At 62.0% G+C, this 57671-nt stretch carries 49 protein-coding genes and 1 tRNA gene (1 of these 50 running past the window's edge); 24 read left to right on the forward strand and 26 right to left on the reverse strand.

Annotated elements, in window-relative coordinates:
• The first annotated feature begins 54 nt into the window (after nt 1-54).
• From pyrB to LG30_RS0101610, 3 genes are all read left to right on the forward strand, one after another.
• Nucleotides 55-975 (forward strand): aspartate carbamoyltransferase, encoded by a 921-nt coding sequence (gene pyrB, locus LG30_RS0101600; protein WP_033129046.1) that lies wholly within the window; start codon nt 55-57, stop codon nt 973-975.
• Between the two features lie 16 nt (nt 976-991).
• Nucleotides 992-1456 (forward strand): aspartate carbamoyltransferase regulatory subunit, encoded by a 465-nt coding sequence (gene pyrI / locus LG30_RS0101605; RefSeq protein ID WP_005324452.1) that lies wholly within the window; start codon nt 992-994, stop codon nt 1454-1456.
• 201 nt (nt 1457-1657) lie between these two features.
• A complete protein-coding gene (locus tag LG30_RS0101610) occupies nt 1658-2149 on the forward strand; it encodes an arginine repressor (protein WP_033128966.1) in 492 nt (163 codons plus the stop codon).
• Between the two features lie 195 nt (nt 2150-2344).
• On the opposite strand, the gene LG30_RS0101615 is transcribed toward LG30_RS0101610, so the two are convergent.
• The 4 genes from LG30_RS0101615 to arcA form a co-directional block, all read right to left on the reverse strand.
• On the reverse strand, nt 2345-3751 hold the full coding sequence (locus LG30_RS0101615) for a YfcC family protein (protein ID WP_033128967.1): 1407 nt from the start codon (nt 3749-3751) through the stop codon (nt 2345-2347).
• 121 nt (nt 3752-3872) lie between these two features.
• On the reverse strand, nt 3873-4877 hold the full coding sequence (gene argF / locus LG30_RS0101620; RefSeq protein ID WP_033128968.1) for an ornithine carbamoyltransferase: 1005 nt from the start codon (nt 4875-4877) through the stop codon (nt 3873-3875).
• 71 nt (nt 4878-4948) lie between these two features.
• The gene (gene arcC, locus LG30_RS0101625; RefSeq protein WP_033128969.1) at nt 4949-5875 is read right to left on the reverse strand and encodes a carbamate kinase; all 927 of its coding nucleotides are present in this window, start codon (nt 5873-5875) and stop codon (nt 4949-4951) included.
• A gap of 62 nt (nt 5876-5937) precedes the next feature.
• Nucleotides 5938-7158 (reverse strand): arginine deiminase, encoded by a 1221-nt coding sequence (gene arcA, locus LG30_RS0101630; RefSeq protein WP_033128970.1) that lies wholly within the window; start codon nt 7156-7158, stop codon nt 5938-5940.
• A gap of 747 nt (nt 7159-7905) precedes the next feature.
• Between arcA and LG30_RS22460 the strand changes: the two genes are divergently transcribed.
• Nucleotides 7906-8082 (forward strand): hypothetical protein, encoded by a 177-nt coding sequence (locus LG30_RS22460; RefSeq protein ID WP_193354243.1) that lies wholly within the window; start codon nt 7906-7908, stop codon nt 8080-8082.
• 865 nt (nt 8083-8947) lie between these two features.
• Here the strand turns inward: LG30_RS22460 and LG30_RS0101635 are convergent.
• From LG30_RS0101635 to LG30_RS0101660, 6 genes are all read right to left on the reverse strand, one after another.
• Nucleotides 8948-10681, reverse strand: a complete 1734-nt coding sequence (locus LG30_RS0101635; RefSeq protein WP_033128971.1) for a methyl-accepting chemotaxis protein — start codon at nt 10679-10681, stop codon at nt 8948-8950.
• 58 nt (nt 10682-10739) lie between these two features.
• On the reverse strand, nt 10740-11750 hold the full coding sequence (gene mglC / locus LG30_RS0101640; protein WP_033128972.1) for a galactose/methyl galactoside ABC transporter permease MglC: 1011 nt from the start codon (nt 11748-11750) through the stop codon (nt 10740-10742).
• A 15-nt stretch (nt 11751-11765) separates the two neighbouring features.
• Entirely contained in the window at nt 11766-13286 is a 1521-nt protein-coding gene (gene mglA / locus LG30_RS0101645) for a galactose/methyl galactoside ABC transporter ATP-binding protein MglA (protein ID WP_033128973.1), read from the reverse strand.
• Nucleotides 13287-13340: 54 nt separating this feature from the next.
• On the reverse strand, nt 13341-14327 hold the full coding sequence (gene mglB, locus LG30_RS0101650) for a galactose/glucose ABC transporter substrate-binding protein MglB (protein WP_033128974.1): 987 nt from the start codon (nt 14325-14327) through the stop codon (nt 13341-13343).
• Between the two features lie 224 nt (nt 14328-14551).
• Nucleotides 14552-17593, reverse strand: coding sequence for a beta-galactosidase (locus LG30_RS0101655; protein WP_033128975.1), 3042 nt, complete (start codon nt 17591-17593; stop codon nt 14552-14554).
• A gap of 650 nt (nt 17594-18243) precedes the next feature.
• Nucleotides 18244-19248 carry a substrate-binding domain-containing protein gene (locus LG30_RS0101660; protein ID WP_033128976.1) on the reverse strand — a complete coding sequence of 335 codons (1005 nt, stop codon included), beginning with the start codon at nt 19246-19248 and terminating at the stop codon, nt 18244-18246.
• 215 nt (nt 19249-19463) lie between these two features.
• Here LG30_RS0101660 and galE point away from each other — a divergent pair, with 215 nt between their 5' ends.
• The 6 genes from galE (at nt 19464) to bacA (ending at nt 26094) form a co-directional block, all read left to right on the forward strand.
• Nucleotides 19464-20477 (forward strand): UDP-glucose 4-epimerase GalE, encoded by a 1014-nt coding sequence (gene galE, locus LG30_RS0101665; RefSeq protein WP_033128977.1) that lies wholly within the window; start codon nt 19464-19466, stop codon nt 20475-20477.
• A 232-nt stretch (nt 20478-20709) separates the two neighbouring features.
• Nucleotides 20710-21768 carry a UDP-glucose--hexose-1-phosphate uridylyltransferase gene (locus tag LG30_RS0101670; RefSeq protein WP_081965940.1) on the forward strand — a complete coding sequence of 353 codons (1059 nt, stop codon included), beginning with the start codon at nt 20710-20712 and terminating at the stop codon, nt 21766-21768.
• Nucleotides 21765-22913 carry a galactokinase gene (gene galK / locus LG30_RS0101675; RefSeq protein ID WP_033128979.1) on the forward strand — a complete coding sequence of 383 codons (1149 nt, stop codon included), beginning with the start codon at nt 21765-21767 and terminating at the stop codon, nt 22911-22913. Before LG30_RS0101670 ends, galK begins: the two co-directional genes overlap by 4 nt.
• An 11-nt stretch (nt 22914-22924) precedes the next feature.
• Nucleotides 22925-23896 (forward strand): galactose-1-epimerase, encoded by a 972-nt coding sequence (galM, locus tag LG30_RS0101680; protein WP_033129047.1) that lies wholly within the window; start codon nt 22925-22927, stop codon nt 23894-23896.
• 96 nt (nt 23897-23992) lie between these two features.
• Nucleotides 23993-24988, forward strand: coding sequence for an aldo/keto reductase (locus LG30_RS0101685; protein ID WP_033129048.1), 996 nt, complete (start codon nt 23993-23995; stop codon nt 24986-24988).
• A 290-nt stretch (nt 24989-25278) separates the two neighbouring features.
• Nucleotides 25279-26094: an undecaprenyl-diphosphate phosphatase gene (gene bacA, locus LG30_RS0101690; RefSeq protein WP_033128980.1), complete on the forward strand. Its 816-nt coding sequence runs from the start codon at nt 25279-25281 to the stop codon at nt 26092-26094.
• 65 nt (nt 26095-26159) lie between these two features.
• Here bacA and LG30_RS0101695 read toward each other — a convergent pair whose 3' ends face one another.
• The 3 genes from LG30_RS0101695 to LG30_RS0101705 all read right to left on the reverse strand — a co-directional run bounded on the left by LG30_RS0101695 (nt 26160) and on the right by LG30_RS0101705 (nt 28068).
• Complete coding sequence (locus tag LG30_RS0101695; RefSeq protein ID WP_033128981.1) at nt 26160-26816, reverse strand: ChrR family anti-sigma-E factor; 657 nt, start codon at nt 26814-26816, stop codon at nt 26160-26162.
• On the reverse strand, nt 26809-27378 hold the full coding sequence (locus LG30_RS0101700) for a sigma-70 family RNA polymerase sigma factor (protein ID WP_033128982.1): 570 nt from the start codon (nt 27376-27378) through the stop codon (nt 26809-26811). The genes LG30_RS0101695 and LG30_RS0101700 overlap by 8 nt, the downstream gene beginning before the upstream one ends.
• A gap of 123 nt (nt 27379-27501) precedes the next feature.
• On the reverse strand, nt 27502-28068 hold the full coding sequence (locus tag LG30_RS0101705; RefSeq protein WP_033128983.1) for an LON peptidase substrate-binding domain-containing protein: 567 nt from the start codon (nt 28066-28068) through the stop codon (nt 27502-27504).
• 315 nt (nt 28069-28383) lie between these two features.
• Here LG30_RS0101705 and argS point away from each other — a divergent pair, with 315 nt between their 5' ends.
• From argS to hslU, 4 genes are all read left to right on the forward strand, one after another.
• Nucleotides 28384-30129, forward strand: coding sequence for an arginine--tRNA ligase (gene argS / locus LG30_RS0101710; RefSeq protein ID WP_033128984.1), 1746 nt, complete (start codon nt 28384-28386; stop codon nt 30127-30129).
• A 3-nt stretch (nt 30130-30132) separates the two neighbouring features.
• On the forward strand, nt 30133-30948 hold the full coding sequence (locus tag LG30_RS0101715) for an SPOR domain-containing protein (RefSeq protein ID WP_033128985.1): 816 nt from the start codon (nt 30133-30135) through the stop codon (nt 30946-30948).
• Between the two features lie 189 nt (nt 30949-31137).
• Nucleotides 31138-31686: an ATP-dependent protease subunit HslV gene (gene hslV / locus LG30_RS0101720; RefSeq protein ID WP_033128986.1), complete on the forward strand. Its 549-nt coding sequence runs from the start codon at nt 31138-31140 to the stop codon at nt 31684-31686.
• Between the two features lie 62 nt (nt 31687-31748).
• Nucleotides 31749-33077: an HslU--HslV peptidase ATPase subunit gene (hslU, locus tag LG30_RS0101725; protein ID WP_033128987.1), complete on the forward strand. Its 1329-nt coding sequence runs from the start codon at nt 31749-31751 to the stop codon at nt 33075-33077.
• 67 nt (nt 33078-33144) lie between these two features.
• Here hslU and LG30_RS0101730 read toward each other — a convergent pair whose 3' ends face one another.
• A complete protein-coding gene (locus LG30_RS0101730) occupies nt 33145-34539 on the reverse strand; it encodes an MFS transporter (protein ID WP_420796334.1) in 1395 nt (464 codons plus the stop codon).
• A gap of 179 nt (nt 34540-34718) precedes the next feature.
• Here LG30_RS0101730 and LG30_RS0101735 point away from each other — a divergent pair, with 179 nt between their 5' ends.
• The 7 genes from LG30_RS0101735 (at nt 34719) to rraA (ending at nt 43539) form a co-directional block, all read left to right on the forward strand.
• Nucleotides 34719-35639 carry a LysR family transcriptional regulator gene (locus LG30_RS0101735; protein WP_033128988.1) on the forward strand — a complete coding sequence of 307 codons (921 nt, stop codon included), beginning with the start codon at nt 34719-34721 and terminating at the stop codon, nt 35637-35639.
• A gap of 394 nt (nt 35640-36033) precedes the next feature.
• On the forward strand, nt 36034-38580 hold the full coding sequence (gene nirB, locus LG30_RS0101740) for a nitrite reductase large subunit NirB (protein ID WP_033128989.1): 2547 nt from the start codon (nt 36034-36036) through the stop codon (nt 38578-38580).
• A 97-nt stretch (nt 38581-38677) separates the two neighbouring features.
• Entirely contained in the window at nt 38678-38995 is a 318-nt protein-coding gene (gene nirD, locus LG30_RS0101745) for a nitrite reductase small subunit NirD (RefSeq protein WP_033128990.1), read from the forward strand.
• Between the two features lie 51 nt (nt 38996-39046).
• Entirely contained in the window at nt 39047-39856 is an 810-nt protein-coding gene (gene nirC / locus LG30_RS0101750) for a nitrite transporter NirC (protein ID WP_033128991.1), read from the forward strand.
• A 12-nt stretch (nt 39857-39868) separates the two neighbouring features.
• A complete protein-coding gene (gene cysG / locus LG30_RS0101755) occupies nt 39869-41275 on the forward strand; it encodes a siroheme synthase CysG (protein WP_033128992.1) in 1407 nt (468 codons plus the stop codon).
• A gap of 145 nt (nt 41276-41420) precedes the next feature.
• Nucleotides 41421-42845 carry a magnesium transporter gene (gene mgtE, locus LG30_RS0101760; protein WP_033128993.1) on the forward strand — a complete coding sequence of 475 codons (1425 nt, stop codon included), beginning with the start codon at nt 41421-41423 and terminating at the stop codon, nt 42843-42845.
• Between the two features lie 208 nt (nt 42846-43053).
• Nucleotides 43054-43539 carry a ribonuclease E activity regulator RraA gene (gene rraA, locus LG30_RS0101765; RefSeq protein ID WP_033128994.1) on the forward strand — a complete coding sequence of 162 codons (486 nt, stop codon included), beginning with the start codon at nt 43054-43056 and terminating at the stop codon, nt 43537-43539.
• A gap of 284 nt (nt 43540-43823) precedes the next feature.
• Here rraA and LG30_RS0101770 read toward each other — a convergent pair whose 3' ends face one another.
• The 3 genes from LG30_RS0101770 to LG30_RS0101780 all read right to left on the reverse strand — a co-directional run bounded on the left by LG30_RS0101770 (nt 43824) and on the right by LG30_RS0101780 (nt 46485).
• The gene (locus LG30_RS0101770) at nt 43824-44498 is read right to left on the reverse strand and encodes a 7-cyano-7-deazaguanine/7-aminomethyl-7-deazaguanine transporter (protein WP_033128995.1); all 675 of its coding nucleotides are present in this window, start codon (nt 44496-44498) and stop codon (nt 43824-43826) included.
• Between the two features lie 245 nt (nt 44499-44743).
• Nucleotides 44744-45031: a DUF3630 family protein gene (locus LG30_RS0101775; protein ID WP_033128996.1), complete on the reverse strand. Its 288-nt coding sequence runs from the start codon at nt 45029-45031 to the stop codon at nt 44744-44746.
• 26 nt (nt 45032-45057) lie between these two features.
• On the reverse strand, nt 45058-46485 hold the full coding sequence (locus LG30_RS0101780; protein WP_033128997.1) for a protein adenylyltransferase SelO: 1428 nt from the start codon (nt 46483-46485) through the stop codon (nt 45058-45060).
• Between the two features lie 105 nt (nt 46486-46590).
• Between LG30_RS0101780 and LG30_RS0101785 the strand changes: the two genes are divergently transcribed.
• Complete coding sequence (locus LG30_RS0101785) at nt 46591-46896, forward strand: c-type cytochrome (protein WP_033128998.1); 306 nt, start codon at nt 46591-46593, stop codon at nt 46894-46896.
• A gap of 191 nt (nt 46897-47087) precedes the next feature.
• Here the strand turns inward: LG30_RS0101785 and recQ are convergent, their stop codons facing one another.
• A complete protein-coding gene (gene recQ / locus LG30_RS0101790) occupies nt 47088-48935 on the reverse strand; it encodes an ATP-dependent DNA helicase RecQ (protein WP_033128999.1) in 1848 nt (615 codons plus the stop codon).
• A gap of 133 nt (nt 48936-49068) precedes the next feature.
• Here recQ and LG30_RS0101795 point away from each other — a divergent pair, with 133 nt between their 5' ends.
• Both LG30_RS0101795 and LG30_RS0101800 read left to right on the forward strand, forming a co-directional pair.
• Nucleotides 49069-49533, forward strand: coding sequence for a thioesterase family protein (locus LG30_RS0101795; RefSeq protein ID WP_033129000.1), 465 nt, complete (start codon nt 49069-49071; stop codon nt 49531-49533).
• A 122-nt stretch (nt 49534-49655) separates the two neighbouring features.
• On the forward strand, nt 49656-50183 hold the full coding sequence (locus tag LG30_RS0101800; protein ID WP_033129001.1) for an AbiTii domain-containing protein: 528 nt from the start codon (nt 49656-49658) through the stop codon (nt 50181-50183).
• Between the two features lie 236 nt (nt 50184-50419).
• Here LG30_RS0101800 and LG30_RS0101805 read toward each other — a convergent pair.
• From LG30_RS0101805 to LG30_RS0101840, 8 genes are all read right to left on the reverse strand, one after another.
• A tRNA-Pro gene (locus tag LG30_RS0101805) sits at nt 50420-50496 on the reverse strand.
• A gap of 147 nt (nt 50497-50643) precedes the next feature.
• Nucleotides 50644-51363, reverse strand: a complete 720-nt coding sequence (locus LG30_RS0101810; protein WP_033129002.1) for an MOSC domain-containing protein — start codon at nt 51361-51363, stop codon at nt 50644-50646.
• A gap of 89 nt (nt 51364-51452) precedes the next feature.
• Nucleotides 51453-52295, reverse strand: coding sequence for an ABC transporter permease subunit (locus tag LG30_RS0101815; protein ID WP_033129003.1), 843 nt, complete (start codon nt 52293-52295; stop codon nt 51453-51455).
• A 73-nt stretch (nt 52296-52368) separates the two neighbouring features.
• Nucleotides 52369-53274 (reverse strand): ABC transporter permease subunit, encoded by a 906-nt coding sequence (locus LG30_RS0101820; protein ID WP_033129004.1) that lies wholly within the window; start codon nt 53272-53274, stop codon nt 52369-52371.
• Nucleotides 53271-54425, reverse strand: coding sequence for a polyamine ABC transporter ATP-binding protein (gene potA / locus LG30_RS0101825; RefSeq protein WP_033129005.1), 1155 nt, complete (start codon nt 54423-54425; stop codon nt 53271-53273). Before potA ends, LG30_RS0101820 begins: the two co-directional genes overlap by 4 nt.
• 58 nt (nt 54426-54483) lie before the next feature.
• The gene (locus LG30_RS0101830; protein WP_238566363.1) at nt 54484-55563 is read right to left on the reverse strand and encodes a polyamine ABC transporter substrate-binding protein; all 1080 of its coding nucleotides are present in this window, start codon (nt 55561-55563) and stop codon (nt 54484-54486) included.
• Between the two features lie 119 nt (nt 55564-55682).
• Nucleotides 55683-56780: an extracellular solute-binding protein gene (locus LG30_RS0101835; protein WP_033129007.1), complete on the reverse strand. Its 1098-nt coding sequence runs from the start codon at nt 56778-56780 to the stop codon at nt 55683-55685.
• A 54-nt stretch (nt 56781-56834) separates the two neighbouring features.
• Nucleotides 56835-57671: the 3' portion of an aspartate aminotransferase family protein gene (locus LG30_RS0101840; protein ID WP_033129008.1), read on the reverse strand. Its footprint extends 525 nt past the window's final position; only the last 837 of its 1362 coding nucleotides appear in the window; its start codon lies off the right edge, out of view — the gene reads right to left on this strand; its stop codon occupies nt 56835-56837.

Raw genomic sequence — 57671 nt, forward strand, 5'->3', positions numbered from 1 at the left:
ATTTCAGGACTAGACACCGAAAAACCTTCATTGATGTCAAAGGGAATGCAGACGATGGCCAATCCACTCTATAACAAACACGTCATCTCCATCTCGGATCTGACCCGGTCCGACATGGAACTGGTGGTCGCAACCGCCCAGCGGTTGAAGGCCGAACCCGACACCCGCCTGTTGAAAGACAAGCTGGTCGCCAGCTGTTTCTTCGAAGCCTCCACTCGCACCCGCCTCTCGTTCGAGACCGCGGTTCAGCGCCTTGGCGGCAACATCATCGGCTTCGCCGACGGCGGCAACACCAGCGCCAAAAAGGGTGAGACCCTGGCCGACTCCATCCAGATCATCGGCTCCTACGCCGATGCCGTGGTGATGCGCCACCCGAAGGAGGGCGCCGCCCGCCTCGCCTCCGAGTTCTCCCGGGTACCGGTCATCAACGGCGGTGACGGCTCCAACCAGCATCCGACCCAGACCCTGCTCGACCTCTTCTCCATCCACGAGACCCAGGGCAAGCTGGACGGCCTCAACGTCGCCTTCGTCGGTGACCTCAAGTACGGCCGCACCGTCCACTCCCTGGCCCAGGCCCTGAGCCTGTTCAACTGCCGCTTCTTCTTCATCTCCCCGGAGGCGCTGGCGATGCCGGACTACCTGTGCGAGGAGCTGGAAGAGAAGGGCATCCAGTTCAGCGTCCACGAGACCATGGAAGAGGTGATGCCGGAGCTGGACATCCTCTACATGACCCGGGTTCAGAAAGAGCGCTTCGACGAGACCGAATACAAACACATGGCCGCCAAGTTCGTGCTGGAGCTGGCGACCCTGGAAGGGGCCAAGCCCAGCATGAAGATCCTGCATCCCCTGCCCCGCGTCGACGAGATCGAGGTCGCCGTCGACAAGACCCCCCATGCCTACTACTTCCAGCAGGCGGAAAACGGGGTCTATGCACGCCAGGCGCTGCTGGCACTGGTACTGAACGAAAACGTCTAAGGGAAAGGGGAACATCATGTCCGAGAAGAACCAACTGCAAGTCGAAGCCATCCGTCACGGCTCCGTCATCGACCACGTCCCCGCCGGCCAGGGCATCAAGATCCTCAAGCTGTTCCAGCTGATCGAGACCCAGGAGCGCATCACCGTCGGCTTCAACCTGAAATCCGGCGCCCTGGGCAAGAAGGATCTCATCAAGATCGAGAACACCCGCCTGACCGAGCAGCAGGCCAACCAGCTGGCGCTGTTTGCCCCGACCGCGACCGTCAACATCATCGAAGACTTCGCCGTGGTGAAGAAGCACCAGCTGAAGCTGCCGGAGTTCATCGCCGGGGTGTTCCACTGCCCCAACTCCAACTGCATCTCCCACAACGAGCCGGTGGACAGCTACTTCCGGGTGCGCGAAGTGAAGGGCGCTGTGCGCATGAAGTGCAAGTACTGCGAGAAGTCCTTCACCCAGGACATCGTCAGCGAACGTTACTGATATTCGATTGGGCCCGACAGGGCCCAATTTTGACCCCTGTCACATCACTTATTCCTCCTTTGGTTATAATTTGCCATCTCATAACGGCTATACATCGCTCATCACCTGCCTCACGCCTCACCATTAGAATTTTTTACTGTCAAAGACATGAGTGGCAGATTTAAGAGCGATAGCCATCGGTTATCATCAAAGGACATTTCCGTGGTCAAGACCCTCAGTCGCCCCGTTGAACAAGAGTCCGACTTGGCCCAGCTCGATGCCTGCCGCCAGATCATCGGTCAGCACTGTTACAGCACCCAGGAAGAGATCCGCCGCGAGCTGACGGTGCGGGGTTTTGCCGACATCAGCCAGTCCACCATCTCCCGCCTGCTTCGCCGCCTCGGCGTGGCCAAGGCCCAGAATGCCAACGGCAAGAAGGTCTACACCCTGGTGGACGATCAGCTGGAACCCGCCGGCAGCACCCGCTCCGTACACGACATGGTGCGCGGCGTGGTCCATAACCAGCAGATGGTGCTGGTGCACACCACCCCGGGCGCCGCGACCGTAGTGGCCCGCCTGCTGGATCGCAACGCCGATCCCGAGATCCTGGGAGCCGTGGCCGGCAACGACGTGGTGCTGGTCGCCCCGCGCCACATCAGCCGCACCCGTCAGGCCCACGCCGCCGTGGTGCGCACCCTGGCCCAGGCGCGCTGACCTTTCTCCTTGAATACAAGAGGCGACCTCAGGGTCGCCTTTTTCATCTCAGTACCTTGCTCTTCCTGTCGCACCTTCCCGTTGCCGTCGCGGGCCTGCACAGCAATCCCTGCCCCCTCTCCCACTGGCCGCAACGCCCTTGGCGCAATAAAAAACGGGAGCCAGTGGCTCCCGTTTCATCACAAGGGTAAGGGCTTAGGACAGCAGGGCCCCCAGGCTCAGGCAGACCACGATCAGCACAGTCAGTATGCCGAGCAGCGGCGCCACCCACTTCAGCCAGCGTACATAGGGCACCTTGGCGATGGCCAGGCCACCCATGACCACGGCTGAGGTCGGGGTCACCAGGTTCACCAGGCCGGAGGCGGACTGGTAAGCGGTGACCACCAGCTCGCGACCCACGTTGGCGAAGTCGGCCAGCGGCGCCATGATCGGCATGGTCAGCACTGCCAGACCGGAGGAGGACGGCACCAGGAAGGAGAGCACCACTTCCAGCACGAACATCACGTTGATGAACACCACGGTGGAGAGGCCAGTCACTATGCCTTCCGCACTGTTCAAGATGGTATGGGTGATCATGCCGTTGTCCATCACCACCACGATACCGCGGGCGATACCTATGATGAGGGCCACGCCGAGCAGGTCACGGGCACCGTCGATGAAGTTGGAGGTCAGCTCCTCCTCGCTCATGCGAGAAATCACACCGACTATGATGGCGGCGGCCAGGAAGACGCCGGAGATCTGCGCCATCCACCAGCCGAGCACGGCCACACCGTAGATCATCACGGCGAAGGCGGCGACGAAGATGCCGAGCACGATTTTACGGGTCAGGGTGAACTCCAGCATCTCATCGCTCTTGTTGGCGAGGAAGTGGGCACGGTTCTCTTCCCACTTGTCAGCCACCAGAGATTTGCTGGGGTCGTTGCGCACCATCTTGGCGTAACGCATCACATAAGCCACGCACAGCAGCCAGCCGGCCACCAGCATGGCGACCCGCAGCCAGATACCGTCGGTGAAGGAGATGCCGGCGGCGTTGGCGGCGATCACGGTGGCGAACGGGTTGATGGTGGAGCCCAGAGTACCGATACCGGCGCCGAGCAGCACGGTCGCGGCGGCGACCACGGGGTCGAAGCGGGCGGCCATCATCACCGGCACCAGCAGGGTGTAGAACGGCAGCGACTCTTCGGCCATGCCATAGATGGTGCCCCCTGCGGCGAACAGCGCCATCAGGATCGGGATCATCCACTCCTCGCGGCCACGCAGCCGATCGGTGACGCGCTCGATACCGGCATCGATGGCGCCGGTCTTGGTCACTATGCCAAGGAAGCCACCGATGATCAGGATGAAGAGGGAGACGTCGATGGCGCCTGCCTCATAGGTGTCGTGGTTGTAGAGACCATCGATGGGTGCCAGCAGCACGTCGACTATGCCTTGGGGATTGGCCTCTACCAGCTTGTAGGTGCCTGCCACCGGCACTTCTTTGCCGAGGGCTTCATTCATTACCATGTCGTATTTGCCGGCCGGCACTATCCAGCTCAGGGCGGCCACCAGGGCGATCAGCACAAACAATATCGTGTAGGCTGACGGGAACTTGAATTTGGTCATGGTCCAGCTTCCTTCTGTGGTGCGGTATCCATGTATCTGCGGGTCGTAGGGTTAGAGGTGTTATGCCGCCGTCACATGGTCGAAAAGCCGGGGGTCACCCCCCGGCACCACTACTGCGACCTTAGTCGCCCAGCGTAGCAACCATCACTGCCTTGATGGTGTGCATCCGGTTTTCGGCCTCGTCGAAGACAATGCTGTGCTCGGATTCGAACACGTCCTCAGTCACTTCCAGACCCTTCATGCCATATTTCTCGGCCACTTCCTTGCCCATGGTGGTCTCATCGTTGTGGAACGCCGGCAGGCAGTGCATGAATTTCACATCCGGGTTCTTGGTGGCGTTGATGACGTCCATGTTGATCTGATAGGGAGTCATCAGTTTCACCCGTTGATCCCAGGCTTCTTTCGCTTCACCCATGGAAACCCAGACGTCGGTGTAGAGGAAGTCAGTCCCCAGCACACCCTCTTTCACATCTTCGGTCAGGGTGATGCGGGCGCCGGTCTCTTCGGCGATCAGGCGGCACTGGGCGACCAGCTCTTCTTCCGGCCAGAAGGCCTTGGGCGCAACCAGGCGGATGTCCATGCCCATCTTGGCGGCACCGACCATCAGGGAGTTGCCCATGTTGTTGCGAGCATCACCCAGGTAGGCGAACTTGATTTGATCCAGACGCTTGCCCTTGCCGTGCTCCAGCATGGTCATGAAGTCGGCCAGGATCTGGGTCGGGTGGAACTCGTTGGTCAGGCCGTTCCAGACCGGGACACCGGCGTGGGCACCCAGCTCTTCGACGATCTCCTGGCCATAGCCACGGTATTCGATGCCGTCATACATGCGGCCCAGTACACGAGAGGTGTCCTTCATGGACTCCTTGTGACCGATCTGGGAACCGCTTGGGCCAAGGTAGGAAACCTGGGCGCCCTGGTCGAAGGCCGCCACTTCAAAGGCACAACGGGTGCGGGTGGAGGTCTTCTCGAAGATCAGGGCAATGTTCTTGCCGGTGAGGTGCTTGCGCTCATAGCCACCGTATTTGGCTTTCTTCAGGTCGATGGCAAGGTCGATCATGAATTGGATTTCGCGTGGGGTGAAGTCCAGCAGTTTCAGGAAGTTACGGTTACGCAGATTAAAGGCCATGATGAGTTCTCTCTATTAATTTGTTCAAACCAAATTGGGCAGTGTTGTTAACTACGCAGTTATTCAACGACTCAGACATTCACGGTATGGGTGGCAACGATATTGGTGCCGGCTTCGCCTCTGAGGATGGCCAGACCATCTTCCAGGGAACCGATCCCGACCATGCCGCCGGTTGCCTTGACGAATTCGCAGGAGGCTTCGACCTTGGGCCCCATGGAGCCGGCATCGAACTTGACGCCAGCCAGTTCGGCCGGGCTGGTGACCCGCAGCGGGTGCTGGGTCGGCTTGCCCCAATCCAGGTAGACGGCATCGGCATCGGTCAGGATCAACAGGGCATCGGCCTTGATCTGTCTGGCCAGGTAGGCGGCGGACATGTCCTTGTCGATGACGGCTTCGATGCCGGTCAGGCACTGGCCATCCCAAGTCACAGGAATGCCACCACCACCGGTACAGATGATGAGGTGTCCCTGGGCGATCAGGGTTTCGATGGCATCGCCTTCGACGATGCGCTGGGGCAGCGGGGACGGCACCACGCGGCGGAAGAACTTGCCATCAGCCTTGACCACCCAGTGCTTCTCTTCGGCCAGGATGCGGGCTTCCGCTTCCTCATAGACGGGGCCGATAAACTTGGTCGGATTGGCGAAGGCCGGATCCTTGGGGTCGACCTGCACCTGGGTCAGCAGCGCTGTGACGTTGCGGCTCGGCATCAGGTTTTTCAGCTCCTGGATCAGCATGTAGCCGATCATGCCCTGGGACTCCGCGCCCAGCACATCCAGGGGATAGGGGGAAACCTTGGTGTAGGCGCTGTTTTGCAGGGCCAGCAGGCCGACTTGCGGGCCGTTGCCGTGCACCAGCACCACGTTGTACTCCTCGGCGATCCGGGCGATGGTCTTGGCGGCAGTGGCGATGTTCTTGCGCTGGATGTCGGCTTCGAGGGGTTCGCCACGACGGAGCAGGGCATTGCCACCCAGGGCGACGACGACAGTTGGTTTTTTCATGAGTGTTACTCTCGAGTCTTGGTGTGTGTGGCGCCAGCCTCTGCCGGCGCCACGCCGTCTTGTCAGATGCCGTCACGTTCCATCGGGCAGCTCATGCAGCGGGCGCCGCCGCGACCACGTCCCAGCTCTTCACCCGGGATGGGCAGCACTGTGATGCCGGCCTTGTCGTATTTCTCGTTGGTGTAGGTGTTGCGCTCGTAACCCACGACCACGCCAGGACGCACGGTCAGCACGTTGTTGGCATCGTTCCACTGCTCGCGCTCGGCTTCGAAGCTGTCGCCACCTGTGGTGATGAGCTTGAGCTGATCCACACCCAGCGCCTTCTCGATGGCGGTCACGAAGTAACCCTCTTCCTTGATGTTCATGCCACTGGCACCGCCCGGGGTCAGGCTCCAGCAGTTCACATCCTTGCGGATGACTTCCGGATAGACGGAGAAGGTGTCTATGTCCATGTGGGTCATGACGGTGTCGAGGTGCATGCAGCTGCGGTGTTTCGGCAGTTGCATGGCGATGACCTGCTTGGCCTGGCCGTGTTTGAACAGGCTGCGCGCCAGGTGTTCGACCCCTTGGGGGGTGGTGCGCTCGGACATGCCGATGAGCACGGCGCCGCGGCCGATGACCAGCACGTCACCGCCTTCGATGGTGGAGTTGTCGTAGTCACGATCCTCGTCACCGAAGTACTTGATGAAGTCCTGACCGGCAAACTGCGGGTGCCAGCGGTAGATGGCCTTCACATGGTTGGTCTCGCGGCGACGGGCGGCCTTGGCCATGGGGTTGATGGAGACGCCACCGTAGACCCAGCAGGAGGTGTCACGGGTAAAGAGGTGGTTGGGCAGCGGCTCTATGATGAAGTCGGTCGGGGCGTGCATGCCGACCACCATGTTGACGCCACTGTAGGGCATCTCGGAGTAGGTCAGACCGCCGGAGAGGATGCGGGCCAGCTCGCGGTGCGGCATATCCGCCAGGAAGCAGCGCACGTCATTGGCAAGAGAAGAGCCGAGGCGATAATCGGAGACCTGATGTTGCAGCAGCCAGGCTTTGGCTTCCGGCACATCCAGGGTTTCGGCCAGCAGGTTGGTCAGCAGGAAGACTTCGACATTCTGATCGCGCAGCACTTGAGCGAATTTGTCATGCTCCTGACCGGCGCGTTCAACCGACAAGACGTCATCGAACAGCAGGTCCTGGCAGTTGGAAGGCGTCAGACGCTTCAGGCTGAGGTTGGGGCGGTGCAACATGACACGGCGCAATTGGCCAACTTCAGAACCTACATAAAATTTGCTCATGATTATATTCCGTCTAGCAGTGGTCCCTGCGAGTGATTGAATAGATTCCTTCTATTCATGCTCGTGGCTAAGGCGGGATATTCTTTATGTAGGGTACTCGGCTTGTGTTCTATCCTGCCCTTGCCTTTCGTGACAGAGGTTAGGCCTGCGAATCACCTAAAACTTAGACATTGATCACATTCACTCAGAACTGAATAAAACCAGGAGTTAATTTTTGATGGAGCTTACATAAATGATATTTCCTCATTAAACACCACAGCATGAACATTCATAAAACCACCTTTTTATTTCAATTTGAGACCGATTTCATTCACAAAAAATATCTACAAAGGGATAATCAAAATATTGAATTACCAATAAAATCATAAAGATAAAAAACAAGATCAGTTGAATTGAATTTTATATGCAGATGTATGAATTTATCCCCGATAGAGTCTCATCAACTCGCCACATAAATAGTCATAATGAGTGCCCAGCCTGAATAATCTGTTTTTTGTCCCAGATCATGGCACCCGGGCCAGGCCGCACCAACAGGCCCTCGGATGACAGGGCTCATCTCATGTCTCTTATATGGATATGCATTCTGAACGCATCCTGTCGGTGATTTTTTCAGCAAGGTCATCCCGCCCTGTTTTTAAACTTTTTTCATTAGTTGAATTTATTTCACTCCCTTGCGTAGCGCGGCGGCTCGGCTTAACTCAAAACGTGATCCATGTCACACCGAGTCCTATCACCAAGGAGATAACCATGAAGGTAAAATCGCTGTTTCTGCTCGTCGCCCTGGTTTTGCCCGCCACTCCCACGTTGGTCAGTGCCCAGGGAGCCCCCGCCATGCCGCTGGTGGTGTGCCATGTTGGCCAGGCCTCCCAGATGCAGGTTCCCGAATATGTGTGCCAATGGCAGGGTGGCAGCCAGCACTACTAATGGTGAAGCTCAAGGGAGGCAGCTCCTCTTGGCTTGCCTCTCTCCTCATTATCAAACAGCTAGCCCGGCATCCTGGCGCTCAACCCGAACCACCTCGGTGAGTAGGCAATAAATCGCAGGCGATGATCTGGCGCTCTCCCCCTCTGATGACGCAGCCAGTCGGTTGCCCCCCCCACCAACGATGGCGGGTATTTCGCTAGCCCACCTCCAACCGTATGGAACAGGTCCTTATGGCGGCCTCAGGGATGATGGTGCGCACTCATACGCCACCCCTGATCCGGTGAACGTCGCCAGCCCTTGTTAACTTTCTGAACCTCAGTTAAACGGCGTGTAAGACATTCGCCATTCATGGCGTAAGCCAAGCACCTGTAAATCTCTCGCCATAGTCGGAAGACAAGATCGAAAAACCTGCGCAATTAAAATACAAGATAATGATTTATAACAATAAAATGTCATTATCATTTCTCGGGAAACCAGTTATATAAAAACGTTTTTCCAGGTGCCATTGTCGTCCCCGCCGAAATCCTTATAGTTACTCCTGCACGGACGCAGTAGAAGTCGGTCAGGAAGACTGGCTGCCAGGGTTGGGCAAATGGACTCACCACAGGATGTGGTAAAGGACACCTCCCAGGACGGAGAAAGTGCGACGGGAATGGATGACTCGTCAGGCCAAGATGGCTAAAGGACACCCCAAAGGATTGGGAAGGGGAAACCTAAAGGAAGAGGTATAGTCAGGGATTGCAGGGAGCAACTTCGTTCAAGGACATGAGCGATAAGACTATCGGGGGCGACGCAAGTCGCCCCCATCTTTTTTGGCCGCGTGTTACGTCGGCCACTCTGTCAGACACAACGATATCAGCCGCCACTACTCCAGCCGGAAGTGCCCCACTATCTCCCTCAGCCTTTCATAGGTGTGCTGCATCGAGGTTGAGCTGTCTGCCGTCCGCTCCCCATTGCCCTTGAGCTGGGTGATCACCTCGGCAATCGCGCTCATGTTGCGGTTGATCTCCTCGGCGACGGCGCTCTGCTCCTCGGCCGCCGTGGCGATGTGGCTGATGAGGTCGTTGATCTCCACCACCTCCCCCGCCATCAGATCCAGGGACGCATTCACCTTGTTGGTATTCTCCGCCGCGTCCTGGCAGCTCTGCCGGGTGTTGCCCATGGCGACCACCACGGTCTGGGTGCCCCGCTGCAACCGGATCAGCATGGTCTGGATCTCGGCGGTGCTCTGCTGGGTGCGTCCTGCCAGAGAGCGCACCTCATCGGCTACCACGGCAAAGCCTCTCCCCTGTTCCCCAGCTCGGGCGGCCTCGATCGCCGCGTTCAGTGCCAGCAGATTGGTCTGCTCGGCGATGCTGCCGATGACCCCGAGAATGGAGCCTATCTGCTGCACGTCCTGCTGCATGGCGGCGATGGAGTTTGCCGTGGTCTCCACCTCGGCCACCAGTGCGGTCACGCTGGCCATGGCCTGATCGACCACTAGCCGCGACTGGCTGGCCAACTGCTGACTCTGGCCGGTCAGCTCGGCCGTGCTGGCCGCACTCTCCGATACCGATACGGCGGTGCGGCTCATCTCGTTGATGGCGGTGACCACCTGCTCCGTCTCACGCACATGCTCTGCCAGCAACCCCTGCGCCGAACCGGTTTGCCTGGCCAGACCCGAGATCCCCTCATTGAGCTGCCCGCTGGCCTCCCTCACCTCCCCCATCATCTCCTGCAGCCGCTCGATGAAACGGTTGATGCCGGTCGAGATCTGGCCGAGATCGTCCTTGCTGGTCACCGTCAGGCGGCGGGTCAGATCGCCGCTGCCCTGTGACAGCTCCTGCACCAGATCCCGCAAGGAGAGAATGGGTCTATAGGCCAGGTTGAGCGCCACCATGGAGATCAGCAGCACCAGCGCCGCCACCCCGAGCAGGGCCAGGGTGATCTTGCCGTTGAGCGCCTGGGTCATGGCCTGGATATGGTCGAGATCCACGTAACCGGTCAGGGTCCACTGGCTGCCCCGGATATCCAGCTGGTTGGGGCGAGTCTCGCTCTCTCCCTTGGGCTTGCTGCTATAAAGCACCTTGCCCTGGCTGTCGCTCAGGGAGAAGTAGCGCCCCTCTCCACTCACCCTCTCAAGCAACTGCTTGAATTCGCTCATGTCGAGATAGTAAAGGTAGGCGGAATCGGCCCCCCGCGGCACCAGGATAGAGATGACTGGCTTGCCATCCTGCTGCTCCAGCGAGCTGACGGTGATCTGGTTGTTGGCGGCCGGGATCAGTTTGCGCAGTGCCTCGACCCTGGCCGCATCGTCGATGACCCCGTTCACGTCGAACGCCATGTCGCCGATCAGCTTGACGATGTTCTGAAAGCCGGTCTCTTGCAGCGCCTTCTTGACGCTGGTCACCCCGAGGTTGAGGTTGGCGGCCAGCAGCACTTTCTGATTGATGTCCCCAGCCAGCTTCTCTTTGACCAGGGTGATCTGCTCGTTGATGTTCTGGGTGGCCTGGGTGCGGATGTAACCGCTGATGAAGTGATTCACGCTGAGCCAGGCGGTGCCGATGGTGACCAGGATGGCGAGCAGCAAGAGGACGTTGATCTTGACTTTGAATGGCATGGATTGGGTCCCTCCAAATAGAGAGGGCCGGAATGTTTCCGGCCCTCTCTGGTAACGCTTACTTCTTCTTGGCGTACTTCATGGAGTCCAGTGCGACCGCCAAAATGATGATGCCGCCCTTGATGATGAACTGCCAGTAAGGGCTAACGCCGATGTAGGTCAGACCGTAGTTGATCAGGGTGAAGATGAGCACCCCCGTGATGACACCGGCCACCGTGCCCACACCACCGGCGAAGGAGACGCCGCCGACCACGCAGGCCGCGATGGCATCGAGCTCATACATGAAGCCGAGGTTGTTGGTGGCACTGCCGACCCGGCCTGCCTCCAGCATGCCGCCGAAGGCGTAGAAGACACCGGCCAGGGCGTAGATGATCACCAGGTTGACGGCGACGTTGACGCCGGACACTTTGGCCGCCTCGGGGTTGCCACCGATAGCGAAGATGTTCTTGCCAAAGCGGGTCTTGTTCCACAGCACCCAGACAAACACGCTGGCGATGGCCGCATAGAAGGTCAGATAGGATAGTTTAAAGCCCCCTATCCGGATAAATCCCTGCGCGAAGCTGGAGAAACGGGGATCGAAGCCGGCCACCGGAGAGGCACCCACGGAGTCGAAGTACAGCGAGTTGATGCCGTAAACGATGATCATGGTCCCCAGGGTGGTGATAAAGGGAGTCACGTTCAGGTAGGCCACGATCAGACCATTGACCAGACCGATCAGGGCACCCACGGCACACACCAGCAGGATCACCACCGGAATGGGCACTTCACCCAAGCTGGGGAACACCTTGTTGACGTTGGTCAGGGCCTGCAGCATGGTGGCGGCGATCAGCGCCGCCAGACCGACCTGACGACCGGCCGAGAGATCCGTACCCTGGGTGATGATGATGCCCGCCACCCCGAGGGCGATGATGACCCGCACCGAGGACTGGGTCAGGATGTTGCTGAAGTTGGTGAGGCTGAGGAAGGAGGGCTCCTTGATCACGATGATCATGAGCAACACCAGCAACACCACGTAGATGCCGTTCTCTTTGAGCGCCTGCATCAGATTGAAATTTTTAGCCGACTCCATAAATGTCTTCCTGTCTTATAGGTACAGAGATGCCAGGCGCAGGATCTCGCTCTGGTCAGTTTCTTTGGTGTTGACGATCCCCGCGACCCGGCCATTGCTCATGACCAGGATGCGATCCGTGATCCCGAGCAGCTCAGGCATCTCGGAGGAGATGATGATGATGCCCTTGTCTTTCTTCGCCAGCTCCAGAATGAGCTGATAGATCTCGAACTTGGCGCCTACGTCGATGCCGCGGGTGGGTTCGTCCAGCATCAGTATCTCCGGCTGGGTCAGCAGCCAGCGGCCTATGATGACCTTCTGCTGGTTGCCACCGGACAGGGAGCCGATCTGTGTCTGCTGGGTCGGGGTCTTGACCCGCATGGAGTCGATGACCCACTGGGTATCGCTCTTCATCTTGTTGTTGCTGAGCAGCCCCATGGAGCTCTTGTAGCTGTCCATGTTGGCGATCAGGGAGTTGAAGGCGATGTCGAGACGGGAGTAGATGCCGGTGGAACGGCGCTCCTCGGTCACCAGTGCGAAGCCGTTCTGGATCGCCTCGTGGGCGTTGCGATTGGCCACCACCTTGCCATGCAGCTTGATGACGCCCTCGTTATGATCGCGGATACCGAACAGGGTCTCGACGATGTCGGTACGCTTGGCCCCCACCAACCCGGCGATGCCGAGGATCTCCCCCTTGTGCAGGTCGAAGGTCACATCCTTGATGGAGGGCTGATTCTTGGCCGTCAGATGCTCGACTTCGAGGATGACTTCTTTGGGCTGGTTGGTTTTCTCCGGGAAGCGCTGGGTCAACTCGCGACCGACCATCATGCCGATGATCTGATCCATGGTCATGCCCTTGAGCGGCTGGGTTGCCACCCATTGCCCATCCCGCAATATGGTGATCTCGTCGCACAGCTGGAAGATCTCTTCCATCTTGTGGGAGATGTAGACGATGCCGCAGCCCTTTTCCTTGAGCTTGTTGATGATCTTGAAGAGGTGATTGACCTCTTTCTCGGTCAGTGACGAGGTGGGCTCATCCATGATGACGATCTTGGCGTCATAGGAGAATGCCTTGGCGATCTCGATCATCTGCATCTGGGAGACGGAGAGGGTCGCGACCTTGACCCTGGGATCGATGTCGATGTCCAGTTCGTCGAAAATTTGTTTGGTGTCGTGGTACATCTTGCCGTGGTCGACGAACAGACCCTTGGTGGGGTAGCGACCGAGCCACATGTTGTCCATCACGGTGCGTTGCAATACCAGGTTCAACTCCTGGTGCACCATGGAAACGCCGTTTTCCAGGGCTTCTTTGGAGGAGGTGAAGTTGATCTCCTCGCCCTTGAAGAAGATCTTGCCCTGATCCTTTTCATAGATGCCGAACAAGCATTTGAGCAGCGTGGACTTCCCTGCGCCATTCTCGCCCATCAACGCATGCACAGAATGAGGACGGACCCGTAAATTGACATTATCGAGTGCCTTGACGCCGGGAAAGCTCTTACTGACGTCAATCATCTCCAACAGCCATTCTGATTGTTGCCGTGTTGTCATATCAGCCATCACATCTGGTTGAAACAGAGGGCAAGGGGGTCTCCCTTGCCCAGGAGGAGGGAATTATTCGAATTGAGACAGGTTGTCTTTATCCACACCCACGTAGGCAACGCGGACGACCTTGTTATCGATCTTCCAGTTGGTGCCTTCACCGGCCGGCTTGCCTTCAGCCAGGTTCTTGGTCAGCTCGAAGGTCGCCTTGGCCTGGTTGGCCGCATCGTTCAGCACTGTACCCGCCATGGCACCGCTCTTGACCATGGCCAGGGCTTCCGGCAGGGCATCGACGCCGAACACCGGGATGGCGGTCTTGCCTTGAGCCTTGAGGGATTCAACAGCGCCCATTGCCATGCCGTCGTTGTTGGCGATGACCACTTCGATCTTGTTGGCGTTCGGGCCGGAGATCCAGGCATCCATCTTGTCCTTCGCCATGGCGGTATCCCACATACCGGTATCCATGTGCAGCTGCTGGGTCTTCAGGCCGCCATCGTTCAGGGTCTTGATGACGTAGGTGGTACGGGCTTCCGCATCCGGGTGGCCAGGCTCGCCCTTCAGCAGCACGAACTGGATGACGCCATCCTTGTTCAGATCCCACTCAGGGTGTGCCTTCCAGTGCTTGGCAATCAGTTGACCCTGGATGATGCCTGACTCCTTGGAGTCGGTCCCCACGTAGTAGGCCTTGTCATAGCTGGCCAGATCGGCCGCACTCGGTTCCTTGTTGTAGAACACCACGGGGATCTCGTCGGCACGGGCCTTCTCGATCACGACAGGGGCCGCCGCCGGGTCAACCAGGTTGATCGCCAGCGCCTTCACGCCCTTGGCCAGCAACACATCGACCTGATCGTTCTGCTTGGACTGGTCATTCTGGGAGTCATTCATCAGCAGCTCGACCCCGGGGTTGGCCACCGCTTCCTTCTCGATGGCCTTGCGCACAACGGCCATGAAGTTGTCGTCATATTTGTAGACGGTGACGCCGATACGGGTGTCGGCTTGTGCTTGGGCTCCCGCCATCAGTCCCATCAGCAGGGTGGCGACTGTCGTGAGTTTTTTCATTGTTATGCTCCGATCTCTGATATCTGTTTTTGTAGGGAATGCTGTACACCGTTTGAACTGGCGCCAGCCTAATGTAATCAGTTTGTTGTCCGGTGATCTGTGATCCTGACGACAAAATGAAAACGTTTACACTCTGTTACATAGAGACAAATTCGTTATAAATTAATTAGTTGAGTCATTTTAGCGTCTAACGGGTCTTTTTTCGATTCAGGGCCGAGTCAGATTCAGCGTAGAACACAGTTCCAATGGTAGCTCCCCGGCCGCAACCAATATTCGGATCGCACGCTCTGGCTCCAGGAATCATCGCCCCCCACCCCCATGTGGAAGCCATCGAGGCAGAGGTGCAACCCTCCCTCTGCCCGCAGATCGGTCTGGTGGCGCGCCTGGGCCAATTGCGGCTGACTGTAGCGGCTGACGCTGAAGTGGAACTTGCCAGCGATGGTGATCTCCCCCAGCTGCAGCCGGCGGGTATCGCAACGCAGCCCGTTGTCGGTCGGGAACACATAGGGTGTGTGCAGGGCATCGAACGGCAGCTGCCAGCGACCGAGATCGGCGGCGAGCAGGCGATCCGGGTAGTTCTCGTGGGGACCGCGCCCCAGCCAGCTCACATCGCTTGCCTCCTCCGCCAGCCAGAGCTTGGCGCCGATGCGGGGCAATGAGGGCATGTCGGGAGCCACTTCCACCCGGATATCGAGTCTCATGCCACCATGGATATCGAAACTGTGTTGCCAGCGCGTCAGCAACTTGAGTTCCTCGCCGACGAAGTAGCCATGGCGGACCAGGATCACGCCTTGGTCAGGGCTCACTTCCAGCCCGAGGCAACGATGCTGCAGGTCGTTGAGTCCAGCCTCCTGCCAGCGGGCGATCCAGGCGTTGGGGTCGGCGTGATCCGCCTCGCTGGTGCCGATGTCATTGTCGAGCGGCGCCCGATAGAAGTGATCGGCGATGGCCTCCCTCAACTGCTCGCGACCCTGCTTGCACCAACTGCGGATGTGACCGCTGGTTTTGTCCAGTTGCCACTCACTGCCTGAGGCGGTAATCAGCCAATGATCTGACTGCTCACTCAAGGTGGCGCAGCCAAAGGCCGCTGGTAATGCCATCGGCGTTGGCAGAATAAGCTGTTGGCGTGCCACCTCATGCCCCGCCTCGACCCAGGCCGTGGCATCCGGTTGCACCACGGCGAGATCCAGCCAGGCTTGTGAGCCGGCAGTGAAGCCCGGCAGCCTCTCGAGCAGGGTCAGCGTCACACTGCCCTGAGGGGCCAGCGTGAGCGGGCACTCACCCTCTTGCAGGGTGATGCCGTCCTCACAGAGTCGCCAGCGCAGCGACTCGTTATCCGTGACCCGGAACAGATACTCGCTGCGAATCTCGACCCGCAGCGGCTGCCGGCTTTGCAAGCTCAGCACGAAGGGCTGCTGGGCCCGCTTGGCCTCGAACAGGGAAGGGTGAGGTGTCCTGTCCGGGAACAGCAGGCCATTGCAGCAGAACTGGCGATCGTTGGGACTGTCCCCGAAGTCGCCGCCGTAGGCCCAATAATGGCGCCCGTCATCTGTGTGCTTGTCGAGCCCTTGATCGACCCAATCCCAGACAAAGCCGCCCTGCAGCCGGGGGTGATCGCGAAATGCCTGCCAGTAGTGGGCATAGCCCCCCAGGCTGTTACCCATGGCATGGGCGTATTCGCACAGGATCAGCGGCCGGGTCTCGTCCGGCAGGCCTATCCACTTGGCCAGCGCCCACTTGGGCACCGCCGGGAAGGGCTGATCCTGGTGGGTGCGGGCATACATGGGGCAGATGATGTCGGTGGCCGGGGTGTCGGCGCCGCCGCCCTCATACTGGACCGGGCGACTCGGATCGGTCCGCTTGACCCACTGATACATGGCGTCGTGCGCCGCGCCATAGCCGGACTCGTTACCGAGGGACCAGATGATGATGCTGGGATGGTTGAAGTCCCGTGCCACCATGCGGGTGACCCGCTCCAGGAAGGCGCAGCTCCAGGCGGGATCCCGCGCCAGCCGCCCCATGGGGCTCATGCCGTGGGTCTCCAGGTTCGCCTCGTCCACCACATAGAGGCCGAGCCGATCGCACAGTCGATAGAAATCGGGGTGATTGGGGTAGTGAGAGCAGCGCACCGCGTTAAAGTTGTTCCGCTTCATCAGCAACAGATCCTGCTCCATGGCGGCGGGGGTCACCACGTGCCCCAGGGCGGGATCGTGCTCGTGACGATTGGCGCCACGGATCAGCAGGGGCTGGCCGTTGACCCGCAGCAGACCGCCACGGATCTCCACCGCCCGAAAGCCCACATCATAGGCCTCGCTCTCGATGGGCGTACCCTGTTCATCCAGCAGGGTCAGGGTCAACCGATAGAGATAGGGGGTCTCGGCACTCCACTTGTGGGGCGCAGGCACCTCCAGCCACAGCTCGCCCCTGTCCCCGTAGGCGCCCTTCTCATCGATGGGGGCGGTGCCGAGGGGCTGACGCAGGCTGGTTACTGGCTGCTCGCCAAAATAGAGGTTCGCCTCCACCGCCAGCCCGTCGCCCTCGTTGACCTGCAGCTCCACCTTGAGGCGGGCATCCCGATAGCAGGCGTCCAGCACCGGCGTCAGCCGGATATCTTGCAGCTGGCGCGCCGGTTTATGGAGCAGGCTGACGGAGCGGAAGATGCCGCTCATGCGCCACATGTCCTGATCCTCCAGATAGGAGCCATCGGACCAGCGCAGCACCAGCGCCGCCAGCCGGTTGGTACCGGCGTGCAGGAAGGGGGTCAGATCGAACTCGGCGGGCAGCCGGCTGTCCTGGGAGTAACCGACCCAGCGACCGTTGCAGAACAGATAGAAGGCACTGTCCACCCCGTCGAAGATGATGCGGGTCTGGCCGCTGGCCAGCCAGTCGGCGGGCAGCTCGAGCTCGCGGGAGTAGCAGCCGGTGGAATTGAGTGCCGGCACCCTGGGAGGATCACAGGGGAAGGGGTACTTGATGTTGGTGTAGATGGGGCGATCGAAACCCTGCAGCTGCCAGTTGCCAGGCACCCGGATGCTGGTCGCCCCGGGTAAATCCTGCTCGAGCCAGGCATCGGGCACCTGCTCGGGCGCCTCGAAGAAAGAGAACTGCCAGTCACCGTCGAGCAACATCCGTGACGATGAGGCGAGCCCCGCCCGCGCGGCGGCTTCACTGCGCCAACTGGACAGAGGGGTATGAGCGGCCAACCGATTGACGGACGTGATCGCCTGGGTCTGCCAGTCCTGGCGGGCCAAGATCTCCCTGAGCATCCTCTTCTCTCCCTGCATGAGTATTGAAAACCTATGCAGTGTAGGAGAGTTTCACGCCGGAAACGGCGATCTCGCTCACACAGGTGTAAACGATTACACTGCAATTGTTAAGTAAAACGGGGTAAAAATGATTAAAGATGAGTAAAAATGAGCAGCCGTCGTCATCAACAACCCGATGGCGACGATGGAGGGGGGAATCGAGGGCTGATCGAGTGGTGACTTGTCGGCAGGTGGACGAGTCGCTGCGCCTTGGTGGCGTCGCTCACAGGTGATGAAGCAGGATCGGGGGCTGATCGCGCGACAGAGTGACGATTGAGGGGAAGACCTGGCGGGTAGCTAACACCTCAACCACGTCATTGCAGCAGCAAAGTGCCCGTAACAAGGGGTGGACTGGCGTGGCAGAGTGACGACTGAGGGGAAGACCTGGCGAGTAGCTGACACCTCAACCACGTCATTGCAGCAGCAAAGTGCCCGTAACAAGGGGTGGACTAGCGTGGCAGAGTGACGGACCTGGCGAGTAGCTGACACCTCAACCACGTCATTGCAGCGGCAAAGTGACCACAACAAGGGTGTATTGGCGCGGGAGCCCTGGCGGCTATACGCCGCTTCGGCCCCCCATCGTCATCAAGGCGGCAAAACAGAAACCGGGATCAGGGTCTGACTGGCGCCACCGAGTGGCGATTGATCAGGGTCGGCGTGTAGACGCGGCTCTGCACCGCCTCACTCTCCCCTGCGGCGAGTTGCAGCGCCAGCTTGGCGGCCTGGGCGGCCATCAGCTCGATGGGGTAGCGCATGGTGGAGAGCTTGGGTCTCAGGTATCTGGCGTAGATGATGTCATCGAAACCGACCACCGAGACCTCTTCCGGCACCTTGAGGCCATTGTCCGCCAGCACCGAGATGGCGCCGGCCGCCATGGCGTCGTTGTAGGCCACCACGGCCGTGATGGGCAACCCCTTGGCCAGCAGGTTGAGCATGGCGCGCTCGCCCCCCTCTTCATTGGGTATACCGCTCTCGACCAGCTCGGGATCCGCACTCAGGCCCGCCTCGAACAGGGCGTCCTGATAGCCCTGATGACGCAGCAGGGCATCCTCGATGGCGTGATCCGAGCTGACGAAGGCGATGTGGCGATGACCCAGCTCCAGCAGATGGCGGGTGGCGGTGGCCGCCCCCTGCCGGTTGTTGAGGGAGATGCAGCGCCCTTTCAGGGACGGAATGTCGCGGTTGATCAGCACCATGCCCGGGGCCCGCAGGGCGTAATCGATCAACTCCTCATCACTCAGCGCCTTGCTGTGCACCACCAGCGCCTCGCAGCGTTTACCGATCAGCAGATCGATGGCTTCCCGCTCTTGCTGCGCCCTGTGAAAACCATTACCCATCAACAGATGCAGCCCCTGCTCCACCGCCACCGCAGCCACCCCTTTGACCAGGGCGCCGAAGAAGGGATCGGCCACGTCGCCGACCACTACGCCCATGGTGTCACAGGTCTGGCTGACCAGCGCCCTGGCGTTCGCATTGGGGGTATAGCCCAGCTCGGCCATGGCTTTTTGCACGACCTCGCGAGAGGCAGCGCTGGCCTTGGGTGAGTTGTTCATCACCCGTGAAACCGTTGCCACCGATACATTGGCCAAACGGGCGACATCCTTGATGGTGCTCATGCTGTTTTCACTTCTTTCACGGTTCAAGACCGAGCCATTATACCGGGCAATGCCAGTGATGACAGGGGAAATACCGATAGCGCTTCATTTTCACTCACCCACAAAGTGTAATCGTTTACACAATTATGTTACGCTGCTCACAGTTTAAGGTGGAACGCCTCGGCTAGACTCCTGTTCAGGCTTTCCTTGTGTGGGGAACGAGTGTGGAGAAGAAGATGAAAGTACTGGTCACCGGCGGTTGCGGCTATATCGGCAGCCATACCTGCCTTGCCCTGCAGGCGGCGGGCATGGAACCCGTGGTGGTGGATAATCTGTGCAACAGCAAGCGCGGCGTGCTGGCCAGGATCGCGGCCATCAGCGGACAAGAACCCCTTTTCTATCAGGGGGATATTCGTGATGAGGCCCTGCTGGATCGGATCTTCGCCGAGCAGGAGATCACCGCGGTCATCCACTTCGCTGCCCTCAAGGCGGTCGGCGAGTCGACCCGCATTCCGCTCGACTACTACCAGAACAACCTCGGCGGCAGCCTCGTTCTGTTGCAGGCAATGAAACGCGCCGGCGTCCACAACCTGGTGTTCAGCTCGTCGGCCACCGTCTATGGGGATCCGGCCAGCACGCCCATCCGCGAGGATTTCCCCCGCAGTGCCACCAACCCTTACGGCCAGTCCAAGCTGATCATCGAGCAGATCCTCGAGGATCTGCAGGCCGCCGAGCCCCACTGGAGTATGACGCTGCTGCGCTACTTCAACCCGGTCGGCGCCCATGAATCCGGCACCCTGGGGGAGGATCCGCAAGGCATTCCGAACAATCTCATGCCATTTTTAACCCAGGTGGCCATAGGTCGCCGCGACTGCCTCTCCGTCTTTGGAAACGATTACAACACCCCGGATGGCACAGGGGTGCGCGACTACATCCACGTGATGGATCTCGCCGAGGGTCACGTCAAGGCGCTGCAGCATTGCACCCACAAGGGTGGCGTGCACGCCTATAACCTGGGCACAGGTCAGGGCCAGAGCGTGCTGCAGATGGTGGCGGCCTTCGAGGCGGCCAGCGGTCGCCCCCTGCCCTATCGCATCGAACCCCGGCGCCCCGGCGACATCGCCGAGTGCTGGGCCGACCCGACCAAGGCGGAGCGCGAGCTGGGCTGGCATGCCCGCCGGGATCTCGCGGCCATGTGCGCCGACAGCTGGCGCTGGCAGTCCACCAATCCACAGGGCTATGAAGCCTGATGTCCGCTCTTTTCGTTCTTGCCCCCTTCTCCCCTCGCGGGAGAAGCGTTGGGGATGAGGGGGCGAACAAAGAGATCCAGATGCTAACCATGAGGGGAAAAATTCCCCTCACCCCGCCCTCTCCCAAGGGGAGAGGGACCAGATCCAGAAGGCCAGGCGGCTCACCCCATGACGAGAGCTGTTTTCTGATGTCGCCTTTACCCCATTTTTCATTCAGTTTTGAGGAGTGACGATGTTCAACCCGGTTGATCACCCCCACCGCCGTTTCAATCCGCTGACCGGCCAGTATGTGCTGGTCTCCCCCCACAGGGCCAAGCGCCCCTGGCAGGGGCAGATCGAGAAGATAAGTCAGGCACCGAGCCAGTCCCACGATCCGGACTGCTTCCTCTGCGCGGGCAATCACAGGGTCACCGGCGACCAGAACCCCGACTATCGGGAGACCTTCGTCTTCACCAACGACTTCGCTGCCCTGATGCAGGACACCCCGGCCGCCGGCGACGAGCAAGATCCCCTGCTCAAACTGGAGGCCGCCCGTGGCACCAGCCGGGTCATCTGCTTCTCGCCGGATCACGGCAAGACCCTGCCCGAGCTGCCACTGGCCGCCATTGAGGCGGTGATCCGCACCTGGATGAGCCAGGTGGCCGAGTTGTCCCAGCAGTGGGAATGGGTGCAGGTCTTTGAAAACAAAGGCGCCGTCATGGGCTGCTCCAACCCGCACCCCCACGGTCAGCTGTGGGGCAGCGACTTCCTGCCCAACGAGATCGCCCGTGAAGAAACCCACCAGCGCGACTGGCTGGCCGAACACGGCCGCCCGCTGCTGCTCGACTACGTGGAGCGGGAGCTGAAGGATCGCTCCCGCATAGTGGTGGAGACAGAGCACTGGCTGGCGGTGGTGCCCTTCTGGGCCGCCTGGCCATTCGAGACCCTGCTGTTGCCCAAGGCCCATGTGCCCTCCCTGCTGAGCCTCAGCCCCGAGCAACAAGAGGATCTGGCGCGGGCGCTCAAGGAACTCACCAGCCGTTACGACAACCTGTTCGAATGCAGCTTCCCCTACTCCATGGGCTGGCACTTCGCGCCGCCGAACTCGGATTGCCCCGAGGCCTGGCAGTTGCACGCCCACTTCTACCCGCCGCTATTGCGCTCCGCCACCGTGCGCAAGTTCATGGTGGGCTTCGAGATGCTGGCGGAAACCCAGCGGGACCTGACCCCTGAGCAAGCCGCTGAACGGCTGCGCGCGCTCTCTCCCATTCACTACAACCAGACCAATCAAGCCAATGAGGTAACCCCATGACCCCCAGCCAACGCGTCAGCGCCGTTTTTGCCGAGCAGTTTAAGCAGCAACCCGACCTGCTGGTGCGCGCCCCCGGCCGCGTCAACCTCATCGGCGAGCACACCGACTACAACGACGGCTTCGTGCTGCCCTGCGCCATCGACTACGAGACCTGCGTCGCCATCGGCCTGCGCAACGACAATCTGGTACAGGTGGTGGCTGCCGACTACGACAACCAGCGCGACCAGTTCGATCTCGATCAGCCCATCAGCCATCACCCGGACCAGCGCTGGAGCGACTACATCCGCGGCGTGGTGAAGCACCTGCAGGAGCGCGGCCATGTCCTGCGCGGCCTCAACCTGGTGGTCTCCGGCAACGTGCCGCAGGGCACGGGCCTCTCCTCCTCCGCCTCGCTGGAGGTGGCCATCGGCCAGGCCTTCAAGGAGGCGCTGGGGCTTCACATCAGCCAGGCCGAGATCGCCCTCAATGGCCAGCAGGCGGAGAACCAGTTCGTCGGCTGCAACTGCGGCATCATGGATCAGATGATCTCCGCCAGCGGCAAGACGGATCACGCCCTGCTGCTGGACTGCCGCTCCCTGGAGACTCGCCTCATCCCCATGCCCGCCGATCTGGCGGTGCTGATCGTCAACTCCAACGTGCGCCGCGGCCTGGTGGACAGCGAATACAACACCCGCCGCCAGCAGTGTGAGACCGCCGCCCGCCACTATGGGGTCAAGGCGCTGCGGGATCTGGATCTCGCCGCACTGGAGGCCGGCAAGGCCGGGCTGGACGAGGCCTGCTATCGCCGTGCCCGCCACGTGGTGGGGGAAAACGCCCGCACCCTGGCCGCCGCCGATGCCTTGGCCAGCGGTGATCTGGTGCGCCTCGGCGAGCTGATGGCCGAGTCCCACGCCGCCATGCAGGGCGACTTCGAGATCACGGTGCCCGCCATCGACGGCCTGGTGGAGATCATCAAGGCCAGGATCGGCACCCAGGGTGGCGTGCGGATGACGGGGGGCGGCTTCGGCGGCTGCGTGGTCGCCCTGCTGCGTCCGGAGCAGGTGGATGAAGTGATAGCTCTGGTCGAGGCCGAATACCCGGCCAAGTTTGGCCTCACCGCCGACTGCTATGTGTGCAGCGCCAAAGCCGGGGCAGGCAGGCTATGACCCATCAAGCCATGATGCCATTCGAGCTGGAAAACGAAGAGGGGCTGCGCCTGCGCGGCCTCGATTTCGGCGCCATTCTCAGCTCTCTGACGCTGTCGGTGGCGGGGGAGCGGCGCGAGGTGCTGCTCGGCTGCGCCGATGACGCCTATCCAACCCAGCAGGTGTGGCTGGGGGCGGTGGCGGGGCGCTTTGCCAACCGGATCGGCGGCGCCGAGCTGGTGCGAGACGGCGAGCGCTGGTCCCTGGACGCCAATCAGGCGCCCCATTGCCTGCACGGCGGGCGGGATGGCTTTCATCGCCGTCAGTGGCAGATAAAGGAGCTGGAGCCGGATCGGGTCAGACTGGCTTTGCTGTCACCGGCGGGGGATCAGGGCTTTCCCGGCAACCTGAGGGTGACGCTGGAGTATCGACTGGAACAGTGCGATCTGGTGGTGGAGTTCAAGGCCACCACGGATGCGCCGACGCCGGTCAGCCTCACCAGCCACGCCTACTTCAATCTGGATGGCGGCGGTGATGTGCGCAGCCACCACATTCGGCTCAACGCCGATCGCTTCCTGCCCACCGATGAGCGCGGCCTGCCGCTCGCCGTTGAACCGGTGGAGGGCCCCTTCGATCTGCGCGCCGAGCGCCTCATCGGTCAGCAGTGGCTGAGCCATCCCCAGCAACAGCAAGCCAAGGGCTACGATCACGCCTTTCTGCTGAACGGCCCCGAGCAGGAGTGCGCGGCGCGGGTGCTGTCAGGGGATGGGCAACTGGCACTCGAGGTCTACACCAACCAGCCTTCGCTCCAGTTCTACACCGGCAACTGGCTGGCCAATACCCCGGATCGAGCGGGCGGCCGTCATCAGGACCACGCCGGCTTCTGTCTGGAGGCGCAGCAGCTGCCGGACAGCCCGAACCGCCCCGAGCTGGGGGATCCCTGGCTGCTGCCGGGCCAGCGGTATCACCACCAGACCCGTTATCGCTTTATCCCCGCAGGCTAACGCCTGTACAGGCCCCTTCCTCCGCTTGCTTGAGCAAGAGTGGAAGAAGGGGCCGAACCTGCGACTTATCGAGCCAACTCAGGAGTCTTGATGAACATGGATGACAGCTATCTCGCCGCGACCGACCGCTACCAGCGCCAGCCTTATCGTCAGGCCGGCCATCACGGCCTGCGGCTGCCCAGCATAGGGCTGGGACTCTGGCACAACTTCGGCGAGGGCAGCGATCCCGCCAGGGTGAAGGCCATGGTGCACCAGGCGTTCGATCTGGGCATCACCCACTTCGATCTCGCCAACAACTACGGGCCGCCCCCCGGCTCTGCCGAGACCACCTTCGGCACCGTGCTCAAGGGCAGCCTGGCCCCCTATAGGGACGAGCTCATCATCGCCAGCAAGGCGGGCTATGTGATGTGGGACGGCCCCTATGGGGACGGCGGCAGCGCCAAGTACCTGTTCGCCAGCCTGCACCAGAGCCTGCGCCGGCTCGGCCTCGACTATGTGGACATCTTCTATCACCACAGGCCGGACTCCCGCACCCCGCTGGAGGAGACCTGTCAGGCGCTGGCGCTGATGGTGCGCCAAGGCAAGGCGCTCTACGTCGGCCTCTCCAACTATCCGGCCGAACTGGCCGCCAGGGCGGCAACCCGGCTGGCCGAGCTCGGTACCCCCTGTCTGGTCAATCAGCTCAAATACTCCCTGTTCCAGCGGGAGATAGAGGCGCAGACCCTGCCGGTCTGCCGCGAGCAGGGGGTGGGGGTAGTCGCCTTCTCCCCCCTGGCCGGCGGCCTGCTGAGCGATCGCTACCTGGCCGGGATCCCCACCGATTCCCGCGCCGCCAGCAACAGCCCCTTCCTCCAACCCGATCAGATCACCCCCCAGAAGCTGGCCACCATCCGGGCCCTGCATGCACTGGCACAGGAGCGCGGACAGGCGCTGTCCCAGCTCGCGCTGCAATGGGTGTTGCGTGACCCCGTGGTGAGCTGCGCCCTGATCGGTGCCAGCAGTCCGCAACAGATAGTGAGTGCGGTCGACGCCCTGAGTCTGCCGCCGCTGGACGGGGAGCTGCGGCAGAGGATCGAGGCCGCGCTGGTCTGACGAAACCGGTCGCCAGCCTGAGCGAGATTCCGGACCGAATGCCTCGGTCTAAGGCGGCAGCAAAAGATGCTGGCTGTAGCACCCCACACAGCCGGCATGAGCGGCACTATCCACTTGCGCGATGGGTCACTCTGAAAATGATGGTGGTGAACGCCGAAAATCCTGCCATCACCCACCCCGGCGCGTCGCAATATTCTCTGGTTGCCCGCCCGCTTTTCCTCCATCATTGGCTACCCCGACTCCGCTCGGGGCTGCTTTTATCCGGACCCATCAACCAAGAGATCTGAATCATGACAGAGTCCTACGCCCTCTTTGTCGCCTTCGTGCTGGGCATAGTGGAAGGCCTGACCGAGTTTCTGCCCGTTTCCTCCACCGGCCACATGATCATCGTCGGCCATCTGCTCGGTTTCGAAGGCCCCAAGGCCGCCACCTTCGAGGTGGTCATTCAGATGGGCTCCATCCTGGCGGTGGTGGCCGTGTTCTGGCGCCGCCTGTTCGGCCTGATCGGCATCCATTTCGGCCAGAAGCCGGCACCCGGCCACGCCACCCTGTCGCTGATCCACATCATCCTCGGCATGTTGCCCGCCGTGATCATCGGCCTCGCCATTCACAGCTGGATCAAGGCGAACCTGTTTGGCCCCGAGACGGTGATGTATGCCCTGGTCGCCGGCGGTATCCTCTTGATCATTGCCGAGAAGTTCCGCCCTGCGGTGCGCTCCGAGACACTGGATGACATCAGCTACCAGCAGGCATTCGGCATAGGCCTGTTCCAGTGCCTCGCCCTCTGGCCCGGCTTCTCCCGCTCCGGCGCCACCATCAGCGGCGGTATGCTGATGGGCATCAGCCGCCAGGCGGCGGCCGAGTTCTCCTTCATCCTGGCGGTGCCCATGATGGTGGCGGCCAGCGGGCTCGACCTCTACAAGAGCCGCGACTTCCTCTCCATGGCCGATTTCCCCATGTTTGCGGTGGGCTTCGTCACCGCCTTCGTGGTGGCCATGATCGCCATCAAGACCTTCCTGGCACTGATCCGTCGCCTCGACTTCATCCCGTTCGCCATCTACCGCTTCGTGGTGGCCTTCGCCGTCTATCTGGTGTTCGTGGCCTGATCCACTGCGGTGACATGAATGAAAAAAGGGACCGATACGGTCCCTTTTTTATTGCGTCAGCGTCCTCAATAGAGGCGATGACTGATGCCATTGAGCAGCCGCGACAGCCCCCTGGTGAACTGCACAGGCGCATCCTGCACCGTGTAGCAGAGACAGCCGTCCGGGGTGTGCGGGCTGTGGGCGTGACTGGCGTCGCGCCAGATGAAGTCGCCGGCCTGATAGCGCATCTCGCCATCCTGGATGCTGCCCGCCAGCAGCAGGGTCAGCTCATAACCGCGATGGGTGTGCTCCGGGATGCGCCCACCGGCCTCGATATGCAGCAGGCTGGCACGGGCCCCCTGCTCGGTCAGCGGCAGACTGTGCTGGCGAATGGCGCCAAAACGCCGCCAGTTGACCCTGTGGTAGCGGGCCAGGGCCCTGGGTAGCCGGTAGCCTCGATCGCCCACCTGCAATTCGGGGACAGGATCGACGGGGGCAGTCTCGAGGAGGACGGGTTGTTGCAGGATGTTCGCCAGCAGGGCGTCCAGCACAGTCGCCTCAACCTCTGCGGCGACTGGCTCGTGGAGATGATGCGCCGCCAGCTCCGCCTCGTAGCGGCGCAGTCTGACACCGCAATCGGCGCAGAGTTCACAGTGGGCGGAGACGCCGACCGTCAGCGGCAGTGGCAGTTCACCGGCGGCAAAGGCATGCAGCATGGCGTGGGTGGGGTGGGCTTTAATCATGATCTTGCTCCACTTGTTCCTTGAGCTTCTGTAAGGCGAGACGCAGGCGGGACTTGATGGTGCCGAGCGGTACGCCGAGCCGCGCGGCCAGCTCCTGCTGGGAGAACTCCTGCAGGTAGATGCCGCGCACCACCTGCTGCTGGGATTCCGGCAAGATGGCGAGGTAATGGGCCATCTGGCTCGTCAGCACGGCGCCTTCCCCCTCGCTCAGGTGATCCTCCTGCGCCCTGAACTCCAGCACCGGCCACAGCTCCTCGGCGCAGAGATCCTCCTTGCTGGCCCGGCGCCGACGCAGCATGTCGAAGCACTGGTTGCGCATGACGGTGTAGATCCAGGTGGTCGGTGCCCCCTTCTCGGGGTGGTAGAGCCGCGCCTTCTGCCAGACCAGCAGCATGGTCTCCTGCACCAGCTCCAGGGCATTGGCTTCGCTGCCGAGATGGCGCAGGCCATAGCCGCGGATGCGGGGGGCGAAGTGGTGAAACAGGGCGCAGAAGGCCGTCCGGTCGGCCTGCTCGGCCACCCGCAGCAGCTGCGACTTGAGATCCCCGTCGGGACTGTCCATGGGCGCGGAGGTCCTGTGCCGAATAGATGGTTGGCTAGTATATGTCATCGCACCCTACCTTGATGGGAACAGTCCTCTTCAGTACGAGGGCCCGCCAAAAAGGATCTGCGGCGGCGATTAAATTCAGTGACTCGCCACCAGCAGGCCGCTCAGCAGGGAGAGCGCGGGCTGGTTGTCCCTGGCCGCCAGCAACCACTGCTTCTGCTCCACCGGGATAGGCAGCACCTCTAGCCAGCGCTGCGCCACCCAGCTGGCGTCGTCCCAGTCCGGTTGGGCGTAGAGGGCCGCGTATTCGGGGTAATCGTTGAACACATCCTGCAACGCCTTGGCGAGCGCATGCTGATCGGCCCTGAGCCGACCGGTTTGCCAGGGCGGCAGCAGCTCCACCTCTCCCACCCGCAGGCCATCGGGTTCCTGCCACAGATCGCAGATCCTGACCCTGTCCAGCCCCAGCACTGTGATGCCGAGCAGGCCGTCCGGCAGCAGATCGAAATCGATGATCCGCCCCCGGGTGGCGATGGGGTACATGTTGCGCATCGCCTCCGGCTGGCGGGGATCCAGCATGCAGAGCGCAAACGCCCGCTCCTGCGCCTCGGCGACCATGCGCTGATAGCGAGGCTCGAAGATGCGCAGCGGCATGATGCCACCGGGCAGCAGGTGAGCGGAGAGTGGAAATAACGCCAGTTTCATCGGGATCGCCCTCATGCCGATTTCTCCTGATGATACGACAGCCTCAGGAGGCGAGATCATTCCGATCGGACCGGAATAAATAACCCCTTAACAATCAGGGGAAAATAGCCTGGACAAGCCGCTTCGATATGCAGTAGAAATGGATAACCACCACTTATTCGGTTCATTATTCTGGAATGTGGTGAGAAACGCAGTGAAATATCCGCCGTACCAATACGGGCGGGCCATTCCTATAGTTTTCTCGGCCCGATGCGGGTAAAATTCACGCCCTTATCTAGTCAGTCATTTTTCGACGCGCAACCTCGGTGGTCAGTTATGAAAGAGCATATTCATCATCTACTTGAACAAACGGTAGCCAATCTGAAGTCAGCAGGCGTGTTGCCGGCCGACCTGGAAGCCCGGGTGCAAGTAGACCGATGCAAGGAGAAGGCTCACGGTGACCTGGCCACCAACCTGGCCATGCTGCTGGCCAAACCGGCCCGCAAGAATCCCCGCGAGCTGGCTGCCGCCATCATCGAGCACCTGCCCGCCTCTGACCTGATCGCCAAGGTCGAGATCGCTGGCCCCGGCTTCATCAACTTCTTCTTCGACCAGCGCTGGCTGGCCGGTCAGGTCGAAGCCATGGTGCAGAGCGCCAACGCCAACGTGAAGCTGCCGACCCCGCAAACCGTGGTGGTGGATTACTCCGCCCCGAACGTGGCCAAGGAGATGGCGGTGCACCACATCCGCTCCACCGTCCTCGGTGACGTGGCGGCCCGTGCCCTGGAATTCCTCGGCCACAAGGTGGTGCGCGCCAACCACATCGGTGACTGGGGCACCCAGTTCGGCATGCTGATCGCCTATCTGGAGAAGATGGCCAACGAGCACGCCAGCGACATGGAGCTGCGCGACCTGGAAGCCTTCTACACCCAGGCCAAGCGTTACTACGACGAAGACGAAGCCTTTGCCGAGCGCGCCCGTAACTACGTGGTCAAGCTGCAGGGTGGCGATGAGTACTGCCGCACCATGTGGAAGAAGCTGGTCGACATGACCATGGAACAGAACCAGCGCAACTACGACCGCCTGAATGTCTCCCTGACCAGCAAGGACATCATGGGCGAGTCCATGTACAACGACATGCTGCCCCAGATCGTCGCCGATCTGAAGGCCCGCGGGCTGGCGGTCGAGAGCGACGGCGCCACCGTCGTCTACCTGGACGAGTACAAGAACAAGGATGGGGAGCCCATGGGCGTCATCATCCAGAAGAGCGATGGCGGTTTCCTCTACACCACCACCGACATCGCCTGTGCCAAGTACCGTTACGAAACCCTGGGCGCCGAGCGAGTCATGTACTTCATCGATTCCCGTCAGCACCAGCACCTGATGCAGGCCTGGACCATCACCCGCAAGGCGGGTTATGTGCCGGAGTCCGTGCCTCTCGAGCACCATGCCTTCGGCATGATGCTGGGCAAGGACGGCCGTCCCTACAAGACCCGCTCCGGTGGCACCGTCAAGCTGGTCGAGCTGCTGAACGAGGCAGAAGATCGCGCCGCCGCCCTGCTGGAGAGCCGCAACAGCGACCTGTCTGCCGAAGAGAAGGCCAAGGTGGTGCAAGCCATCGCCATGGGTGCGGTCAAGTACGCGGACCTGTCCAAGAACCGCACCACCGACTACATCTTCGACTGGGATCTGATGCTGTCGTTTGAAGGCAACACGGCCCCTTACCTGCAGTACGCCTACACCCGTATCCAGTCCATCTTCCGCAAGGCCGGCGTCGATGCCGACACCCTCGGCGGTAACCTGGTGCTGAACGAAGAGGCGGAAGAGGTGCTGGCCCAGAAGCTGATCCAGTTCTCCGACGCGGTCAACAGCGTGGCGGACAAGGGCATGCCGCACCTGCTCTGCACCTATCTGTACGAGCTGTCCGGCAACTTCATGACCTTCTACGAAGCCTGCCCGATCAACAAGGACGGCGTAGACGAAACCAGCCGTCAGAGCCGTCTGCTGCTGTGTGCCGCCACCGCCAAGGTCCTGAAACTGGGCTTGGGCGTGCTGGGCATCCACACCCTGGAGCGCATGTAATAGATGGCGACCCGGGATTACGTCGGCAACAGCCCGAGACGACGGGCCGGTGGTCGTAACACCAAGAAAGCGGCACCTCGCCGCTTTCCTGTTATCCCGGCACTGCTGGCCGGGGCCCTGGTCGTCGGCTTTGGCGCCTTCCTCTATCTGATCAACGGCAAGGGGGCGGATGCCCCCACCATCGAAGAACAGGTCAAGGCCAACAAGCCGAAGGCACAGAACGATGGCCTGCCGCAGGAGAAGTGGAGCTACATAGAGCGGCTGGAGAACAAGCAGGTGGACATCATGGAGCCGCCGCCCCAACCGGGCGTGCTGCCGCCCCAACCGGCTGACACCCTGACCCTGCAGCCGGAGAAACTGCCGCAGCCGATACCGACCGATATTCCCCAGCCGGGGACGCCCATCGGCCAGGTGAAGCCCTTCCAGCCGCAACCGGTGCAACCGACCAAGCCGGCCCCCGTGACCAGTGCCCAGGAGCAGGTGATCGACCGCAAGGCCGAGCTCGCGCGGATGGAGAAGGAGATGCGGGCCGAACAGGAGAAGGCCAAGGCCGCCGCGTCGCAACAGACTGCGGCGGCGGACAATGGTCGCTACATGATGCAGTGCGCCGCCCTGCGCTCCCAGGATTCCGCCGAATCGCTCAAGGCGCGCATCGCCTTCGGCGCCGGCCTCTCCTCCAGCCTGCAGGTGGTCAATGGCGCCAACGGCACCGTCTACAAGGTGATGGTCGGCCCCTTCAGCGGCAAGCCCGCCGTCGATGCGGCCAACCGCAAGCTGCAAGGCGCCGGCATCAGCGGCTGTATCCCCAAGAAGGGCTGATACTCGTTCGCACCAGACAGCAGGCAGGGCTCAACACCCTGCCTTCTTTTTGTCCTCCGTCTGGCCTGCAGGCCATATGACGCCCTCTTTTATCCGCACCATCGGCAGGGTTGAAAAACTCCGGCCTGACCCCCATCTTTCTTGCCATGCACAGTCAGGCCGTTTTTCGGCTCAAGCGAGGTAAGTAAAGTGACTACCATAGTTTCTGTCCGCCGCAACGGCCAAGTCGTGATCGGGGGGGATGGCCAGGTATCCCTCGGCAACACCGTCATGAAGGGCAACGCCCGCAAGGTTCATCGTCTCTATAACGGCAAGGTGCTGGCGGGCTTCGCCGGCGGTACCGCCGATGCCTTCACCCTGCTCGAGCGTTTCGAGGCCAAGTTGCAGGCCCACCAGGGCAATCTGGAGCGCGCCGCCGTGGCGCTGGCGAAAGACTGGCGCACCGATCGCGCCCTGCGCCGCCTCGAGGCCCTGCTGGCGGTCGCCGATGAGCACAAGTCCTTCATCATCACCGGCAACGGTGACGTGGTGCAGCCGGAGCATGATCTCATCGCCATCGGCTCGGGCGGCAACTTCGCCCAGTCGGCGGCCACCGCCTTGCTGGAGAACACCGATCTGGATGCCAAGAGCATCGTCGAGAAGTCCCTCAAGATCGCCGGTGACATCTGCGTCTTCACCAACCAGCACCACACGGTTGAAGTGCTGGAGTACGCGCCCAAAGAGACCGAGCCGAAGTAAGGCCCCTCTTTGCCAATTTGCAAGGGGTGGGCCCTGCCCGCCCCGGATACAGGAATGCCATCATGTCCGAGATGACCCCGAGAGAAATCGTTCACGAGCTGGACCGCCACATCATCGGCCAGGCCGATGCCAAGCGTGCGGTGGCCGTCGCCCTGCGTAACCGCTGGCGCCGGATGCAGCTCAGCGAGGAGATGCGCCACGAGGTGACCCCGAAGAACATCCTGATGATAGGCCCGACCGGCGTCGGCAAGACCGAGATCGCCCGTCGCCTCGCCAAGCTGGCCAACGCCCCCTTCATCAAGGTGGAAGCGACCAAGTTCACCGAGGTCGGCTACGTGGGCAAGGAAGTGGACAGCATCATCCGCGATCTGACCGATGTCGCCATCAAGCTGGTGCGCGAGACCGAGATGGAGAAGATGAAATACCGCGCCGAGGAAGCCGCCGAGGAGCGCATCCTCGACGCCCTGCTGCCCAACCCGCGCAACAGCTGGGGGGAGGAGGAGAAGGCCGACAACTCCAACACCCGCCAGATCTTCCGCAAGAAACTGCGGGAAGGTCAGCTGGATGACAAGGAGATCGAGCTGGATCTGGCCGCCACCCCCATGGGCGTCGACATCATGACCCCGCCGGGCATGGAGGAGATGGCGAACCAGCTGCAGGGGCTGTTCCAGAACCTGGGCCAGCAGCAGAAGAAGAAGCGCAAGATCAAGGTCAAGGAGGCCATGAAGGCGCTGATCGAGGAGGAGGCCGCTCGCCTGCTCAACCCGGAGGAGCTGAAGCAGAAGGCGATCCACGCGGTCGAGAACAACGGCATCGTCTTCCTCGACGAGATCGACAAGATCTGCAAGCGCGGCGAGTCTTCCGGCCCCGACGTCTCCCGCGAGGGGGTACAGCGGGATCTGCTGCCGCTGGTCGAAGGTTGCACAGTTAACACCAAGCACGGCATGGTGAAGACGGATCATATCCTGTTTGTCGCCTCCGGCGCCTTCCAGGTCGCACGCCCGTCGGATCTCATCCCCGAGCTGCAGGGTCGTCTGCCGATCCGGGTCGAGCTGACCGCACTGACCACCGAAGACTTCGAACGCATCCTGACCGAACCGAACGCCTCTCTCACCGACCAGTATCAGGCGCTGATGGCGACCGAAGGGGTCAAGATCGAGTTCACCAAGGACGGCATCCGCCGCCTGGCCGAGGCCGCCTGGCAGGTCAACGAGCGCACCGAGAACATCGGCGCCCGCCGCCTGCACACCGTGATGGAGCGACTGATGGAAGACATCTCCTACGATGCCTCCGAGCAGTCCGGCGCGACCTTCGTGATCGACGCCGACTACGTCAACGCCCACCTCGGCAAGCTGATCGAGGACGAGGATCTGAGCCGCTACATTCTGTAAGCGCGCCCCTCCCGATAAAAAACGCCTCCCTTCGCGGAGGCGTTTTTGTATGCGTTTCTGCTCAGGCTCAGGCGCTGACCAGCACTCCCTCCCGGCGGCGACCTACCAGCCAGAACGCCAGACCAATCAGCAAGGCGCTCAGGGCGAAGAGGGCCCGGGTGCCGAACACCAGCTCGCTGGCCAGGGTCAGGCCCTGCTCTCCCACCAGGGCGGCGAACAGGCCGCCGAGCCCGGCCACCCCGGTCAACTGGCCCAGATTGCGCGACAGGGTCAGCAGACCGGCCACGGCGCCACGGGTCTGCTCACTCGCCTCCCCCACCACGGCACTGTTGTTGGCGGTCTGGAACAGGGCATAGCCGGTGGTCAGCAGCAGTATGGGCAGCAGGTAGCCGAGCGGGCCGAACTGCCCCGCCGCCCCGGCCAGGCCGAGGGCCGCAGTCCCCATGACTGCCAATCCCAACCGGACCACCTGCCGCGTACCCAGCCTGTCCACCAGCCAGCCAGCGGGCATTCCCGTCAGGGCCGCCAGCAGGGGCCCACCCGATATCATCAGGCCGACAGTCCCGAGACTGAGACCGAAGACGCCCCTCAGGTAGAAGGGGCCTATGAGCAGGGTCAGCACCATGACGCTGGCCACCAGGGCGCTGGCGACAAGGCCGTTGCCAAGCCCCGGGGCCCCCAGCAGCGCCAGCGGCAACAGGGGCACAGGGGCGCGGCGCTCGCGGCGAACGAACGAGGCCGTGACCAGCAGGGCCCCCGCCCCCCACCAGAGGGCCAGGGCGCCCCCCTGAGTCAGCGCCAGGCCGTAGCAGAGCAGGGCCGCCACCAGCAGTGACAGGCTCGCGAGGTTCATCCTCTCTGGTTGTGGCGAGGAGCCGTCCCGGGGCAGACCGAGCCGGGCACAGCCCAGCGCCAGCAGGCTGAGGGGCACCAGCAGCAGGAAGGGGGCCTGCCAGCCAAAGCCGGCCGTCAGCAGGCCGCCAAAGGAGGGGCCAAGCGCAGTGCCGCAGGCCGACAGGGTACCGAGCAGCCCCATGCCCCAGCCCCGCCGCGCCGGCGGCACCAGCTGGCCCACCATGGCCAGCGCTAGGGACAGCATGCAGGCCGCAGCGACCCCCTGCAGGGCACGGGCCGCGATCAGCCAGCCTATGGTCGGCGCCAGAGCGCACAGCAACGAGGCCAGCGCAAAGAGCCCCAGCCCCAGGAGCAGCAGACGACGCCGACCGAACCTGTCCCCCAGTCGGCCCGCCACCACAGTCAGGCAGGTGATCCCCAGCAGATAGGCCACCAGCACCCACTGCAGGCTGGCAAAGGGCACTGCAAAGGCCTGCCCCAGGGCGGGCAGCACCATGTTGGCCAGGCTACCCCCCAACATGGGCAGCAGGGTGGCGAGGCCGAGTGCCAGCAGGCCGAGGCGGCGAGTCAGAGGGGGCGAAAGAACGATATTGTGTGGCATGGGCATGAGCTCCGGCGGACTAGGATGCCGACAAGGCTAGCCAGCAAGCTGAACCGGCGGAAGACGCACGACTTGCAGCTTATAGCTGCACGGCACGCCATATGAAGGCGCCCATTCTCGCGTATGATGAGGCGAGAGGCGTCGCCATGAGGCGGTCACCCTGAAGGCTCGGCGAGGCAAAGATCATGAGCACACCCGATTTCAATCTGCTGCTAACCCTGGAGGCGCTGCTCGATGAGGGCAGCGTGGCCGGCGCCGCCAGACGGCTGCGGCTCAGCCCCTCCGCCATGAGCCGGGCGCTGGCCCGGCTGCGCGCGACCACGGGGGATCCTCTGCTGGTGCGGGCCGGCCGGGGGCTGGTGCCTACCCCCCGCGCTTTGGTCCTGCGCGAGCAGGTCAGCCAGCTGGTACAGGAGGCCGAGGCCGTGCTGCGCCCCCAGCAGGAGGTGGATCCGGCCAGCCTGGTGCGCACCTTCCGGCTGAGGGCCAGCGACGGTTTCGTGGAGAGCGTCGGGGCGGCCCTGCTGACCCGGCTCGCCACCGAGGCGCCCGGGGTACGGCTGCATTTCATGGCCAAGCCCGACAAGGAGAGCCACGCCCTGCGCGGCGGGGAGCTGGATTTCGAGACCGGGGTGATCGGCGCCAACACGGCGCCCGAGCTGCACACCCAGGCGCTGTTCCAGGATCGCTTCGTCGCCGTGGTGCGCCCCGGTCATCCCCTGTGCGAAGGCCCCCTGACCGCCGCCCGCTATGCCGCCGCCCGCCACATCATGGTGTCACGCCGCGGGCAGGAGCACGGCCCCGTCGATGAGGCGCTCGCCGTCTTCAAGCTGGAGCGCACCATCACCACCCTGGTGCCGGGGTTTGCCACTGCGCTGGCGCTGGTGCGGGGCAGCGATCTGGTGGCCACGGTGCCCGCCCTGCACTGCGCCGCCCTGCACGCCGATCTGGTGACCCTGCCCCTACCCTTCCCCTTGCCCAAAATCACCCTGGCCCTGCTCTGGCATCCCCGGCTCGATGCCGATCCGGCCCACCGCTGGCTGCGCCATCTCATCCGCGAGACCTGCGCCCGCGCGCCCTATCAAACGCCACAGCCAATGCGCTGATCCCGGGGCAGCCCCCTACTCGGGACCCTGCGATAAACATCGCCTCGCCGAGGTATTTTTTCATCATGGTTGGCGAGCCAGGCCGCCCTAGGCCACCCAGCCGAATGATAAAAGTGAGCGTGTGGCGGCCCACGAACGAGTCAAAGTCCCATCGCCACCCCCCCGCCTGACCGCCAACCCACCGACGGTGGCCGCAGCCCTCTCATTGCCATTTGACACGCAATTAGCCTAATTGCACCACTGGTATACCTATTTATACATAGCTTTCTATTTCACCAACTTACCTCTGAGGAGATATATAAATAGACACTTGATTTGCATCAATTGCCCGCCCCCCGTGACTGGGTAGCCTAACGCCAGAATGACGTTTTATTACTCCAAATCAGAGGCAATCATGAGCAAAGTCAGACTGGCCGTCATAGGGAACGGCATGGTGGGGCACCGCTTCATCGAAGAGTTGATCGAGCGGGCCGATCCGGGCCGGTTCGAGATCACCGTCTTCGGTGCAGAACCCCGTCCCGCCTACGATCGTGTCCATCTCTCCTCCTACTTCTCCCACCACACCAGCGAAGATCTCTCCCTCGTCAAACCCGGTTTCTACGAGAAGCACGGCATCCGTCTGCTGCTCGGCGAGGCGGTGAAAAAAATCGACAGGGCGGCCCGCGAGGTGCACTCCAACAAGGGCACCGTGGTCAGCTATGACAAGCTGGTGCTGGCCACCGGCTCCTACCCCTGGGTGCCGCCCATCCAGGGCAGCCAGCACCACGAGTGCTTCGTCTATCGCACCATCGAGGATCTGAAGGCCATCCGCAGCGCCGCCAAGAGCGGCAAGAGCGGCGTGGTGGTGGGTGGCGGTCTGCTCGGGCTGGAGGCGGCCGGTGCCCTCAAGGCGCTGGGCCTCGAGACCCACGTGGTGGAGTTCGCCCCTGTGCTGATGGCGGAGCAGCTCGATGGCCAGGGCGGCCAGCTGCTGCGCCGCAAGATCGAGTCCATGGGCGTGCAGGTGCACACCAGCAAGAGCACCAGCGAGATCCTGATGCACGGCGGCAAGGAGGCCAAACACCGCCTCGCCTTCGCCGACGGCAGCGCGCTTGACGTGGATGTGGTGGTCTTCTCCACCGGCATACGTCCGCAGGACACCCTTGGCCGCTACTGTGAGCTGGCCATAGCCCCGCGCGGCGGCGTCGCGGTCGACGATCACTGCCTCACCTCCGACCCCGACATCTATGCCATCGGCGAATGCGCCGCCTGGCAGGGTCGCTTCTTCGGCCTGGTGGCGCCGGGTTACAAGATGGCCCAGATCACGGTGGATCACCTGCTCGGCGGCGACAGCCGCTTCGAGGGGGCGGACATGAGCGCCAAGCTCAAGCTGCTCGGCGTCTCCGTCGGCTCCATCGGCGATGCCCACGGCCGTACGCCCGGCAGCCACAGCTATGTGTTCCAGGACGATCAGGCCGGGGTCTACAAGCGGATAGTGGTGAGCGAAGACAACAGTCGCCTGCTCGGCGCCGTGCTGGTCGGTGACGTGGATGACTACGGCAACCTGCTGCAGCTGATGCTCAACGCCATGCCGCTGCCATCCCACCCGGACACCCTGATCCTGCCCGCCTATGCCGGTGCCAAGCCGACCCTGGGGGTCGATGCCCTGCCATCGACCGCCCAGATCTGCTCCTGCTTCGACGTCTCCAAGGGCGACATCGCCCAGGCGGTGGCCGAGGGTCATACCACGCTGGCTGCCATCAAGCAGCACACCAAGGCCGGTACCGGCTGCGGCGGCTGCGTGCCGCTCATCAGCCAGGTGCTTAACGCCGAGCTGGTGAAGCAGGGCATCGAGGTCAACAACCACCTCTGCGCCCACTTCCCCCACTCCCGCCAGGAGCTGTTCCACCTGGTCAAGGTGGAAGGGATCAAGAGCTTCGACGAGCTGCTGGCCAGGCACGGCCAAGGCTATGGCTGCGAGGTGTGCAAACCCACGGTCGGCTCCATCCTCGCCTCCTGCTGGAACGGCCATGTGCTGAGCCCGCAGAACACCCAGCTGCAGGACACCAACGACATCTTCCTCGGCAACATGCAAAAGGACGGCAGCTACTCCGTCATCCCGCGCATGGCCGGTGGCGAGGTGACCCCGGCAGGCCTGCTGGCGGTGGCCGAGGTGGCCCGCGACTACCAGCTCTACACCAAGATCACCGGCGCCCAGCGCATCGGCCTGTTCGGTGCCCAGAAGGACGATCTGCCCGCCATCTGGCGGAAATTGCTGGCCGCCGGCTTCGAGACCGGCCAGGCCTACGCCAAGGCGCTGCGCATGGCCAAGACCTGCGTCGGCAGCACCTGGTGCCGCTTCGGCGTGCAGGACAGCGTCGGCCTCGGGGTCTTCCTCGAGAATCGCTACAAAGGCATACGCACCCCGCACAAGATGAAGTTCGGGGTCTCCGGCTGTACCCGCGAATGTGCGGAAGCCCAGGGCAAGGACGTCGGCATCATAGCCACAGACGCGGGCTGGAACCTCTATGTGGGCGGCAACGGCGGCATGAAGCCGCGCCACGCCGACCTGCTCGCCTCGGATCTGGACCGCGAGACCCTGATCAAGCTGATCGACCGTTTCATGATGTTCTACGTCACCAGCGCCGACAAACTGCAACGGACCTCGGTCTGGCTCGGCAACCTGGAAGGGGGCGTCGACTACCTGCGCGAGGTAATCGTCGACGACAAGCTGGGATTGAATGAGACCCTGGAACGTGACATCCAGGTGCTGATCGACGGCTACGAGTGCGAGTGGTCCCGCACCCTGAATGAAGAGGAGGCGCTCAAGCGTTTCAGCCACTTCATCAACAGCGGCAAAAGAGACCCTGACGTGCAGTTCGTCAGCGAGCGTGACCAGCACAGGCCCGCCACCCCGGCGGAGCGGATCCCCGTCTACCAGATCGAAGTGGAGGCCAAGTAATGAAATCTGTCTTTCAACTCAATGACGTGATTCTTGGCAACAGCGTCTGCGCCCTGCTGGATAGCCAGCCCATCCAATGCGAAGCGGAGATGAAGCGATGAAATTAGCCTGTCAACTCAACGACATACTGCCTGGCACCGGGGTTTGCGCCCTGATCGAAGGTCGTCAGATCGCGCTGTTTCGCCCGAGCGAGGCGGCCGAGGTGTTCGCCATCGACAACCGGGATCCCTTCTTCGCCGCCAACGTGCTGTCGCGCGGCATCATCTGTGAACACGACGGCGCGCTCTGGGTCGCCAGCCCGCTCAAGAAGCAGCGCTTTCGCCTGAGCGACGGCCACTGCTTCGAGAATCCGGCCATGTCGATTGCAGCCTATGCCGTTGAAGTGCGTGACCAGCAGGTCTGGGTCGCCGTCTAATCCCATACACATCAGGGCGGCCTGCGGGCGGCCCGTTTAAAGAGAACCAGCATGTATACCGACACCATCAACAAGTGCGCCGCCAACGCGGCCCGCATCAACCGCTTCGAGCGCAGCGACAAGCTCGGCTTCTGGCTGAGCTCCGCCATGGCGGGGGCCTATGTGGGCCTGGGCATCATCCTCATCTTCACCCTGGGCAACCTGGTGGATCCCAGCGTACGTCCGCTGGTGATGGGGGCCACCTTCGGCATCGCCCTGACCCTGGTGATCATCGCCGGCTCCGAGCTGTTCACCGGCCACACCATGTTCCTCACCTTCGGGGTGAAGACGGGCAAGATCTCCATGGGGGATCTGCTGCGCATCCTGCCCCAGACCTGGGCCGGCAACCTGCTCGGCTCCATAGCAGTGGCGCTGATCTACTCCTACGGCGGCAGCCTGCTGCCGGACGCGGGCAGCCTGGCCCACAAGGTGGCGCTGGCCAAAACCCAGGCGCCGGCCCTGACCCTGTTCATGAAGGGCATACTCTGTAACTGGCTGGTCTGCCTCGCCATCTGGATGGCGCTGCGCACCGAGGGTGCCGCCAAGTTCATCGCCATCTGGTGGTGCCTGCTGGCCTTTATCGCCTCCGGCTACGAGCACTCGGTCGCCAACATGACGCTGTTCGCCCTCTCCTGGTTCGGCGCTCACTCAGATGCCTATACCCTGGGAGGCATAGGCCACAATCTGCTGTGGGTCACCCTCGGCAATACCGTCTCCGGCGCGCTCTTCATGGGCCTCGGTTACTGGTATGCCACCCCCAAGGCGGATCGTCCCGTCCCCGTGACCGACGCTGCCACCGCCAGCCAGACCCAAACCGCCTGATCCGGAGGTCCCATGGACTACTTGCCCATCTTTTGCCGACTCGACAACAAACCCGTGCTGCTGGTTGGCGGCGGTGAGGTGGCGGAGCGCAAGGCGCGCCTGCTGCTGGACGCCGGCGCCCGACTGACGGTGGTCTCCCCCGCGCTCGACTCCGAGCTGGCTGGGCTGGCCGCCGGCGGGACCATCGATTGGCTGGCCGGTGAATTCGAGCCAGCGCAGCTGACGGGCAAGTGGCTGGTGGTGGCCGCCACCGACAGGCGCGAGGTCAACGCCCTGGTCTACCAGAGCGCGAACCAGGCGGGGATATTTGCCAACGTGGTGGACGATCCCAAGCGCTCCAGCTTCATCATGCCGTCGATCATCGACAGATCGCCGCTGATGGTGGCCATCTCCTCAGGTGGCAAGGCCCCGGTGCTGGCCCGTTTGCTGCGCGAGAAGCTGGAGGCCCTGCTGCCCCAGCACCTCGGCGCGGTGGCGGCCTTTGCCGGCGGCCTGAGAGACAGGGTCAAGGCCCGCTTCGCCAGCATGGGGGAGCGACGCCAGTTCTGGGAGCGGCTGCTCGGCACCGACCGGCTCGGTCAGGCGCTGGCGCGCGGCGACAAGGCCGCCGCCAACCAGCTGGCCGACGCGCTCTTTGCCGAGGATGCCGGTGCCAAGGGCGAGGTGATCCTGGTGGGCGCCGGCCCCGGCGATCCCGGCCTGCTCACCCTGCACGCCCTGCGCCAGATGCAGCAGGCGGATGTGGTGGTCTATGACCGGCTGGTGTCGGACGAGGTGATGGCGCTGGTGCGACGGGATGCCAGACGCATCTTCGTCGGCAAGCAGGCGGGCAACCACTGCGTGCCCCAGGAGGGCATCAACCAACTCTTGCTGGATGAGGCGAGGAAGGGGCAAAGGGTGGTGCGGCTGAAGGGCGGCGACCCCTTCATCTTCGGCCGGGGCGGCGAGGAGTTGGAGACGCTAGTCGGCAGCGGCGTGGGCTTCCAGGTAGTGCCGGGGATCACGGCGGCGAGTGGCTGCGCCGCCTACGCGGGCATCCCCCTCACCCACCGGGATCACGCCCAGAGCGTGCGCTTCGTCACCGCCCACGGCAAGGGCGGCGTCCAGGATCTCGACTGGCCTCTGCTGGCCCGGGATCGGCAGACCCTGGTGTTCTATATGGGGCTTTCATCCTGTGGGGTGATCCGTGAGCGACTGATGGCCCACGGCAAGGCCGGCGACACCCCGGTGGCGCTGATCGAGCGCGGCACCCAGCCGAGCCAGCGGGTCATTCGTGGCACCCTGGACCAGCTGCCCGAGCTGGCGGTCGGGGTCGAGAGCCCGGCCCTCATCATGGTCGGCTCGGTGGTGACCCTGGCCGACCAGCTTGCCTGGTTCGGTCAGGCCAGCGACCCGCTGCAGACGATGGCATCCGCCTGATCCGGCGCCCATCGCCCCTGTATTGCAAACGCCACCCAGAGGGTGGCGTTTTTTTTACTGCATTTACAGTCATAACCTATTGTTTTGGGTCTGGTATCCTATGGGGCACGGCCATCCGGCCAACCGAATTCAGGAATCTTGTTGCATGTCTCTCCCCCCCAAGAACAGCGCCAAGCAGCGTGAACACGACAGATCCCGCATCCTCACCCTGCTGCTGGCCGACGATGCCCTCACCGACAGCCTGCTGGATCCGCAGGGGGTGCAGGACGCCGAGCTGCGGGATCAGACCAGCGAGCTGACGCGCCTGGTCAACAGCCTGCCGGCCGCCGACGTCGCCGATGCGCTGGAATCCCTGCCGCCGGACGAGCGCCAGGTGCTGTGGCAGCAGGTGGACCCGGAGAGGCATGGCCAGATCCTAGTCGAGGCGTCGGAGACGGTGTGGGACAGCCTGATCAGCGGCATGAGCGACAAGGCGCTGCTGCATGCCCTGCGCACCCTCGACATCGACGATCAGATCTACCTCGGCCAATACCTGCCCCGCAACCTGATGGGGCGGCTGCTCACCTCCATGGCCCCCGACCAGCGCGACCGGGTGCGGGAGGTGATCCGCTACGGCAAGCACACAGTCGGCGCCATGATGGACTTCGAGCTGATCACGGTGCGGGCCGACATAAGCCTGGCGACGGTGCAGCGCTATCTGCGCCAGCTCGGCAAGATCCCCACCAACACCGACAAGCTGTTCGTCACCGACAGGCGCAACCGGCTGCTGGGGGAGCTGCCGCTCACCACAGTGCTGCTGCACAAGCCGGATACCAAGGTGGGGGACGTGATGGAGCGCAACCCCGTCACCTTCGATCCGGAAGACAACGACGAGGCCGCGGCCCGCACCTTCGAGCGGGACGATCTCATCTCCGCCGCCGTGGTGGATGGCAAGGGCAAGCTGATGGGCCGGCTCACCGTCGCCGAGGTGGTGGATCTGGTCTATGAGGAGAGCGACACCGATCTGCGCCGCATGGGGGGGATCAGCGAGGATGAAGATGTCTTCGCCCCGGTCAGCAAGGCGGTCAAGACCCGCTGGGCCTGGCTCGCCCTCAACCTCTGCACCGCTTTCATGGCCTCGCGCGTCATCGGCCTGTTCGAGCACAGCATCTCGCAGCTGGTGGCGCTGGCGGCGCTGATGCCAATCGTCGCGGGGATCGGCGGCAACACCGGCAACCAGACCATCACCATGATAGTGCGGGCGCTGGCGCTGCAGCACATACAGCCGGGTAACGTCTCCTTCCTGCTGTGGCGCGAGCTCGGGGTGGCGCTGGTCAACGGCCTGGTGTGGGGCGGCACCATGGGAGTCGCCACCTACTTCCTCTATCAGGATGCGGCGCTGGGCGCCGTGATGACCCTGGCCATGATACTCAACCTGCTGGTCGCGGCCCTGATGGGGGTCATCATCCCCATGACCATGACCCGCCTCGGCCGGGATCCGGCGGTGGGGGCCAGCGTGATGATCACCGCCATCACCGACACCGGCGGCTTCTTCATCTTCCTCGGGCTGGCGACCCTGTTCCTGCTATAGCGGCGAAGGTCTGCCTCGATGAAGAAGGGAGCCTGTACGGCTCCCTTCTTTCCTGTGAGGCGCCAAGTCGTTGTCGAACATGGAAATGCATCCTGCACCCCGGCCGCAAAAGCGGCGATTCCTTGACCAGAACAAGGAATATTCGTTGAAATGCCCCCCTCACTCCTTATACTGGATCCCACCTGTTTCCAGCGGTGGATCTGACTCAATGGAATACAATACTTCAGAACTGTGCGACATCTATCAGGACATGGTGGATGTACTCGAACCCATGCTCTGCTCCTTCGGCGGACGCGCCTCCTTCGGCGGTGTCATCACCACGATCAAATGCTTCGAATCGAACGGCCTGATCCGTGAACTGGTCAAGGAGAACGGTGTCGGTCGCGTGTTGCTGATCGACGGCGGCGGCTCCATGCGCCGGGCGCTGATCGACAGCGAGATCGCCACCACGGCGGCGGAAAATGGCTGGGAAGGCATCGTCTGCTACGGCTGCGTGCGTGAGGTCGACATCCTGGAGGATCTGGACATCGGCATCCAGGCCCTGGCGGCCATCCCGGTCGGTGCCGACCACAAGGACGTGGGAGAGACCGATCTGCCGGTCAACTTCGGTGGCGTCACCTTCCTGCCGGATGATCACCTCTATGCCGACACCACGGGAGTGATCCTCTCCCCCGATGCACTCGACATCGAGTAAGCAAACACAGACTGAAGATGGGAGCCTTGGCTCCCATTTTTTATGGCCGTCTTTATATGGCGGTAAGCGACTGAAAAAAGATAAAAAAAGAGGGCCAGTAAAAACTGGCCCCTTAACTGGAAGCAATGTGAGCAATGTCGTGCCTTCACAAGAAGTCCATCACGTTGGAACGAATGAAGTCTTTCCCGGAAAACAAGTTAACAATAATCATTCTCATTTAACTGTGCAAGTCTTATTTACCAGAAATGCAAAAAAAATGACCACCCTGGGGTGGTCACTCTTCATCAGGCCTGACGGCTCGCGGTCTGCAAACCGGCAATGCCGGCCTCCCCCACCAGCTTGCGGCTGAGGTAGCGCAGCAGCACGCCGTAGAGCGGCACAAACAATCCCAGGCTTATCAGCAGCTTGAACACATAATCCACTGTCGCTATCTCGACCCAGTGCTCGGCCATGAAGGGATCCGTGCTGCGCCAGAAGGCGATGCTGAAGAAGGCGATGGTATCCACCAGGTTGCCGAACAGGGTCGAGGCCGCCGGTGCCACCCACCAGGCTTTGAGCAGCCGCAGGCGGTTGAACACCACCACGTCCATGAACTGGCCCACCAGATAGGCCATAAAGCTGGCCAGGGCGATGCGCGCCACGAACAGGTTGAACTCGGCCAGGTTGCCCATGCCCTGGTAGCTGCCCTCGAAGAACAGCACAGAGAGCACGTAGGAGACCGCCAGCGCAGGCAACATCACGGTCTGGATGATCTTGCGCGCCAGCCCGGCGCCGAAGATCCGCACCGTCAGATCGGTGGCCAGAAAGATGAACGGGAAGCTGAAGGCGCCCCAGGTGGTATGGAAGCCAAAGATGGTGATCGGCAGCTGCACCAGATAGTTGCTGCTGGCAATGATCAAAATGTGGAACAAAGAGAGACGCACCAGCGCCGTCTGGTGCTGAGCAGGGGTCAGATTCATATTGTGACCTTTTTGGTTAATGGGGTTAGGGAACCCATACCGCCACCATGGCGATAATTGAGGGGCGAGATTATACGCCCCAAAACTGATAGTTCAATCCTTATGCGATTGTTCCAACCTTCGGCAACCATCATCGAGGAACAACGTCATACGCCCCAAAACCGATAGTTCAATCCTTATGCGATTGTTCCAGCCTTCGGCAACCATCATCGAGGAGCAACGTCATACGCCCCAAAACCGATAGTTCAATCCTTATGCTGCTGGCCGAGCCAGAGCACCACCTCGTTATCGGCCGAGTGCACCGCCTCCAGCCAGCAGCCGCCGTGATGCTCGAACTCCAGCCGCAGCGGGCTGCCCTCAAACGCCAGCAGCCAGCTGTGGCGATCCGCCCCCCAGTCCCTCTCGACGGGCTCTAGCTCCCACGCCTTCAACAAGGCCTCGGCCAGGGTGGGGAAGTTGTCCCAGCAGAGCCCGGGGCAGTCCAGCATCAGCACCGCTGGCTCCATGTTTACCTGCGTGATACGCCAAGTCATCTCTCATCCCTCCACTGCTGCATCTCTCAGCTACTGCAAGAAAGCTCGCCACCGCAATACCAGGCAGGCACCGGGGTGGCGAGATCCTCATATTCCGGTTGCTCGTCGTAGGGGCGCCGCAGGGCCGCAAACAGCCGCTCGAACGGCGCCATGTCGCCCCGCTCGGCGGCCGCTATCACCTGCTGGGCCAGGGCGTTGCGCAGCACGTACTTGGGATTGACGGCGTCCATTCGCCCCCTGCGGGCAACGTCTTCACTCCCCTCCCGGATCAGGCGCTCCCGATAGCTCGTCAGCCACTCCTGCCAGAGGGCGGGATCCGGCAGCAGCGCCAGCAAGGGGGCGGGCCAGTCTCCTGCAAGGGTCAGCTCACCCAACCGGCGCAGGAAGAGGTGATAGTCCACTCGCTGGTTCGCCAGCAGTCGGAACAGCTCGCGGAACAGGGCCGGATCCTGCTCCTCCCAAGTTCCCAGGCCGAGCTTTTCACGCATCAGCTCCGAATAATGCAGCATCAGCTGGTGCTCGTACTGGGCCAGCGCCCCTGCCAGGGCCTCGCCCTCCACATGGTCCGCCAGCGCCTGGGCGAGTTTTTGCAGGTTCCAGTAGCCGACCGCCGGCTGCTGATCCAGCGCGTAGCGACCGCCCGGATCCGAGTGGTTGCAGACGAAGTCCGGCACATAGGCGTCGATGAAGCCGTAGGGGCCGTAATCCAGGGTCAGCCCCAACAGGGACATGTTGTCGGTGTTCAGCACCCCGTGGCAGAAGCCGGCGGCCTGCCACTTGGCGATGAGCCGCGCGGTGCGGCGCACCACCTCGGCGAACAGCTCGGCCCCGTTGCTGAGCTCGGGGAAGTGGTGACGCAGCAGGTAGTCGATGAGGGCGGGGATCTTCTCCCCCTGCCCGCTCCAGGCGAAATACTCGACGTGGCCGAAGCGCAGGTGACTCGGTGCGGTGCGAAGCACAGTCGCTCCGCTCTCGGTCTGCTCCCGGTAGATGGGCTCGTCACTGCCCACCAGCACCAAAGCGCGAGTGCTGGGGATGCCGAGGGCGTGCAGCGCCTCTGAGGCCAGATACTCACGGATGCTGGAGCGCAGCACGGCGCGGCCGTCCCCGAAGCGGGAGAAGGGGGTCTTGCCCGCCCCCTTCAGGTGCAGATCCCAGCGGCTGCCATCGGGGGCTTGTTGCTCCCCGAGCAGCATGGCGCGGCCATCGCCGAGCCGCGGGCTGTAGCCGCCGAACTGATGACCCGCATAGACCTGGGCCACCGGCTGCATGTCCGGCAGGGGCTGGCCCTGGCCGCAACAGGCGAGCCAGTCCGCCTCGCTGACCTCCGCCAGCCCCAGCTCGCGCAGCAAGTCGTAGTTGAGGTGCAGCAGTCTGGCGTTGTGCAGGGGCTGGGGCGCCACGGCTTCACAGGCCCAGGGCAGTTCGGTGGCGAAAGTATTGATCAGCTTCATGGTGGTGAGGGTCGTCCCTGCGTATGCTCGTGTCACTCTTTATACCGCCGTTGTCCCCTCTTGGGCCAACGGGGATGACGCTATTTCAAATCGAGGAAAATGAAGATGCAAAAATGGGTCTATGTCCTGCCACTGCTGGCACTGTTCTCGGGTCAGCACGCCAGGGCGGCCGATGTGGACGCGGGCAAGGCGAAGGCCGTGCTGTGCGCCGCCTGTCATGGACCCGAGGGCAAGGCCAGCGTGCCCATCTATCCCAACCTGGCGGGACAGAATGCCCCCTATCTCCTCAAGCAACTGAAGGCGTTCAAGGACGGTCAGCGCAAGGATCCCATGATGGCGCCCTTTATGGCACCGCTGACCGAGGCGGATCTGGAGAATCTGGCCGCTTACTACGCCAGCCTGAAGCAGTGAAATATATCGTCTAGATAGTGAATTAATTCACCAAAATCTCGCAAGGCAGCTCGTTTTGCTGCCTTTGACGAGGTGGTCGCCCACCCGATTGAGCATCAGCTGCTCGCCTTCGGTCATCGGCATCGCCGCTGGCCCCATCTCCACCCCTGTACTCTGCTACCGGTGGGAGATCGTCTTCCTGAAAGGCACGTCTACCGCCGGCAGTACTCGATGATCAGGTCCATAAAGGCCTCGCCGAAGCGCTCCAGCTTGCGGTGGCCGACGCCGTTCACCGCCAGCAGCTCGTCTTCCGTCATCGGCATCAGCTGGGCCATCTCCACCAGGGTCGCGTCGTTGAACACCACATAGGGTGGCACCTCTTCTTCCTCGGCAATCTGCTTGCGCAGGTTACGCAGCTCCTTGAACAGCCGCTTGTCGTAGTTGGCGCTGTCGAGCAGGCTGCTGCGCTTCTCCTTGCGACTGGAGATGGGCTGCAGCCGCGGCACCGCCAGTTCCAGCGGTACCTCGCCGCGCAGCACCGGACGGGCCGCCTCGGTCAACTGCAACACCAGGTTGCGGGTGATGTTCTGGGTCAAGAGCCCCTTGTGGATCAGCTGGCGGATGACGCTCATCCAGTATTCGTGGCTCTGATCCTTGCCGATGCCGTAGGTCGACAGCTTGTCGTGGCCGTGATCCTTGATGCGCTGGTTGAGGGAGCCACGCAGCACCTCTACCACGTAACCCACCCCGAAGTTCTGCCCCACCCGCCAGACGCAGGAGAGCGCCTTCTGGGCGTCTTCGGTGCCGTCGTAGCTCTTGGGGGGATCCAGACAGATGTCGCAGTTGCCGCACGGCTTGTCGTTGTACTCGCCGAAGTAGTTGAGCAGCACCTGACGGCGGCAGGTCTGCGCCTCGGCGAAGGCCGCCATCACGTTCAGCTTGTACTGCTCGACCTGCAGCTGCTGGGGGTTCTCGATGTTGTCGAGCAGCCGGCGCACCCGGCCGATGTCGGCGGGATCGTACAGCAGCAGCGCCTCGGCCGGGGTGCCGTCACGGCCGGCCCGGCCCGTCTCCTGATAGTAGGATTCGATGTTCTTGGGGATGTCGTAGTGCACCACGAAGCGCACGTTCGGCTTGTCGATGCCCATGCCGAACGCCACCGTCGCCACCACTATCTCGACATCGTCCTTGAGGAAGGCATCCTGGGTGCGCAGCCGTTGATCCAGCGGCAGGCCCGCGTGATAGGGCGCCGCCTTGCAGCCGTGACGGGAGAGCCGCTCGGCCACCTCCTCCACCCGGTTGCGGCTGGAGCAGTAGACGATGCCGCAGTTGCCCTTCTGGCTCTGCACGTAGCGCAGCAGTTGCTCCGCCGCCTTGAACTTCTCCACTAGGCTGTAGCGGATGTTGGGTCTGTCGAAGCTGGCGGTGTGGATAAAGGGATCATGGAGCTCCAACCGGTGCAGCATGTCGCTGCGGGTCGCATCGTCGGCGGTGGCGGTGAGCGCCACCACGGGCACCTGGGGGAACCACTGCTTGAGCCGCCCGAGCGCCGCGTATTCCGGCCGAAAATCGTGCCCCCACTGGGAGACGCAGTGGGCCTCGTCGATGGCGAACAGGCCGAGCGGCAGCTCCGCCAGCCGATCCATGAACTCGTGCTGCAGCAACCGCTCCGGCGAGACATAGACCAGCTTGATCTCGCCGCGGCGCATGGCGGCAAAGTTCTGGATCATCTCCTCCCGACTCAGGGCCGAGTTGATGTAGACCGCCGCCACGCCGTTGGCGCGCAGGCTGTCGACCTGATCCTTCATCAAGGAGATAAGCGGGGATACAACGACCCCCAAGCCAGGGCGCAGCAGCGCCGGGATCTGGAAGCAGAGCGACTTGCCGCCGCCGGTGGGCTTGAGCACCAGGGCATCGCGTCCCGCCACTATCTGCTCGATGATCTCCAGCTGGCCCGGCCGAAACTGCTGGTAGCCGAACACCGCCTGCAGCAGGGCAAGCGGCGTCTCTGGCACAGCGGCAGGCTGAGAGTCGGGCTGGATGTCGGCGATAGCGGTCATGGGCTCTCCTTTGGGGTCGCCATTCTAAAGCAGCAGCCGCTCACAATAAACCTGCCATTGCGACTGTTACGGAACTGTTGCAGACTGGCTGGAGTTTTTACTCGGCCAGGCCGCCAGGGATTGGGATCAGGGAATGAAACACATGTTGAAGAAGATGGCGCTCAGTGGCATCGCCAACCTGTTTGCCGAGCGGATGCCATTCAACAAGCTGATCGGCATGCAGGTGACTCACTACGACTTCGAGAAGGTGGAGCTGCGCATCAAGATGGAAGACAAGCTCATCGGCAACCCCTTCCACAATATCTTGCACGGCGGCGTCACCGCCAGCCTGCTGGACGTGGCGGGGGGCATGATAGTGGCCGCCTCCTGCATCGACGAGCTGGAGGATTTCTCCCCCAGCTACCTCAAGGAGCGCTTCTCCCGCCTCGGCACCATCGATCTGCGGGTCGACTACCTGCGCCCAGGTCGTGGCAACGAGTTCATCGCCACCGCCCACATCATCCGTGCCGGCAGCAAGGTAGCCGTCGCCCGGATGGAACTGCACAACGAGGAGGGGACTCACATCGCCTTCGGAACCGGTACTTATCTCGTCGGCTAAGGGCTTTATTGCATAAAAACTGCACTTCTAAGCTGATTTTAATCAATAGAATCCCTACCCCCACGCCGCCTCGGGGTCCATACTGAAAGTCGGGATTGTATGCAGAGGGAGGATTGCAGACGATGAGCGCGACACTGGCTACCAAACCATCCAGAGCCTTACTGACACAGCTCGAGTTCATGCTCGACGAGGTACATACGCCTGAGTGTCGTCACTGGTTGGAACAGGAGCTGGAGGGGTATTCTCTCTGTTCACCCCTGCCTTGGTATCGCATCATCGCCTGTCGGCAACGCGGTCACTTCTTGAACCTGAAGACGGGAAAATTTTTGACCTGCCATATCGGCAGTCAAACGCTGAGCCAACGCGACCTGGCCCAAGTTCAGTTCATCTATGCCCGTGAACCCGCCGCCCACTATTTACTGCGTCATGATTCCGGTATCGAACCCTGGCCAGAACAACTGCTGGAAGCGTATCGAGAGCAGCTGATCCCCGGCCATCTCTGCCTGCAAGCCTGGCATGAGCCCGTGTCTTCGTTGCGCTCACAGCTGGTGGAGGGCCTCGGCCACTTCATCAGTGAGTACCCCAAGCATGCGGCCCTGCAAACTCAACACGGCTTCAAGGCATTGCGCCATCAACATTGGCACATCTGAGCAAGCGCCCCGGGCGCAAGGAGGGCACCATAGAGCAGACCCACAACGAGATTGCCACAATCTAGAGTGCCGGAGTCAATATCAGACTCCACCAGTGGGCCACCGAGCGGTGGCCCTTTTAATGGCTGGCATTCAGCCCGAACAACATGTCGAGGTCGATCCTGCCTTCGGTTGACCGAAGTCCCAGCCAGATTTCAAATGCGAAAAGGCCGCTCTATGAGCGGCCTTTTCTAATGTGGTCGGTGTGAGAGGATTCGAACCTCCGACCCCTTCGTCCCGAACGAAGTGCGCTACCAAGCTGCGCTACACACCGATGTCTGCGGGGCGAGAATTTACCGAAAGCCCCGATCATACACAAGCCTTTTTTATCTCTGGCGGGAAAAAACCACTTATCGCTCAACAATTCAGCATTTTTCGCACCTTCGGCATGCGCTGCCACAGGAGGGGGCTGTTATCCCCCTTACGCCGATAGCTGGAACTCGACCGGCCCCAGCAGGCGGCGCCGCCAATCCGCCAACACCCCGTGCTCCAGCCAATTGGCCGCATGCTGGCGCCAGTTGGACGAGAGCGCCGGATTATCCAGCAGCAATTGCAAGTCATCCTCGTTGCGCACCTGGTTGAACAGGATGTCGGCGGTGCGCTTCACCGTCAGCGCGGGATAGGGCCTGTCGGCCAGTTGCAGCTCGGCGTCCGGGGGCACCAGCCCCTCCTCCAGCACCCGCAGCAGCCAACCGCTGCGACCGCTGAGCTGCATCACCTGCGAGAGATGGGGATAACCAAAACGCTGATTCAACTTGAAGCAGGGGGATCTCGGCTGGCTGATCTGGATCAGGGCCTCACCGAGGCGGTAGACATCGCCGATGCAGGCATCGACTTCGGTCAGCCCGAGGCCGGAAATATTCTCGCCAAAGGCGGCCGGTTGCCAGGGAGTGCGAGGAGCAGGCAAGCCCAGCGCGCTTTGCCAGGTCTGCCACCAGGGATAGTGATCGGCGGGGTAATGATGCAGCGCCCTGTCCGGGCCGCCGTGATGGCGCTGGTCACTCTGCTCATCGCCAGCCAGACCCGAGAAGCTGCACCACAGGGGCTTGTCGACGGCTTGCTTGTGGATGGCGCTGATGAGGCCCGGGGCCAATTCAGGATTCAGTTCGGCGCCCTGGCCGATAAAGAGGGAGATCCGCATTCTATCCTCCTGCTGGATGAGAGAATACGGATCTTAGGGGCTATCGATGCTTTGGCGCAAGCCGCGTTGCTTCGTCAACAGCCCTGTGGTCAGGCGACGGCTTGCATCTGGGTGGTCATGGCGATCTCGGCGCGGCGGCGTTTCTCCGCCTTGGCCATCAGATACCAACTACTGAAGGTAAACAGCGACACCGACAGCAGGATCAGGCTGGCTACCGCGTTGATCTCGGGTTTCACGCCGAGGCGCACCGCCGAGAACACCTCCATCGGCAGGGTGGTGGAGCCAGGACCCGAGACGAAGCTCGCCAGCACCAGATCATCGAGTGACAGGGCGAAGGACATCATGCCGCCCGCCGCCAGCGAGGGGGCGATCATGGGAATGGTGATCAGGAAGAACACCTTCCAGGGTTTGGCCCCCAGATCCATGGCCGCCTCCTCAATGGAGAGATCCAGCTCCCGCAGCCGCGCCGACACCACGATCGCCACATAGGCGGTACAGAAGGTGGTGTGGGCGATCCAGATGGTCAGCATACCCCGCTCCGCCGGCCAGCCAATCAGCTGGGCCATGGCCACGAACAGCAACAGCAGCGACAGACCGGTGATCACCTCCGGCATGACCAGAGGCGCCGTCACCAGGCCACCGAACAGGGTGCGGCCGCGGAAGTGCGGGATCCGGGTCAGCACGAAGGCCGCCATGGTCCCCAGCGCCACCGCCGCGATGGCGGTATAGAGGGCGATCTCCAGCGAGCGCAACACAGAGCCAATCAGCTGCTTGTTGTCGAGCAGGCCAAAGTACCACTTCAGCGACCAGCCTCCCCACACCGTCACCAACTTGGAGGCGTTGAAGGAGTAGATCACCATAATGACCATAGGCAGGTAGATGAACAGCAGCCCCAGCCACAGCATCAGCTTGGCAAAACCGAAGCGTCTCATACTTTACCCTCCCATTCCTTCGCCTGGTTGCAGTTGCACAGGGACGGTACGGGGACAATCAACAATGCCGTCTTCATACCTTACCCTCCAGCTCTTTGGCCTGGTTACGGTTGAACAGGATAATCGGGACTATCAGCACCGCCAGCATCACCACCGCCAGGGCAGAGGCCACCGGCCAGTCACGGTTGTTGAAGAACTCCTGCCACAGCACCTTGCCGATCATCAGGGTCTCGGGGCCACCGAGCAGTTCCGGGATGACGAACTCGCCCACCACGGGGATGAACACCAGCATGCAGCCGGCGATGATGCCGTTCTTGGAGAGTGGCACCGTGATCCGCCAGAACCGGGTCAGGTTGCGGGCGCCGAGATCCGAGGCCGCCTCCAGCAGGCTCTGATCGTGTTTGACCAGGTTGGCGTAAAGTGGCAGCACCATGAACGGCAGGTAGGAATAAACGATGCCGATATAGACCGCCAGGTTGGTGTTGAGGATGGTCAGCGGCTCGTCTATCAGGCCAATGCCCATCAGCAGGCTGTTGAGCAGGCCGTTGTTGCTGAGGATCCCCATCCAGGCGTAGACCCGGATCAGGATCGCGGTCCAGGTCGGCATCATGATAAGCAGCAACAGAACGGTCTGGGTCTCCTTGTTAGCCCGCGCAATGGAATAGGCCATGGGATAGCCGATCAGCAGACAGAGCAGGGTGCTGATGAAGGCCATCTTGAGGGAGCCCAGATAGGCCGCGATATAGAGCTCATCCTCCTGCAGCAGCAGGTAGTTGCCCAGGTGGAGCAAGATGGTGAGCTGATTGTCAGCCCAGCTCACCACGTCGGTGTAGGGCGGGATGGCCACGTCCGCTTCGGCGAAGCTGATCTTCACCACTATGATGAAGGGCAGCAGGAAGAACAGGAACAGCCAGAAGAAGGGCACGCCGATCACCAGCTGGCGCCCGCCCAGTCGCTTCAGTCGTCTCAATGCCTTCATGATTGCAACACCACGCCGCTGTCATCTTCCCAATAGAGGAACACCTGGTCATCCCAGGTCGGCCGCTTGCCGTGGCGTTCGGCGTTGGCGATGAAAGCCTGAACGATTTTGCCCGAGGGCAGCTGGATGTGATAAACGGAGTGGCCGCCCAGATAGGCGATGTCGTAGACCAGCCCCTTGGTCCAGTTGAAGTCGGGATGCTCCAGATCGCTCGGCTTCTGAGTGCTCATCAGCAGCTTCTCCGGCCGCAGGGCATAACTCACCTTCTTGTTCTCGGCGCGAGAGCTGATGCCGTGACCCACGTAGATGGGCTGCTCCAGATCCGCACAGGCGATGGTGGCGTGGTCCTGTTCGTCTTCCACCAGCAGGCCGTCAAACAGGTTGACGTTGCCGATGAACTCGCACACCAGCCGGCTGGCCGGGGTCTCGTAGATGTCCATCGGGCTGCCGATCTGCTCGATGCAGCCCAGATGCATGATGGCGATCCGTTCGGCCATGGTCATGGCCTCTTCCTGATCGTGGGTCACCATGACGCAGGTCACGCCGACCCGCTCGATGATCTCCACCAGTTCGAGCTGCATCCGCGAGCGCAGCTTCTTGTCCAGCGCCCCCATGGGCTCGTCCAGCAGCAGCAACTTGGGGCGCTTGGCCAGGGAACGGGCCAGGGCCACCCGCTGACGCTGGCCACCGGAGAGCTGATGGGGCTTGCGACGGGCATACTGGGTCATCTGCACCAGCTTGAGCATCTCCTCGACCTGGGCATCGACCTCTGCCTTGGGCAGACCGTCCTGCTTGAGGCCGAAGGCGATGTTCTGCGCCACCGTCATATGGGGGAACAGGGCGTAGGACTGGAACATCATGTTGATCGGACGTTCATAGGGCGGCATGTCGGTAATGTCGACCCCGTCCAGGAACAGCCGCCCCTCGGTGGGGCGCTCGAACCCGGCCAGCATCCGCAGCAGGGTGGACTTGCCGGAGCCGGATCCCCCCAGCAAGGCGAAGATCTCCCCTTTATGGATGTTGAGAGAGACGTTGTCGACCGCCAGCGTTTCGTCGAACTGCTTGCTAACCCTGTCTATTTTGACCAGCACTTCTTTACGCTGCTGGCTGCCCTCGAGGGCTTTCTTGTAGGCACTGGAGGCTATCGCCATTACCAAACTCCCAAACGTGATACCGATACAATCTGGCGCCCCGGGATGGGCGCCAAGGTTAGGTTCCGGACTTGATCCTGGTCCAACTCCGGGTGATCAGGCGCTGCACCGAGCGCGGATGTGCATCCTGCACATAGAGCCGCTCCAACACTGCCTGGGGGGGATAGACTGATTCGTCATCGCGCACGCGCTTGTCCATGAATTCTCCCGCCTTGGTGTTGGGGTTGGCATACCCCACGTAGTCGCTCACCTTGGCGATCACTTCCGGCTCAAGAATATAGTTGATCAGGGCGTGTGCCTCTTTGACATTGGTGGCGTCCACCGGGATGGCCATCATGTCGAACCAGAGGTTGCCACCCTCCTTCGGGATGCTGTAGGCAATCTTGATCCCCTTGCCCGCTTCGTTGGCACGGGCTGCAGCCTGCAGTATGTCACCGGAGAAACCGGCGGCGACGCAGATGTCACCGTTGGCCAGATCGCCGATGTACTTGGAGGAGTGGAAGTAGGCCACATAGGGGCGCACCTTCAACAGCAGCTCCTCGGCACGCTTGAGATCGGCCGGCTCATGGCTGTTGGGGCTGATGCCGAGGTAGTTCAGCGCGGCCGGGATCATCTCGTCGGCCGAGTCGAGGAAGGCGACGCCGCAGTGGGACAGCTTCTTCATGTTTTCCGGCTCGAAGATGACGGCCCAGGAGTCAATCTTGTCGACCCCGAGCACCGCCTTCACCTTCTCGACGTTGTAACCTATGCCGTTGGTGCCCCACAGATAGGGCACGGCGTATTGATGACCCGGATCCACCTTGTCGAGCTGCTTGAGCAGCATGGGATCCAGGTTGGCCATGTTCGGCAGCAGGGCAGGATCCAGCTTCTGGAAGGCCCCCGCCTTGATCTGTTTGGCCAGGAAATTGTTGGAGGGCACGACCAGATCATAACCGGTTCGCCCGGTCAGCAGCTTGCCTTCCAGCGTCTCATTGGAGTCGAACACATCGTAGACGGTCTTGATCCCGGTCTTCTGCTGAAAGTCACTGAGGGTGGTTTCGCCGATATAATCGGACCAGTTGTAAAAATGAACCACAGGGGCTGCCTGGGTCAGATTTGCAAACCCCAGGGTCAGGGCCAGCGTTGCTATCTTGGTCATGTGCACTTATCAGTCCTCATATGTGTGATTACCAGTCGCGCATCCATACGCGCCGTCCAACCTGTCGGGTGGTCACCTCCCTCCCGGCCGAACTGCGGACCGGGAGGGGTACTCGTCACTTACTTACCTGATTTGATCTTGGTCCAGCTACGGGTCATCACACGCTGCACCTTGGCCGGCAGATCCGGGAAGGTGTAGATCTTCGCCAGAGTCTCGTCGCTCGGGTAGATGCCCGGATCGTTGCGGATCTTCTCGGAGACCAGGGGCACGGAGGCCTTGTTCCCGCTCGGATAGCTGACGGCGTCGGAGATCTTGGCGATCACCTCGGGCTGCATCAGATAGTTGAGGAACACATGGGCCTCTTCCACGTTTTTGGCATCGGCCGGAATGGCCAGCATGTCAAAGAAGCTGCCAGCCCCCTCTTTCGGGATCACGTAGGTCAGGTTGATGCCGTTCTTGGCCTCAATCGCCCGGGATTTGGACTGCTGCAAGTCACCGGAGTAACCGACCGCCACGCACAGGTTGCCGTTGGCCAGATCCGAGATGTACTTGGAGGAGTGGAAATAGGCGGTATAGGGACGCACGGAGAGGAACAGCTCCTCCGCCTTCTTCAACTCGTCCGGCTTCTGGCTGTTCGGCTCAAAGCCCAGATATTGCAGGGCGGCCGGCAGCATTTCGGTCGGTGAGTCGAGGAAGGAGACACCGCACTCCTTCAACTTGGCCATGTTCTCCGGCTTGAACACCAGATCCCAGGAATCCACCGGAGCGTCCGCACCCAGCACGGCTTTCACCTTCTCCGGGTTGTAGGCGTAACCGATGGTGCCCCACAGGTAAGGGATGGAGTACTGGTTGCCCGGGTCACTCGGTTCGAGTGCCTTGAGCAACGAGGTATCCAGATTATGCCAATTGGAGAGTTTGGACTTGTCCAGCTTCTGGAAGACACCTGCCTTGATCTGCTTGGCCAGGAAGGGGTTGGACGGTACGACGATGTCGTAACCCGAACTGCCCGCCAGCAACTTGGCTTCCAACACCTCGTTGCTGTCGAACACGTCGTAGATCACCTTGATGCCCGTCGCTTTCTGGAAATCTTCCAGGGTATTTGGCGCGATGTAATCGCTCCAGTTGTAGACGTGCAGCACCTTCTCGTCGGCCATCGCCCCGGTACTCATCATGACCAGCGCCACGGAAGCAGCCATCATTCCTTTTTTAAAAGACATAGTCCTTGTCTCCTAAGCAAATTGTATGCGTAAGCCAATCTGCCTGGGTACAGCCTATTCCTGCAGCTTTGCCGCCGTCAGGTCCAGACTGAGCCTGGCCAGTTTGACCAATTCATCCACCTGTTCCTCGGTGATCACCAAGGGGGGCGATATGATCATGGTATCGCCGACCGCCCTCATCACCAAGCCATTGTTAAAGCAGAACTCCCGACAGGTCATCCCCGCCTGTAGCTCGGCCGGGAAGCGGCGCTTGGTCTGCTTGTCCTGCACTATTTCCAACGCGGCAACCAGGCCTTTACCCCGGGTCTCCCCCACCAGTGGGTGATCGGCCAGTTCGCTCCAGCGGCGTTGCAAATAGGGGCCGATGTTATCATGAATTCGCTTAACTATGCTTTCGTTTTGCATAAGCTTAATGTTGGCAATCGCCACGGCGCAGGCGACCGGATGACCGGAATAGGTGAAGCCGTGATTGAACTCGCCCCCCTCTTCCACCAGCACCCTGGCAACCCTGTCACCCACCATCACGGCCCCCATCGGCAGGTAGCCGGAGGTGATGCCCTTGGCCAGACACATCAGATCCGGCTTGATGCCGAAGTCTTCGCTCGCGAACCAGTGGCCGGTGCGACCGAAGCCACAGATCACCTCGTCGGCGATGAGCAGGATCTCGTACTTGTCGCAGATGCGCTGGATCTCGGGCCAGTAGCTGGCAGGCGGGATGATGACGCCACCGGCACCCTGGATGGGCTCACCGATGAAGGCGGCCACCTTGTCCACCCCCAGCTCCAGAATTTTCTGTTCGAGTTGGCGGGCGCGCTCCAGTCCGAACTCCTCGGCGCTCATCCCTTGCCCCTCACCGAAGTGATAGGGCTGATCGATGTGCACTATGCCGGG

The sequence above is a fragment of the Aeromonas aquatica genome, assembly GCF_000764655.1.
Taxonomy (GTDB): domain Bacteria; phylum Pseudomonadota; class Gammaproteobacteria; order Enterobacterales; family Aeromonadaceae; genus Aeromonas; species Aeromonas aquatica.

What these genes read in the sequence shown, in the direction of transcription:
- LG30_RS0101830 (WP_238566363.1), bottom strand. Translation starts at nt 55,563, where the DNA reads ATGACCAAGATAGCAACGCTGGCCCTGACCCTGGGGTTTGCAAATCTG.
- LG30_RS0101705 (WP_033128983.1), bottom strand. Translation starts at nt 28,068, where the DNA reads ATGAAACTGGCGTTATTTCCACTCTCCGCTCACCTGCTGCCCGGTGGC.
- potA (WP_033129005.1), bottom strand. Translation starts at nt 54,425, where the DNA reads ATGGCGATAGCCTCCAGTGCCTACAAGAAAGCCCTCGAGGGCAGCCAG.
- pyrB (WP_033129046.1), top strand. Translation starts at nt 55, where the DNA reads ATGGCCAATCCACTCTATAACAAACACGTCATCTCCATCTCGGATCTG.
- mglB (WP_033128974.1), bottom strand. Translation starts at nt 14,327, where the DNA reads ATGAAAAAACTCACGACAGTCGCCACCCTGCTGATGGGACTGATGGCG.
- LG30_RS0101795 (WP_033129000.1), top strand. Translation starts at nt 49,069, where the DNA reads ATGAAACACATGTTGAAGAAGATGGCGCTCAGTGGCATCGCCAACCTG.
- LG30_RS0101815 (WP_033129003.1), bottom strand. Translation starts at nt 52,295, where the DNA reads ATGAGACGCTTCGGTTTTGCCAAGCTGATGCTGTGGCTGGGGCTGCTG.
- galM (WP_033129047.1), top strand. Translation starts at nt 22,925, where the DNA reads ATGATGCCATTCGAGCTGGAAAACGAAGAGGGGCTGCGCCTGCGCGGC.
- LG30_RS0101780 (WP_033128997.1), bottom strand. Translation starts at nt 46,485, where the DNA reads ATGAAGCTGATCAATACTTTCGCCACCGAACTGCCCTGGGCCTGTGAA.
- nirB (WP_033128989.1), top strand. Translation starts at nt 36,034, where the DNA reads ATGAGCAAAGTCAGACTGGCCGTCATAGGGAACGGCATGGTGGGGCAC.
- LG30_RS22460 (WP_193354243.1), top strand. Translation starts at nt 7,906, where the DNA reads ATGAAGGTAAAATCGCTGTTTCTGCTCGTCGCCCTGGTTTTGCCCGCC.
- mglC (WP_033128972.1), bottom strand. Translation starts at nt 11,750, where the DNA reads ATGGAGTCGGCTAAAAATTTCAATCTGATGCAGGCGCTCAAAGAGAAC.
- mglA (WP_033128973.1), bottom strand. Translation starts at nt 13,286, where the DNA reads ATGGCTGATATGACAACACGGCAACAATCAGAATGGCTGTTGGAGATG.
- LG30_RS0101700 (WP_033128982.1), bottom strand. Translation starts at nt 27,378, where the DNA reads ATGGACAGTCCCGACGGGGATCTCAAGTCGCAGCTGCTGCGGGTGGCC.
- LG30_RS0101730 (WP_420796334.1), bottom strand. Translation starts at nt 34,539, where the DNA reads ATGCCCATGCCACACAATATCGTTCTTTCGCCCCCTCTGACTCGCCGC.
- recQ (WP_033128999.1), bottom strand. Translation starts at nt 48,935, where the DNA reads ATGACCGCTATCGCCGACATCCAGCCCGACTCTCAGCCTGCCGCTGTG.
- LG30_RS0101660 (WP_033128976.1), bottom strand. Translation starts at nt 19,248, where the DNA reads ATGAGCACCATCAAGGATGTCGCCCGTTTGGCCAATGTATCGGTGGCA.
- arcC (WP_033128969.1), bottom strand. Translation starts at nt 5,875, where the DNA reads ATGAAAAAACCAACTGTCGTCGTCGCCCTGGGTGGCAATGCCCTGCTC.
- nirD (WP_033128990.1), top strand. Translation starts at nt 38,678, where the DNA reads ATGAAATTAGCCTGTCAACTCAACGACATACTGCCTGGCACCGGGGTT.
- LG30_RS0101820 (WP_033129004.1), bottom strand. Translation starts at nt 53,274, where the DNA reads ATGAAGGCATTGAGACGACTGAAGCGACTGGGCGGGCGCCAGCTGGTG.
- nirC (WP_033128991.1), top strand. Translation starts at nt 39,047, where the DNA reads ATGTATACCGACACCATCAACAAGTGCGCCGCCAACGCGGCCCGCATC.
- argF (WP_033128968.1), bottom strand. Translation starts at nt 4,877, where the DNA reads ATGGCCTTTAATCTGCGTAACCGTAACTTCCTGAAACTGCTGGACTTC.
- galK (WP_033128979.1), top strand. Translation starts at nt 21,765, where the DNA reads ATGACCCCCAGCCAACGCGTCAGCGCCGTTTTTGCCGAGCAGTTTAAG.
- galE (WP_033128977.1), top strand. Translation starts at nt 19,464, where the DNA reads ATGAAAGTACTGGTCACCGGCGGTTGCGGCTATATCGGCAGCCATACC.
- LG30_RS0101770 (WP_033128995.1), bottom strand. Translation starts at nt 44,498, where the DNA reads ATGAATCTGACCCCTGCTCAGCACCAGACGGCGCTGGTGCGTCTCTCT.
- hslU (WP_033128987.1), top strand. Translation starts at nt 31,749, where the DNA reads ATGTCCGAGATGACCCCGAGAGAAATCGTTCACGAGCTGGACCGCCAC.
- cysG (WP_033128992.1), top strand. Translation starts at nt 39,869, where the DNA reads ATGGACTACTTGCCCATCTTTTGCCGACTCGACAACAAACCCGTGCTG.
- LG30_RS0101615 (WP_033128967.1), bottom strand. Translation starts at nt 3,751, where the DNA reads ATGACCAAATTCAAGTTCCCGTCAGCCTACACGATATTGTTTGTGCTG.
- LG30_RS0101635 (WP_033128971.1), bottom strand. Translation starts at nt 10,681, where the DNA reads ATGCCATTCAAAGTCAAGATCAACGTCCTCTTGCTGCTCGCCATCCTG.
- LG30_RS0101695 (WP_033128981.1), bottom strand. Translation starts at nt 26,816, where the DNA reads ATGATTAAAGCCCACCCCACCCACGCCATGCTGCATGCCTTTGCCGCC.
- mgtE (WP_033128993.1), top strand. Translation starts at nt 41,421, where the DNA reads ATGTCTCTCCCCCCCAAGAACAGCGCCAAGCAGCGTGAACACGACAGA.
- rraA (WP_033128994.1), top strand. Translation starts at nt 43,054, where the DNA reads ATGGAATACAATACTTCAGAACTGTGCGACATCTATCAGGACATGGTG.
- bacA (WP_033128980.1), top strand. Translation starts at nt 25,279, where the DNA reads ATGACAGAGTCCTACGCCCTCTTTGTCGCCTTCGTGCTGGGCATAGTG.
- argS (WP_033128984.1), top strand. Translation starts at nt 28,384, where the DNA reads ATGAAAGAGCATATTCATCATCTACTTGAACAAACGGTAGCCAATCTG.
- LG30_RS0101800 (WP_033129001.1), top strand. Translation starts at nt 49,656, where the DNA reads ATGAGCGCGACACTGGCTACCAAACCATCCAGAGCCTTACTGACACAG.
- LG30_RS0101670 (WP_081965940.1), top strand. Translation starts at nt 20,710, where the DNA reads ATGTTCAACCCGGTTGATCACCCCCACCGCCGTTTCAATCCGCTGACC.
- LG30_RS0101655 (WP_033128975.1), bottom strand. Translation starts at nt 17,593, where the DNA reads ATGCTCAGGGAGATCTTGGCCCGCCAGGACTGGCAGACCCAGGCGATC.
- pyrI (WP_005324452.1), top strand. Translation starts at nt 992, where the DNA reads ATGTCCGAGAAGAACCAACTGCAAGTCGAAGCCATCCGTCACGGCTCC.
- LG30_RS0101785 (WP_033128998.1), top strand. Translation starts at nt 46,591, where the DNA reads ATGCAAAAATGGGTCTATGTCCTGCCACTGCTGGCACTGTTCTCGGGT.
- LG30_RS0101715 (WP_033128985.1), top strand. Translation starts at nt 30,133, where the DNA reads ATGGCGACCCGGGATTACGTCGGCAACAGCCCGAGACGACGGGCCGGT.
- arcA (WP_033128970.1), bottom strand. Translation starts at nt 7,158, where the DNA reads ATGAGCAAATTTTATGTAGGTTCTGAAGTTGGCCAATTGCGCCGTGTC.
- LG30_RS0101810 (WP_033129002.1), bottom strand. Translation starts at nt 51,363, where the DNA reads ATGCGGATCTCCCTCTTTATCGGCCAGGGCGCCGAACTGAATCCTGAA.
- LG30_RS0101835 (WP_033129007.1), bottom strand. Translation starts at nt 56,780, where the DNA reads ATGTCTTTTAAAAAAGGAATGATGGCTGCTTCCGTGGCGCTGGTCATG.
- LG30_RS0101735 (WP_033128988.1), top strand. Translation starts at nt 34,719, where the DNA reads ATGAGCACACCCGATTTCAATCTGCTGCTAACCCTGGAGGCGCTGCTC.
- LG30_RS0101775 (WP_033128996.1), bottom strand. Translation starts at nt 45,031, where the DNA reads ATGACTTGGCGTATCACGCAGGTAAACATGGAGCCAGCGGTGCTGATG.
- LG30_RS0101685 (WP_033129048.1), top strand. Translation starts at nt 23,993, where the DNA reads ATGGATGACAGCTATCTCGCCGCGACCGACCGCTACCAGCGCCAGCCT.